Consider the following 55,109-nt stretch of genomic DNA (forward strand, 5'->3'; position numbering starts at 1 on the left):
ACCTCAAACGCATCCAAGACAAACTCAACACCAGACCCCGACCCACCCTCGACTACAACACCCCAGCCCAACGCTTAGCCGCCCTGCTCAACCAAGCTGCATAGAACCGCGTTGCATTAACTACTTGACTTTGAGCGCGCTTTTTCGCACAGGCTTCACGCTCGCGGGACGCGTAGCCCCGGAACGATGTCGTTCAACTGGAACGTCACCGGCTGATCCAACTGCGCAAAGGTGCACGAACGCGGGTCGCGGTCGGGCCGCCACCGGTTGAACTGCGCGGTGTGCCGGAACCGTAGATTCCTCCCCGTCGCGTCGCCCGCCCCGGGTCGGCCCTCCATGTGGTCATAGCGCACCTCGACCACCCGCTCGGGCCGCAGCGGCACGAACGACAGATCCTTGCCCGCGTTCCAGCGCGAACCCCCGTAGCGGCGCAGCGCGTCGGCATCGGTGTGCGCGGCCCAGTTCCACGGGTGTCCCTCGAACTCGGTGACCAGAGGCTGCAGTTCGGCGAACAACTCACGGCGTTTGGCCATCGGGAAGGCGCCGATGACGCCGACCGACGCCAGCGAGCCGTCGTCGTCATACAGGCCGAGCAGCAGGGAGCCGATCGCGTCGGGCCCGGACTTGTGCAGGCGATAGCCCGCAACCACGCAGTCGGCGGTGCGCTGGTGCTTGACCTTGAACATCACCCGCTTGTCCGGTTGGTAGGTGAGGTCGAGCGGTTTGGCCACGACGCCGTCCAGCCCGGCGCCCTCGAACTCGGCGAACCACCGTTGCGCGGTCGGCAGGTCGGTGGTCGCCGGGGTGAGGTGGATCGACAGCCCGGAATCGGCCAGGGCGTCGACCAGGGCCGCGCGGCGCTCGGCGAATGGGCGCCCGGTGTAGTCCTCGTCGCCGAGCGCGAGCAGATCGAAGGCGATGAACGCGGCCGGGGTCTGCTCGGCCAGCAGGCGCACGCGACTTGCGGCCGGGTGCAACCGCAGTTGCAGGGCTTCGAAGTCCAGGCCGTTGCCACTGGGCAGCACGATCTCCCCGTCGATCACACAACGCCGCGGCAGTTCCACCGACGCGGCTGCGACCAGTTCGGGGAAATACCGCGTGAGGGGGCGTTCGTTGCGGCTGCCCCACTCGACCTCGTCACCGTCGCGGAAGCAGATCGACCGGAAGCCGTCCCACTTGGGTTCGTACGACATGCCTGCGGGGATCGCGGCCAGCGATTTCGAGAGCATCGGGGAGACCGGAGGCATGACGGGCAGCTGCATCGCTTCATTGTCGATGACATTGCCCGGGTTCCCGGGTCTACGTGAGTATGGAACCTGTGGACCTACCTGTCGCGCCGCCGCTTGAACCCATGTTGGCCAAGGCTCAGGTGAAAGTCCCCGATGACCCTGGGGTCTGGTCGTACGAACCGAAGTGGGACGGCTTCCGGGCGCTGGTCTTTCGCGATGGCGACGACGTGATGCTGCAGTCCCGTAGCGGCAAGGACCTCGGCCGGTACTTTCCCGAGCTGCTCGACGCGCTGCGCGACGAGCTCGTCGACCGGTGTGTCCTCGACGGAGAAGTGGTCGTCCCGCGCGAGATCGGTGCATCCGGTGGTATTCGGCTCGACTGGGAGTCGTTGTCGCAGCGCATCCACCCCGCCGAATCCCGGATCCGCATGCTCGCCGAACAGACCCCCGCGCACTTCATCGGGTTCGACGCGCTCGCGACGGGCGAGAAGTCACTGCTCGACGAGCCGTTCCGGATCCGGCGCGAGGCCCTCATAGATGCCGTCAACGAAAAACAGTGGTGCCACGTCACGCGCACCACCGACGATCCCAGCCTGGGTACCGAGTGGCTCAAGACCTTCGAGGGTGCGGGGCTCGACGGTGTGATCGCCAAGCGGCTCGACGGGCTCTACCTGCCGGGCAAGCGCGAGATGATCAAGGTCAAACACCACCGCGACGCCGACTGCGTGGCCATCGGCTATCGCATCCACAAGAGCGGCGAAGGTGTCGGGTCCATCCTGCTGGGCTTGTACCGTGCCGACGGCGAACTCCAAATGGTCGGGGGCGCAGCGTCGTTCACCGCCAAAGACCGGGTGAAACTGCTGGCCGACCTCGAACCGCTGCGCGAGGGCGACGAAGTGCGAGAAGGTGATCCGAGCCGGTGGAACTCGGCGGCGGACAAGCGCTGGATTCCGGTGCGCCCCGAACGGGTATGTGAGGTCGCGTATGACCAGATGGAGGGAAACGGCGTACACGGGCAAAGGTTTCGGCACGCGGTGAAATTCCTCCGGTGGCGGCCCGACCGGGAACCGGCCAGCTGCACATTCGACCAGCTCGACGTGCCGTTGAGCTACGACCTCTACGACGTCCTGGAGAAGCGATAATGCCCACGCCCGCAACCGAACTCGACGTCGACGGCATCAAGGTCCGGTTCACCAACCCGGACAAGGTGTACTTCCCGAAGCTCGGCAAGGACGGCACCAAGGGCAAGCTGATGGACTACTACCTGTCCGTCGCCGATCGCATGGTGGCCCTGTTGAAAGACCGCCCGACGCATCTGCAGCGGTTTCCCGACGGCATCGAGGGCGAGGAGATCTACCAGAAGCGGGTGCCGCAGAAGCATCCCGACTATCTGCAGACCTGCCGCGTCACCTTTCCGTCCGGCCGCACCGCCGACGCTCTGAAGGTCACGCACCCGGCCGCCATCGCCTGGGCCGCCCAGATGGGCACCGTGACACTGCATCCGTGGCAGGTGCGCTGCCCCGACACCGAGCATCCCGACGAGCTGCGCATCGACCTGGACCCGCAACCGGGCACCGGCTTCCGAGAAGCCAGGACCATCGCGTGCGATGTGCTCAAGCCGCTGCTCGACGAGCTGGGCCTGGTCGGCTACCCGAAGACCTCGGGTGGCCGTGGTGTGCACGTATTCCTGCGGATCAAGACCGACTGGGATTTCATCGAGGTGCGCCGGGCGGGAATCGCGTTGGCGCGTGAAGTGGAACGTCGCGCACCCGATGCGGTGACCACGTCGTGGTGGAAGGAAGAGCGGGGCGAGCGGCTGTTCATCGACTACAACCAGAACGCCCGCGACCGCACCTTCGCCTCGGCGTACTCGGCCCGCAAGACGCCGATCGCGACGGTGTCCACACCGCTGAGCTGGGCCGAGCTGCGCGACGCCGACCCCGACGACTACACCATCGCGACGGTGCCGGATTTCCTTGCCGGACGCGATGATCCGTGGGCCGGGATCGATGACGACAAGCAATCCCTGCAACCTTTGCTGGATATGGTGGCCGCCGACGAGGAGCGTGGTCTCGGCGATCTGCCGTACCCGCCGAGTTATCCGAAAATGCCGGGCGAGCCGCCACGGGTGCAGCCGAGCAAGAAGGTCGCCGCCCACTGGGACGACGAGGGCAACCGCCTCGAGTAGGCGCGGGGCCTACCGCTTGAGCATCAAGTCGAGGAACCGTTCCCGGCGGTCGGCGTCGGTCAGCTGTGCCGCCGAGTCGACGAGGTGCAGCATGCCGATGCCCGCGGCGAACGTCGACTCGGCGCGCAGTTGCGCCTCCTCGGCGCTGAATCCGTAATCCTGGTACGCCTTGGCCACCGCGCGCAGCACCCGCACGTCAGCGGCTCGCACGTTGGCCGCGGCCACCTCGTCGGAGCGCGCCCACTCCCGCATGGCGCGCTCCAACGTCCAGTGTTGTGGGCTCACGAGCGTCGACATCATCTTCGACAACCGCTCGCGCGGCGGCAGGTTCTCCAGCTCGGCCAGCGAGCGGCGGTCGTTCTCCAGGAACGTGTTCCAGGACGCCACCAGCGCCGAGCGGTAGCCTTCCATGTCGGTGAAGTGCCAGTAGAAGCTGCCGCGCGTCGCTCCGACCTGCTGGCAGAGGCGTTCGATCTTGAGTGCCCGCATCCCGTCGGTGGCCAGCAGGGCGTAACCGGCCTGCAGCCAGTCGTCGGCGGTCAAGGTGCCGGGTGTGCCCTTGCGTGCACCTGCCATGGCAACCAGGTTATGCCGCGGCGAGCCGACATCGGTGGAATCCAGAGACTGCCGGCTCGTTCACCCGGCTATCGAGGTCTTACCTCAAAGCGCGGCGGCGCAACGCGGTGACTCCGCGATAGCTCGTGACGGGCTGGTGCAGTCCGTAGGGCACCGCGGAGACGAGGGTCACCGGAATCTGGTCGCCGCTGGGAACCGAGTAGCAGCGGCGCTCGCCCGGGCGGGCTCCGAGGATTGCGGAGCCCAGTGGGGACTGCACCGAATACACTTCCAGCTCACCGTATTCCGCGCCACGCACGCCCAGCAGGAACTCCTCGGTGTCGCCGTCGTCGTAGCGCACCGTCAACACCATGCCCGGTTCCGCGACGCCGTCGTCCGGCGGATCCTCCCCGACGACGCAGTTGAGCAGCAGGTCGTGGATGTGCTGGATGCGGGCCTGACGGGCGCGCTGGACGGCGACGCTGTTCTCGTCGGAATCGGTGGCCGCCTCTGTTGCGATCAGCTCGCGGAGCGTGGCCAGCTCCTGCTGCAGGCGGTCGTGGGCTTGTGGTGACATCCAAACACGTTGGCTGGTAGTCATTTTGGTTCCTCCTGGTGGTGAGGCGTGTTTGTCGTCAGGGGCGGGACAGGGCACCGCCCCTGACGACGCGGTGGCCCACACTGGGGCCGCGACGTGCTGAATTCTCAACGGAGAGGGTTGAATTCACGTAGCGCTTCGGGTTGCTTGCCGGTGGTGATGTACTCGGCCAGCAGCCGGCCGGTGATGGGACCGTGGGCCAGGCCCCACATGCCGTGCCCGCCCGCGACGAAGAGCCCATGCGCCACTTCGCCGATCAGCGGACGGCCGTCCGGCGTGACCGGGCGACCGCCGACCCACACGTCGGTGCGTTCGGCCCAGTGCACGCCGTCGAGAAGCGGCGCGGCGGATGCGACGATGGCATCGACCCGGGCGGGCTGCAGCGGGTCGTCGGGGGAGCGGAACTCCATGGTCCCGGCGACGCGCAGCGCACCCTGGTACGGCGTACACGCCACGCGGACGTCGGGCAGGTACATGGGACCCGGAACCGGACGGTCTACCGGCACGGTGAACGAGTAGCCGCGGCCGGCCCGCACCGGGGTGCGGACCCGTCGGCCGGCCAGCCGGGACAGCCATGCACCGGTGGCGATCACCGCGGCATCGGTGGTCAGGTCGGTGTCACGCAGCTTGGTTCTGATGCGGGTACCCGCGGGCTGCACGTCCATGACCTCGGCGATGCGGATGGCTCCGCCACGGGCGACCACCGATTCGGCCAGGGCGTGCACGAACCGGCCGGGATCCACGTAGCGCTGGCCTTCGACGCTGATGCCCGTGGTGATCGCCGGCGACGCGAGCGGCACGTTGTCGCGCAGCGTCTGCCCGGAAAGTCTGTTGATGGTCACGGTCTGACCGACGGCGGCGAGCCCGCGCAACTCGGCCAGCAGGTGCTCGGCCTGATGCGGCGACTCGAACAGCGCGGTGATGGGCCCGTCCGTCGTCGGGGCCTCCACGCCGTTGCTGGTCAGGACGTCGTAGGCCTCGATGCACTCCGCATTGAACGGCACGTTCGCGCGGGCGACCCGGCTCCACGAGGACCGTCGGCAGTTGGCCGCGAACCGGAGCAGGAACGACCACAGCCGCGGATCGGCCGTCAGCGGGATGTGCAGCGGCGCGCTCGGGTTGGCCAGCGAGCGCAGCCCGTAGCGCAGCACACCCGGATCGTTGAGCGGGATGGTCAGCGTCGGTGACACCCAGCCGGCGTTGCCCCAGGACGCCCCGGCGGCCACCCCGGTGCGGTCCACCACCGTCACGTCGACACCGCGCTCTTGCAGGAACCATGCGGTCGACAGACCGACGATGCCGGCACCCACGACGACGGCGGAACGCGGACCGCCGTCAATCCGTTCGACGCCGACCATATACGCCACCTCCGTGATCGAAATTCACACTGACATCACCCATGGTGAGGTCGGCGACCACGGCACCGTTTGCCCGATTCCGACAATCGGACTAGGGCGGATTGTCGGCTTCCGACAGGCTGTCGGTGACGGCCAATTCGATCATCATCGCCAGTCGCTTGCGGGCGTCGTCGAGCCCGAGAGTGGTCACCTCGGCCATCTTGCGCAGGCGGTACCGCACGGTGTTTTCGTGCACCTCGAGCCGCTGCCCGGCTTTGGCCAGATCGCCTTGGGCCTCCAGCCATGCCCGCAGGGTCTCGGTGTACCGCGTGGCGTGCGTGCGGTCGTGTTCTCGCAGTTCGGCGACCGGACCCCGCTGCGGCACCCGGCCCGACTGCGCCGCCACTCGCAGCCGTTGCAGCAGGATGTCGTCCCAGGCTTCGTCGTAGACCGGAGCAGCTCCGGTGCGCCGCACCTCGTGCAGGGCGAGGCACTCCTCGGCCTCGCGGCGGGCCGATGCCAGCTCCGCCGCGGTTGCCGGTCCGCTGATACCGGCCAGCAGGGTCAGCCGCGCGGGCAACGCCGTCCGCAGTGCCGTCAGCCACCGTCCCGCGGCATCGGCGTCGGCGCCGGGCAGCACGGTGTAGACGGTGTTGCCGGCCAGCGCGCTGCGGCCCGGCCGGGACCAGCCGAAGCCCGTGGTGGCCCGCTCGAACGCCAGCAGCAGGGCCGCGTGCCGGTCGTCGGCGGTGTGCGCGCGCAGCGCGATCACGCGCAGCGGGGTCTGCGGCAGCGCGAGCCTGCTCACCACCGTCGTCGCGTCGGCGGCGCCCTCGAGCAGCCGCAGCACCAGTTCGGACTCCACCTGCCGTTCCAGATCGGCGCTGGCCCGCGAACGCAGCAGATGCATGGCGACCAGGCGCGCGCCGTGCGCCAGCGCGACGCGCCGGTCTTCGGGCAGCGGCTCGGCGCACGTCACCCACACCGAGCCCAGCAGTTCGCGCCCGGCCCGCGCGGCCACCACCATGCGTCCGGTCAGCCCGTGGTCGGGATCGCCCGCGACGAACATTGGATCGTCGGATTCGGCGAGATGACGGAACACTCCGCGCGCTTCGAACACGGCTCGCAGCCGCTGCGGGGCCTCGCGGCTCAGGATCGTCTCGGCGCGGGCAGGGTCGGCGTGCTGCTGCATCCGGGAGTACGCCAGCACCGTCGAACGCCGGCCTTCGATGGTCACCGAACCGCCGACCGCGTCGGCGAGGCTGTCGGCGAGCGCGAACAAATCCGTCGGCCCGCGCCCGGATTCGGTCTCGCGGCCCTCCAGGACCAGGCCGTACACCACAGCGGCCAGCTCACTCCAGGACACCTGCGGGTCGACGACCATCACGGCCATGTCCTCGGGCTCAGCCGAGACGGGCTCACCGCAGTCGCGGACCAGGACCACCACCGCCCGGGCCGCCGTGGCCCACGCGATGGCCTCGGCGGTATCGGAGGCGCCGACAGCGATCAGGACATCGCCGACCACATAGCCGGGCTCGTGGATCACGACGCTGCGCAGCTCGGTCGACCGCGGAGTGGAGCAGTGCCGCAGGTGGACTCCGTAGCCGCCCAGTACGTTGATCAGCCGGTCGAGGGTGATCAACCTACGGCCCGGCGGCCAGCGTCGCCTTGCCGTTGCGCGGGGTCCCCGAAGCGTCCTGCCAGGTCAGATCGATGACGTCGCCCGGGTAGTGCCGGTCCAGCACCAGCGTGAGGGTCCGTGCCGAATCCAGCGGCGTGCCGTCGATGCTGGTCAGCAGGTCGCCCGGGACCAGGCCTGCGCCGTCGGCGGGACCGCCGCGCATGACGTCCTGGATGATGACGCCGCCGCCCTGGCGGGGTGCGCTGCGCACGCCGACGCCGAGCATCGTCGGTGCACCGATGTGCACCGAGCCCGACGGGGTGCGCGAGCGGATCTGCCCGGCGACGGCCATCGCGTCGTTGATCGGGATCGCGAAGCCCTTGCCGCCCGGACCCATCCGGAAGTTCACCGACGCCGCCGTCGTCATACCGACCACCTGGCCCGCGCCGTTGATGACCGGGCCGCCCGAGTCGCCGGCCCGCACGGGTGCCGCGAACTCGAACAAGCCGGTGATCTCGTCGCTGCTGCCGGTCAGCTCGTCCTCGGCGTTGACGGTGCGCCCGAATGCCGTGACCGTGCCGACCTCCTGGGTCAGCGGGGCGTTGCTGCCCTGCGCGTTGCCCAGGGCCACCACCGGATCGCCCGGTGCCAGTGCGTTGGAATCGCCGATGGTCGCGGTCGGCAGACCGTCGGCGCCGCGCAGCTGAAGAACAGCCACATCGTGCTGGCGGTCGTACCCGATGAGGTCGGCGGGGTAGGACCGGCCGTTGACCGTGGCGCTGACCGCGTTGGCGCCCTGTACGACGTGGTAGTTGGTCAGCACCTCACCGGTCGGCGACAGCACGATGCCGGTGCCGATGCCGTACGCCTGCTGGTAATCGACCCTGGTGTCGACCCGGGCCACGGCCGGTTGCACCACGGAGACTGCGGAGAGTGGATCGCCCGGCGCGGCGGTTGCCGGTGCCAGCGGGGCCACCAACACCAAGGCGGCGAGGACCGCCAGGATCATCGATGTGGCACGGTGTGACCGCAGTTTGCCCATGTATCCATCTTCGCCCGCGTAAGCGGCGCTGTCGACGCGCGGGTGGTCAGTCCTCGACGGCGACGTTGTCGCGGGAACGCCGGCGCAGGCGTGAGATACCGCCCTTGTTGGCCGGCCGCCGATTGCGCAGTTTGCCCTTCTGACCTGCAGTGTCATCGCTGGCAGCAGCTTCCTCCGACGGCTGGGCATCGTCGGCGGGCTGGTTTGCGGAGTCGTCGGCGGGCTCCTGCTCGACGGCCGACGATTCCGGCTCGTCCGCTGCCGACTCGGTCAGCTCGACAGGAGCCTCGTCGGTGGCTGTGACCTGGGGTTCTTCGGATTCTTCGACCGTGTCCGGCTCGTCGCTCTCGTCCGATTCTTTTGTCTTTTCAGACTCGTCAGCCTCAGCTGCCTCGTCGGCCTCTGTCGCCTCGTCAGCCTCTTGAGCCTCGGATTTGCGGCGGCCGCGGGCTTTCTTCTGGGTCGTCTTCACCGGCTTGGGCGGCGGTGGCGGCAGCTCGGCAAGGAAGGCCAAATAGAAGCCGAGGATGCCGAGCAGCGCGATCGACGCAGCCGCACCGTAGATGCCGAACAGCCACTGGCCGGCGCTGTCGAGGGACAACCAGATCTCGGAGATCGCGGCGCCGACGATGAGCACCCCGGCCAGGACGTGGAACGCCACCGCACAGGTACGCAGGCGCAGCGCCAACTGCGGCGTGCCGTACTCGGGGCGACGCGTGCGCTGCAGCGTGAAGAACACCGGCAGTGCGGCCACCGCGATCAGGACACCGGTGACGATCCGCACCACCAGACCGAGGGTGGGCGAGGTCTCGCCCATGAGCTCGGGCCAGCGGGGGAGAACGAAGAAGAAGTAGAGCCCGGCAGCGACGAGTGAGGACGACGCGTGCCATATCACCGCGACGGTGCGGCTCATACCCCTCCTCGGATTTGGGTGGGCCGGGGTGCGACCAGACTGCGTATGAGCAGGTCACACCCCGGACCCGAGTGCGGAGGATAGGGGATTTGAACCCCTGAGGGCTGTTAACCCAACCCGCGTTCCAGGCGAGCGCCATAGGCCACTAGGCGAATCCTCCGTCGGCAATCGTAGCCGACAGCGCAACCTGCTCTGTCCAGGTGCGGGTGTGGACCCGCTGTGCACCTGTGGTTCGGAGGCATCGAGTGCCGGGTACTACACTCGCCCGTGGACCCCGCGCGGCGTCCATCCTGTGAACTCCCCCAGGGCCGGAAGGCAGCAAGGGTCAATGGGCTCTGGCGGGTGCGCGGGGTCCCCTTCATTGATCGATCACCCGGGCGTTCCGGGTCCACGCTTGTGAAAGGCGCGCGCGGTGTCGTCGTTCCACTCCATCGGCCGCGACGATCTGCTCGCGCAGCACGGAATCCAGCAGCGCAACTATGCCGAGCTGCAGGCGAAGAACCTCAGCCTCGATCTGACCCGTGGCAAGCCGTCCCCGGCCCAGCTGGACCTGGCGAACGCGCTGCTGAGCCTGCCCGGTGACGACGACTTCCGCGACCGCGACGGCACCGACACCCGCAACTACGGCGGCCTCAACGGCCTGACCGAGCTGCGGGAGATCTTCGGTGAGCTGCTCGGCATCCCGGCGCAGAACCTGATCGCGGGCGACAACTCGAGCCTGGCGATGATGCACGACTGCATCGTGTTCTCGCTGCTGCACGGCGGCGAGGATTCCGAGCGGCCATGGGTGCAGGAGCCGGTCGTCAAATTCCTGTGCCCGTCGCCGGGTTATGACCGGCACTTTGCGATCACCGAATCGTTCGGCATCGAGATGATCCCGGTGCCGATGCGTGAGGAAGGCCCCGACGTGGACCTCATCGAGGAACTCGTCGCCGCGGACCCGGCCATCAAGGGCATGTGGTGCGTGCCGGTGTACTCCAACCCGACCGGCACCACCTACTCCGCGGAGATCGTCCGCCGCCTGGTCCAAATGCCAACGGCCGCACCGGATTTCCGGCTCATGTGGGACAACGCCTACGCCGTTCACACGCTCACCGACGATTTCATCGAGCAGGTCGACGTGCTGGGCCTGGCCGAGGCCGCGGGCAACCCGAACCGCCCGCTGGTGTTCGCCTCGACCTCCAAGATCACCTTCGCCGGGGCGGGCGTCTGCTTCCTGGGCGCGTCCAAGCGCAACCTCGCCTGGTACGTGCTGCACGCCGGGAAGAAGTCGATCGGCCCAGACAAGGTCAACCAGCTGCGGCACCTGCGGTTCTTCGGTGACGCCGACGGCGTGCGGCGGCAGATGCAGCGCCACCGCGAACTGATCGCCCCCAAGTTCGCGCTCGTGGCCGAGGTTCTCGAAGACCGGCTGGGCGAATCGAAGATCGCGTCGTGGACCGATCCCAAGGGCGGCTACTTCGTCAGCCTCGACGTGTGGCCCGGCACCGCCAAACGCACCATCGCCCTTGCGCAGAACGCCGGTATCGCGCTGACCGAGGCGGGTTCGGCTTTCCCCTACCGGAATGACCCGGAGGACAAGAACATTCGCATCGCCCCGACGTTCCCGTCGCTGCCCGATGTGCGGGAGGCCATCGACGGCCTGGCGACGTGCGCGCTCTTGGCGGCGACCGAGTCGCTGCTGGATGACTAGTCGGGACCGGTAGGTAGCCTGCTTCCGTGGCTCTCTACCGCAAGTACCGTCCGGCTACGTTCGCCGAAGTCGTCGGGCAGGAGCATGTCACCGAGCCGCTGTCGACGGCGCTCACCGCGGGCCGGATCAACCATGCGTACCTGTTCTCCGGGCCGCGCGGCTGCGGCAAGACCTCGTCGGCCCGGATCCTGGCCCGCTCGCTGAACTGCGAGCAGGGGCCCACGCCGACCCCGTGTGGAGTGTGCGATTCGTGCGTCGCGCTGGCCCCCAACGGGCCCGGCAATCTCGACGTCACCGAACTCGACGCGGCCAGCCACGGTGGCGTCGACGACACCCGCGAACTGCGCGACCGCGCGTTCTTCACCCCCGCGCAATCGCGGTACCGCATCTTCATCATCGACGAAGCGCACATGGTCACCACGGCCGGTTTCAACGCGCTGCTCAAGATCGTCGAGGAGCCGCCCGAGCACCTGATCTTCGTGTTCGCCACCACCGAACCGGAGAAGGTGCTGCCGACCATCCGGTCGCGCACCCACCACTACCCGTTCCGGCTGCTGGCCCCGCGGACCATGCGCCCGCTGCTCGAGCGCATCTGCGGCGAAGAGAGCGTAGACGTCGACGACGCGGTCTACCCGCTGGTCATCCGCGCCGGTGGCGGCTCACCCCGCGACACGCTGTCGGTGCTCGATCAGCTGCTGGCCGGAGCCGAGGGCAACCGGATCACCTACCAGCGGGCGCTGTCGCTGCTGGGTGCCACCGACATGGCGCTGATCGACGACGCTGTCGAGGCACTGGCCGCCAATGACGCCGCGGCGTTGTTCGGGGCGGTCGAGGCCGTGATCGACGCCGGTCATGACCCGCGCCGGTTCGCGACCGATCTCCTGGAGCGCTTCCGCGACCTGATCGTGCTGCAGGCGGTCCCCGATGCCGCGGCCCGCGGGGTCGTCGACGCGCCCACCGACGTTCTCGACCGCATGCGTGAGCAAGCGGACAGGCTTGGTTCGGCGACGCTGACCCGCTACGCCGAGGTGGTTCACGCCGGGCTGGGCGAGATGCGCGGTGCCACCGCGCCGCGGCTGCTGCTCGAGGTGGTGTGCGCGCGGCTGCTGCTGCCCTCGGCGCACGACACCGAATCGGCTCTGCTGCAGCGCATCGAACGCATCGAAACCAGGCTCGACATGTCGATCCCGGCGGGCGAGGCCCAGGCCGCGGGTCGGCCAGCCGCCGAGCCCACCAAGACCTACACCCGGCGCAGCCAGGCACCAGCGGCCACCCCGCCGCCGGCGCCGGAACCCGCACCGGCTCCCACCCCGGCGCCGGAACCCGCACCGGCTCCCACCCCGGCGCCGGTTCCTGCGCCTGCTGTGGCGCCTGCGCCTCCCGTGGCTTCACCGATGCCCGAGCCCGAGCCGGTGCGCACGCCCGAGCCCGTCGCGCCTGCGCGCGAACCCGAGCCGGAACCCGAACCCGCACCGGAACCGTCGGCGCCCGCGCCAGGTGGCGAACCCAACGCCGCGGCGGTGCGTTCCATGTGGTCGACGGTCCGGGAGAAGGTGCGGGAGCGCAGCCGTACCACCGAGGTCATGCTGTCCGGGGCGATCGTGCGGGCGGTCGAAGGCAAAATCCTTGTGCTGTCCCATGAATCGCCGCCGCTGGCGAAGCGGCTGACCGAATCGCGCAATGCCGATGTGATCCGCGATGCGCTCAAGGACGCGCTCGGCGTGGACTGGCAGATCCGGTGCGAAGTGGGCACCGCCGAAGTCGCCGCGCCGCCACCGCCGCGGGCCACCAAGCCCCCGCCAAAGGTGCCCGCCCGGGTGGCCCGTTCCATACCCGAGGCCGAACTCGCGCCCCCTCCGGAGCCGCCGTCGCCCGAGGACGAGGAAGAAGAGCTGCTCGCCGAGGCGGGGCAGGGCGAGGCCGGGCCACGCCGCGATCCCGAGGAGGTCGCGTTGGAGCTCCTGCAGAACGAACTGGGCGCGCGCAAGATCGACGGCTGACGCCTCCGGTCGGCGCGAGGTTGCGCCCAGGGTCGTGGTCGCGGCGAGATCACGACCCTGGAAGCAATGTCAACGCGCTCCGGATACCCGGTGCGTCACCCCCTCGTACAGCTCGGGGCGCCGGTCGGCGTGGATGTCGCTGAGCCCGCCGACTCGTTTGTCCAGGGCCAGGTCGAGATCGACCTCAGCTGTCACCGTGTGAGGTTCGGTGGTCGAGTTCCCTCCGGCGAGCACCCAGCCGTCGGCATCGATGACGGCACTGCCGCCCACCCAGTCGACATCGCGTTCGACACCCGCGCGGTCGCACGCGATCACCGCCATGCGGTTGACGGAGGCGTCGGCCTGGACCCGCACGACCTCCAGCGGCCGCTGATCGTCGCGGCGCGGATAGGCCGGCCAGTTGACAGGTGCGGCGAGGAGTTGCGCGCCGGCCAGGGCGGGCAGGCGGACCCATTCCGGAAACTCGAGGTCGTAGCAGATCACGGTGCTGATCCGGCCGATCTCGGTGTCGACGACGGGCGGTGGCGCGTCGCCCGGCGTGAAGATCAGCCGCTCGCGGTCCCACAGATGGGTCTTGCGGTACACAGCCCGCACGCCGGTGTGGTCGACCACGGCGGCCGAGTTGTGCAGGGCGTCGCCGTCGCCGAGTTCGCAGAACCCGCCCACGAGTACCAGGTGATGGGTCCGCGCCAGGCCGCACCACATCTGCAGGGTCGGTCCGTCGACGGGTTCGGCTGATCGGGCAGCCTCGGCTCGATCGGCGAAGACGTACCCACTGGAGACGAGCTCCGGCAGGACCACGACCCTGGCGCCTGCGGCCGCGGCCTCGTCGACCGCGTTGGCCACGATGTGCCGGTTGGCTTGCGGATCGCCAAGGACGGGGGCCACCTGGCAGGCCGCGACGGCAACACTCACCGCGCGGGCGCTCGTCGGGTTGGATGGGTCGGTCATGGGCGTGTCCTTGGTCGGGGTACCAAGAACATGTCGGGGTACCAAGAACATTAAGTGTGGTGCAGCTAACAGCGCATCGACGTCAAGTCGAACCGCCCAATATCGAATTCGACGTACTGTCCAAGCCGACGCTTACGGCTGCCACCACGGGCGCAGCGGCAGGCCTCCGTCGCGGCCGTGCTCGTCGAGCTTGACCGCCAGCACCTGGTGCAACTGGATGACGTTGGTCTCGAAACCCAGCCGCGAGCCGGCCATGTACAGGCCCCACACCTTCGCGGTGGGCAGGCCGACCTCGGCCACGGCCTCGTCCCAGTGCTCGACGAGGTTGGCACACCAGTCGCGCAGGGTCATCGCGTAGTGGTGACGCAGGTTCTCCTCGTGCAGCACCTCCAGGCCCACATCCTGGACCTCGGTGATGATCCGGCCGGAGCCCGTGAGCTCGCCGTCGGGGAACACATAGCGGTCGATGAAGCCTCCGGCAGCCGCGCCCGACCGGTTGTCGTGCCGGGTGATGCAGTGGTTGAGCAGCAGCCCGCCGACTCGCAGCTTGGACTTCAGGAATCCGAAGTACGACGGGTAGTTGTGCACGCCGATGTGTTCGGTGAGGCCGATCGAGGACACCGCGTCGAACCCGGACTCGGCAATATCCCGGTAGTCGCCGTGGCGCACCTCGGCGAGATCGCCGAGCCCCTCCTCGGCGATGGCCTTCTGCGCCCACGTGGCCTGCTCGCGCGACAGCGTCACACCGATGGCCTTTACACCCTGGCGGGCCGCGTAGCGCACCATGGCGCCCCAGCCGCAGCCGACGTCGAGCAGCCGGTCCCCGGGCTGCAGCCGCAGCTTGTCGAACACCAGGCGGTACTTGTTCTCCTGCGCTTCCTCGAGCGACGCGTCGGCGTTCGGGTAGCAGGCGCACGTGTAGGTCATCGACGGCCCGAGCACCCACTCGTAGAACGTGTTCGACACGTCGTAGTGGTGGTGGATGGCTTCGGCATCGCGAACCCTGCTGTGCCGCAACCCTTCCACCATGCGGCGCCAGCGCGGCAGCGCCTCCTGCGGCGGCGGCGCGATGGGCTTGAGGTGCTCGATGCCGATGGAGCGGATAATGTTGGCCAGCACGCGCGCCGGTGGCCGTTTGAAGTCCATCTTCTCGGCCAGTGCGCACAGCAGCGGGTACGGGTCACCGGGGTGCACGCCGTGCGGTTCGAGATCGCCCGACACGTAGGCGCGGGCCAGCCCGAGGTCACCGGGGGCGGTGGCGAGGTAGGTCGTGCCGCGCGGGGTCTTGAGGTCGAGTCCGAGTGCGGCGTCCTCAGGTCCGGCCGTGCTGCCGTCGTAAGCGGTGAATTTCAGCGGCAGCTGTCCTGCGGCGAAGATCTCCAGGATCTCGGCGAGCGTGAGTTTCGCTTGAGAGTGCGTCGAATTTTCCCTGAATGTTGTCATTGCCGTTGCACCGCTTTCGAATACAGATCAAGGAGACGTGAATCGGGATCGTAGGTTTTCTTGACCGTCTTATAAGCTTCCCCGCCATATAGTGCGTCAAACTCGTCACGCGGGTAAAACGCGTCCGAATACAGCGATTTGTGGCCGTCGAGCTGGCTGACCTTGCGTTCGATGAGCCGGTTCGTGTGCCCGGGTTCCGGCCCGACCGGCACCGATGACCAGAAGCCGACGTTGACGTACGTGTGGTGGGGGCGCAGCGGATACAGCGGCCATGTTCCCGCGGTTCTCGGGTCGTCGCGTAACCGCAGCGGGCACAGCCAGATTGGTTCGATGGGAACGTTGTCGAGAAACCATGTGAGGAATTCCGCGCAGTTCTCGATGGGCACCTCGATGTCCTGCACCACGCGTTCCCGCGGCGGGCGGCCGTTGCGCTTCTCGATGCGGTCGGCGATGTTGAACCGCCGGTCGTAGCCGATGAGCTTCCAGTAGAAGCTGCTGCGGCGGTAGCGACGCGGCCACAGCCGCCGGATCGTGGGGTTCTGCGCGCCGAATGCCCGTGAGCACCAGAACCAGTCGGTGTCCCAGCGCCACAGATAATCGTGAATGGTCAGGCGGTCGTGCTTCTCCGCCCCGGTCTTGCCGTCATGCTGGATGGACCGGTAGTAGATGGCGCTGCCTGTGTAGTCGCTGACAGGACCGGCCGTTGCGGTCTTGATACCCACACACAGGTAGCTTTCGTCGGCGCTGAACACCACCCCGTCGAGGTAATCGACCTTCTCGCCGCCCAGTCCGCCGGTCTCGATGATGCGGTCCATGGCGGCGACCAGGTCGTCCAAGGTGTGGAAGCGCAGGTGACGCAGCGCGACGAACGGCAGCACCGGTTCCAGCTCGATCCGCAGCCGAGTCGAATAACCAAGTGTGCCATAGGAATTGGGGAAAGCCCGGAACAGGTCGGAATGCTCGGTGGGCGATGCGGTGACGATTTCGCCTGCGCCGGTGAGGATGTCCATCTCGAGCACGGATTCGTGCGGCAACCCGTTACGGAACGACGTGGATTCGATGCCGAGGCCGGTGACCGCGCCGCCGAGGGTGATGGTCTTGAGTTGCGGAACCACCAAGGGCGCCAGCCCGTACGGCAGCGTCGCGTCGACCAGGTCCTCGTAGGTGCACATGCCTGCCACATCCGCGGTCGACGCCTGCGGGTCGACGGCGATCACATTCGTCAAACCCGATGTGTCCAGGCCCTTACCGGCGTGCCGGTCGCGGGCGCGGAACAGGTTCGACGTGCTCTTGGCAAGACGCACTGTCTCGGTGGGCTTTATGGCGCGATAGCTGTCGAGAAGCCGCTGTACGCCGGCAGCGTGGACAGCCTGTGCGTCAGTCGGAACAACAGACACACATATACGCTAGTCGGCGGTTGCATTCGATGCGACCCAGAGGAGCGCGGTTATCAGACCGCGACGTCATTGATACAAGGAGTATTCACCGATGGGACAGGTCAGCGCGGTCAGCACCGTATTGATCAACGCCGAACCCGCCGCTGTGTTCGCTGCGATCGCCGACTACCAGACGGTGCGGCCGAAGATTCTCTCCTCGAACTACAGCGACTACCAGGTCCTCGAAGGCGGGCAGGGGGCGGGCACCGTCGCCAGCTGGAAACTGCAGGCGACCAAGTCGCGTGTCCGCGACGTCAAGGCGACGGTCGACGTGGCGGGGCACACCGTCATCGAGAAGGATGCCAACTCGTCGATGGTGATCAACTGGACCGTCGCGCCTGCCGGAACCGGATCGTCGGTCAACCTCAAGACCACCTGGACCGGTGCCGGTGGCGTGGGCGGCTTCTTCGAGAAGACTTTCGCGCCGCTGGGTCTGCGCAAGATCCAGGACGAGGTGCTGGCCAACCTCAAGAAGGAAGTGGAAGGCGCCTAGCGCCCGACCTATCGCGCCGACGCCACCTGCTGCGAGCCGAGGAATCCGGCGATCCCGCGGACGATGGCGTCGGCGTATTTCTGCCTGCCCTCCGGCGATTTCATCAGCGCGGAGTCGACCGGGTTCTTCATGTTGCCGCACTCGACGAGGATCGACGGGTACTGCGCGAGGTTGAGCCCGGCGATATCGGAGCGCGCATCCAAGCCGCCCGAGCCGATGTAGGTGGCAGGCGGAATCCCCGAGGCAGAGATCTGATCGCGCATCACCTTCGCGAACTGCACCGCCGGGCCTGCCTGCACGGCGTTGAGCGGCGGCGACGAGTAGAGCACATGGAAACCGCGGCCGTTGGCGGGCCCACCGTCGGCATGGATGGCGACGATGGCGTTCGGGTGCACGGCGTTGGCCATCGCGGCGCGGGCGTCGACGCACGGTCCCACCGAGGTGTCGTCGCCGCGCGTCATCGCCGTCCGTACCCCCAGCGCGGTCAGCGCGGCCCGGACCCGCAACGTGGTGTCCCAGGTGAAGGTGTGCTCGGGGTAACCGTCGTCGGTCGAGGTACCACTGGCCTGGCAATCCTTGGTGCCGCCGCGTCCTGTCGGCACTTGCTTGCTGATCGAGGCGTCGTTCGCGCCATTGTGGCCGGGGTCGAGGAAGACGATCATCCCGGCAAGGTTCGCGGGTGCGGCATGGGCTATCGGTGCGGCGGCGGTCGACACAGCGATGAGCACGCTGCTGGCAACCGCGGTGCCGACACGCAGGCAGGCTGGGACTCGCACGGGCGCCACCGTAGCCCGGGCGCCGTCTAGGCTGGAAGGCCAAACCGCCGCGCTCGAGCGGAGAGAAACCAAGTCGAGACCAAGACGCAACCAACACGGCAAGGGGACCTGTCATGCAACCCGGAGGCACACCCGACATGTCGGCACTGCTCGCACAGGCACAGCAGGTGCAGCAGCAGCTGATGGAGGCCCAGGAGGCGATGACCAACGCCCAGGTCGAGGGGCAGGCAGGCGGCGGTCTGGTCAAGGTGACGGTGAAGGGCAGCGGCGAGGTCGTCGCCGTGTCGATCGATCCGAAGGTCATCGATCCGTCCGATCCGGAAACCCTGCAAGATCTCATCGTCGGCGCACTGGCCGACGCGTCGGCGCAGGTGCAGGACATGGCGCAGAGCCGCCTCGGCCCGCTGGCCGGCGGCTTGAGCGGCTTCGGCATCCCGGGTCTGTAGGTGTTCCCGAGTGTTTGAGGGTCCGGTTCAGGATCTGATCGACGAGCTGGGCAAACTGCCCGGCATCGGGCCCAAGAGCGCCCAGCGGATCGCGTTTCACCTGCTGAGCGTCGAGCCGCCCGACATCGACCGGCTGACGGCCGTGCTCGGCCGCATCCGCGACGGAGTCACGTTCTGCGAGGTGTGCGGCAATGTGTCCGACGCGCAGCGCTGCCGGATCTGCAGCGACCCCCGTCGCGACGCGTCGCTGGTGTGCGTCGTCGAGGAGCCCAAGGATGTGCAGGCGGTCGAGCGCACCCGCGAGTTCCGGGGCCGCTACCACGTGCTCGGCGGCGCGCTGGACCCGTTGTCGGGTGTCGGACCCGATCAGCTGCGCATCCGTGAGCTGCTGAACCGGATCGGGGAACGCGTCGACGGGGTCGACGTGGCCGAAGTGATCATCGCCACCGATCCGAACACCGAGGGGGAGGCCACCGCCACCTACCTGGTGCGGATGCTGCGCGACATCCCGGGGCTGACCGTGACGCGTATCGCCTCGGGTCTACCGATGGGCGGCGATCTCGAATTCGCCGACGAGCTCACCCTCGGCCGCGCTTTGGCCGGCCGCCGCGCAATGGCTTGATTCAATTCCGCCGAAACGGCATTCCAGCAGGGAAAGTGCGAGTAGAGGCCTGCTGGAATGCCGTTTCGGCGGGGTTGTCGGACCTCGTGGCCAGTATCTGTCCATGGGGGAGTTGCTAATTGGAACCGAAGCGATCGCCGGCGGCGTCGTCACACGACATGAACTGCAGCGGTGGTACCGGCCGATCTTCCGGAACGTCCATGCGCCGAAGAATCGAGTCTTGTCGTTACGGGATCGGACGGTCGGTGCCTGGCTGTGGAGCCACCGCGAAGGCATCGTGACGGGCGTGGCGGCTTCGGCGCTGCACGGCGCGGAATGGGTCGACGACGACATCACGATCGAGTTGCTCTGGGATTACATCCGCTCGCCACACGGCATCGTCGTCCGGCACGAACGGATTGCCGACGAAGAAATCACCTGTATCGAAGGGCTACCCGTGGCGACGCCGGCGCGCGCGGCATTCGATCTCGGCCGGTTTCTACCGCGCAGGAAAGCCATCGAGCGATTGGACGCGCTGATGCGCGCACGCCCGTTCTCTGACGAGGACGTGCACATGCTGGCCAAACGTTATCGAGGCACGCGCGGCGTGGCCAGGCTCAAGGCCGTGCTGCCGTTGGTGGACGGCGGGGCGGCGTCACCTCCGGAGTCCCGCCTGCGATTGCTCTACATCGACGCCGGGCTACCCAGGCCGAGCACCCAGATCACGATCGTTGACGAGTGGGGCCGACTGGTCCGAACCGTCGACATGGGTTGGGAAGATTACAAGGTCGCGTCGGAGTATGACGGCGGTCAGCATCAAACCGACCGCGCACAGTACGTCAAGGATTTGCGGGTGCTGCCCAAGCTCGCCCAGCTGGGATGGGACGTCATGCGAGTGATCAAAGAAGATCGCCAAGCCGACGTGGTCCAGCGGGCCTATCAGGCATTGAAGGCGCGCGGATGGAACGGCACCCTCCGCGAAACGGCATTCCGGCAGCGAAAGTTCGAGTAGACGCCTGCCGGAATGCCGTTTCGGCGGGATCTACTAGCGTCGAGTCATGCCCGACCTGCTTGAGCTGGCGCCCTCGCTGTATCGACTGCGCATACCGGGTGACCGCGCGCATCTGCTCAACTGCTACCTGTGGATCGAGCCCGACGGTGTGACGCTCATCGACACCGGCTGGCCGGACAGTGCCGCGCTGATCGGTGAGGCGCTCACCGCTCTGGGCCGCTCCCGCGCCGATGTGAAACGTATCGTGCTGACCCACTTTCACGAAGACCACTGCGGCTCGGCTGCTGAGATCGTCGGCTGGTCGGACGCGGAAGTGGTTGCCGGCGTTGCCGATTCGCCATACATCCGGGGCGACGAACCCGGACCGGTGCCGCTGCTGACGGACGGTGAGCGGACGATCCGGCCCGACTTCGACACCTCGCCGCACGGCCCAGCATGCCGGGTGGACCGCGCGGTGCGCGACGGCGACGTGCTCGACTTCTCCGGCGGCGCCCGCGTCGTCGCCGCGTGCGGGCACACGCCGGGCAGCATCGGGCTGTATCTGCCCGCCGCTGACGCGGTGCTCACCGGTGATGCGGTCGCAGAGTTCAACGGACAGGTGATCCTCGGTGTCTTCAACACCGACCGGCGTGCCGCCACCGAGTCTCTGCAAAGACTCGCGGCCACAGGCGCGCAGATCGCCGGATTCGGTCACGGGGACGCGGTGCTCACCGGTGCCGCGGCACGTATCGCCGCAGCGGTCGACCCCTTCTCCTGATCGTCCGCGAAATGAGGTAGTCCGCTACGCGTTCCAGCGTGCCGAGCCCGGTCATACCGTCTCAAGTGACAAAGGAGATGTCATGACCATCGCGCAATCTCCTACCAACGGTGTTCCCTCGGCTGCCGTTCGGCCACATCAGGATTGCCCGACGGGCACGCTGTGGGAGGGCCTGAAATCCGGTCTGCCGCCGGTATGGTCGCGCACCGCCCCGTGGCGACAGGCGGTGCAGCGTCGTCGCGTCATGTTGCTCGACGATCTCGCCGGCCTGAACCTCGGCGAGACGCCGTGCCAGGCGGCTGTTCGCGACTACCTGGTCAAAGATCTGCTGGAAGACGCCAATCACGCTTCACAGGCCTGGGTCGGCCCGCTGAAGTGGTGGTGGGGCACCGAGATCGAGCGGGCGTGGTCACGGCTGCGGGAAGTCGACGAGCGCATGGTCGAATTGGTCGACGCGGCTACGCTGCCGGTGTACGCCGCGCGCGCCGCGCAGCGTGGACATGCCTACCTCGACGCTGCCGACCCGCAGCTTCAGCAACTCGACAAGCTCCGTGAGCAACCGAACCCGGACGAAGCGCAGTTGCGTTCAGCCACGGCCGAGGTGTTGCGGGCAGCGCATGCCAAAGCCGATCACGCCAACCGGGAAGCGCGTTATCTGCGCAACCGGCTGCTGATCGCCACAATCTTCTGCATCGTGTTCGCCGGCGCGACCCTGGTGACCCAGGGACTGGTGCAGTCGGTGAATTTCGTTGACAAAAGCGCTGATTGGCACGCAGCCGGCTGGATATGCCTCGGTGTCGTGATGTTGTTCGGAGCGATCGGGGCGCTGTTCACCGCCATCCCGGCCGTATCGAAGATCCCGACCAATTTCGGCCCGTTCAACCTGCCGCTGCAGCAAGGATTGCTCAAGATTGCGTTCGGGCCATTGGTCGCGGTGGTCGGACTCGCGTTGCTGGGCAACGGAGTCGGTCCGATGAAACCTCCGCAGACCGTGCCGGATCTGTTGTTGATGGCGGTGATCTTCGGTGCCGGCCAGCACGCGGTCACCCGCTACGTCGACAAGCGCGCCGGGCAGATCCTGACCGCGGCCGCGCCGACGCCCGCTGCGCACAACACCGGCCGCAACAGTGCGTCGACCGGCTGAAGAACTCAGGACGCCAGACCGGGCGCCAGTTCGTCCAGCATGAGATCGGCGACCGGGCTGCCACCGAGAGGCTTGAGCACCACTGCGTCGGCGATGCCGAGCCGTTGCACGTCGGCAATCAGGCCGGCCAGCCCGCGCGGGGTGCCGACGTACCGCAGCGCGCTGCCTGCAGGCACGTCACCGAGCGCCTCGAACGCCGCTCGAGCATCACGATCGATCAGCACCTCGATGTCGAGCAGCACGGGCCGCTCAGGGGCAGCGGCGCGCTGGCTGGCGGCGCGCCGCTGGGCGTCCTGCAGATCGACGGCGTGAATGCGCACACCATTCATGACTGGGGCTCCTTACTGGAATGCCGGTACGACCTCTTTGATGAACAGTTCGAGGCTCTTGCGCTTTTCGTCGTGCGGCAGGCTGTTGTCGCACCAGAAGCTGAACTCGTCGATGCCGAGCTCTTGGTAGAACCGCAGCCGTTCGATGACCTCGTCGGGCGTGCCGATCATCGCGGTGCGGTGCAGGGACTCCAATTCGAACTCGGGACGCTGCGCGAACTTCGATTCGGGGCTGGGCTCGAGGAACCCGTTGACCGGCGTCGTCTTATTACCGAACCACGCGTCGAACGTGCGGTAGAACTTCGAGATCGCCGCGGCGGCCGGGCGCCAGCCGTCGGGATCCTCGGCGGCATGAACATGAGTGTGGCGCAACACCATGATCTGCGGGCGGGCCACCTCGGGGTGGTTGCCGACCGCGGTGTCGAACTTGCGCTTGAGGTCGACGACCTCTTCGTCGCCCTTCATCAGCGGGGTCACCATCACGTTGCAGCCTTGGGCCACTGCGAAGTCGTGCGAATCGGGGTCGCGCGCCGCGATCCACATCGGTGGCATCGGCTGCTGCACGGGCTTGGGCACGCTCGTCGATGTCGGGAACTGCCAGATCTCGCCGTCGTGCGCATAGTCGCCCTGCCACAGCCTGCGCACCGCGGGCACCAGTTCGCGCAGGTGCTTGCCGCCCTCGGTGGCGGACAGCCCGGGCATCATGCGGTCGAACTCGATCTGGTAGGCGCCGCGGGCAAGGCCAACTTCCATGCGGCCGTTGCTGATCACGTCGAGCAGCGCGCATTCACCCGCAGCCCGAATGGGGTTCCAGAACGGCGCGATGATGGTGCCCGCGCCCAGCCGGATCGTCGAGGTCTGCCCGGCCAGGTAGGCCAGCAGCGGCATCGGGCTGGGCGAGATCGTGTACTCCATGGCGTGGTGTTCCCCGATCCACACCGTGGAAAAGCCGCCGGCCTCGGCCATCAGGGACAGCTCGGCGAGGTTCTCGAAAAGCTGCCGATGGCTGACCGAGGAATCCCACCGTTCCATGTGGACGAACAACGAAAACCTCATGATTGCTCCTTCATCTCAGCGATGGTGAGATCGCCTGTTGCCCAATGAGTCCGGGGAACTTCGCGGACGATGACCCGGATGTGCTCGGGTTGGGTGTCCACGGTCCGCAGCACGGCCTCGTGCACCTCGTGCATCATGGCGCGGATCTGCTCGGCCGAACGGCCTTGCGCGATGGTGACTTCGACGAGTGGCATGTCAGCTCCGCATCACGAACGGGTCGGGCACCGGACCCTCGTCGGTGTTGATCCACACGCTCTTGAGCCGGGTGTATTCCTTCACGGTCTCGGTGCCGTGCTCGACGCCGACCCCGCTGCTCTTGAAACCCTGCCGCGGTGACATGGGAGACATGGCCCGGTAGGTGTTGACCCAGACGGTGCCGGCATCGAGACGTGCGGCCATCCGGTGCGCTCGCGAGAGATTGGCTGTCCACACCCCTGCGGCCAGGCCGTACTCGGTGTCGTTGGCCAGTTGCACGACCTCGTCCTCGGAATCGAACGGCATGATCGCGGCGACCGGGCCGAAGATCTCCTCGCGCACCACCCGCATCTGGTTCGTGACGTCAACCAAAACTGTTGGCTCGTAGAAGAACCCGCCGAGACCGCCGTCGGTGGCGCGCCCGCCGGTGAGCACCCGGGCTCCTTCGGAGCGGCCAAGGTCGACATAGGACGCGACCTTGTCGCGCTGGTCCTCGAACGCCAGCGGCCCGAGCTCGGTGTCGTCATCGAGCGGATTGCCCATCCGGATGCTGCGGGCTCGTTCGGCGACGCGCTCGAGCAACTCGTCGTAGATCGCGCGCTGTGCGAACACCCGACTGCCCGCGATGCACGTCTGCCCGGCGGCGGCGAAGATTCCTGCCACCACGCCGGTCGCCGCATTGGCGACGTTGGCGTCATCGAACACGATGTTGGGGGACTTGCCGCCGAGTTCCAGCGTCGACCCGATGAACCGGCCCGCCGCCGCGGACGCGATCCGCGACCCGGTCGCGGTGCTACCCGTGAACGAGATCTTCGCCAGCCCAGGGTGATCCACCAGCGCCTGGCCGGCCTCTGCACCGAATCCGGTGACGACGTTGACCGCGCCGGGCGGGAAGCCCGCCTCGATCACCAGCTCGGCCAGTTTCAGCACGGTCGCCGACGTGTATTCGGACGGCTTGATCACCACGGTGTTGCCCGCGCACAACGCGGGGGCCAGCTTGCTCGTGGTCAGGGTCAGCGGCGAGTTCCACGGCGTGATCGCGCCGACCACGCCGAGCGGCTCCCGCATGGTGTAGTTGAGCACCTGGCGGTTCGAGGTCGGGATGACATCGCCGTGGATCTTGTCAGCCAAACCCGCGTAGTAGTAGTAATACTCGGGCAGCGTGGCGAGCTGGCCACGCATCTCGCGTAGCAGCTTGCCGTTGTCGAGGGATTCCGAGCGGGCCAGTTCCTCGGCGTGTTCGGCGACGAGATCCCCGAGGCGGCGCAGCAGATGACCACGCTTCGTTTGACTCAGATCGCGCCACCGCGGATCGTGAAATGCCTCGGTCGCCGATGCGACAGCCGCGTCGATGTCGGCGACAGTCCCGCGGGCCGCCTGGTACAGCACTTCGCGGGTGGCGGGGTTGGTGCTCTCGAAGTATTCGCCCGACGCCGGGGCAGTGGGCTTTCCGCCGATGAAGTGCTGCAGTTGCGGGGTTTCAGACATGTACGGACCTTCCGATGAAAGAAGTTATGGCGTCGGCGAGTTCACGCGGGCACTGGACGGGGAGCATGTGCCGTGCGCCGGGCACGATGACCGCTTGGCAGCCGGGGATCGCCGCCGCGAGCCTGCGGGTCATCTCGGGTGTCGAGCCGGGATCGTCCGAGCCGGTGATGGCCAGCGCGGGTGCGGTGATGTGGCCGAGCTGCGATCCGATCTCCGCGTCAGCGGTGGCGAACACCCGGTAGCAGTTCAGGAAGCTGTCTGGATCGTTGGCCAGCAGGGTGGCCTGCGTGCGGGCGATCTGTTCGCGGCTGACGTCGGTGCCGTCGTACCAACGACGCAGGGACGCAGCCGAACTCGCCGCGATGTCGGCGGCCGCGGTGTCGAGCCGGGCCAGCACGGCGTCGCGCTCCTCGGGGGTCCGCCGGCACACCGAGGCCACCGACGTCAGTGTGGCGACCAGCTCGGGGCGGTGCACCGCGAGGTGCTGGGCGACCATGGCGCCGAGCGAGAACCCGACCAGATGTGATCCGGACGGGATCTCGCCGGCCACCCCATCGGCCAAGTCCGCCAACGTCACTCCCGCGGGGGCAGGCGGCCGGTCACCGTGCCCCGGGAGGTCGGGAGCGATGACGTCGAACCGGTCGGCCAGCAGCGCGGTCATTGGCTCCCACACGGTGTGGTCCAGGCCCACTCCGTGCAGCAGGACAAGCGTCGGCCGGGGCACAGGCTTTACTTCTCGCTGCTCAGCGGTGCCAGGCGCTGCTGGGGACGGCCCTGTGAGGCGGCCGCCAACGCGATGATGATCTCGTCGGCGTGCGGGGCGTCGGCGATGCGTACCTCCACGGTCTGGTGGTGCGACCGGATGGTGGCGTCGGTGATGTGCTTGAGCGGGATGTCGAAGGTGACGCCTGCCGGTCCACGCTTCTCGACCGCGGGCAGCAGCGTGGTGGCGTTGGCGGCCTTGCGGAAATGATCGCCGAACTTCAGCGTGTGGATCAGGCCCGAGCCGTGTTCGATCTCGCCGTTCAGCCCGACGATCGCGGCCTTGCCGTACGCCTCGGCGGGCTCTTGGAGGGCCTCGAGCACAAGCGGTGCCAGCAGTGCGCCCACATCCGATGCGGTCGCGTCGATGCCGGGACCCAGGTCGTCTACGAAACCCTGTCCAGCCCAGGGATTTTCAATCACTGCGGCGACCACGGCGACGCGGGCGGGCGGGTTGACCTCACGCCCGCCTTCGGTGCGGATCTCCTCGACGACGGTGGCGATCTTGCGCAATTTCATGACAGGGCACTCTCCAGACTCTTGACGGTGACGGCGGGGTCGGTGGTGCGATCCCCGATCCGGGGGTGGGGCCGTGGGCCGGTTGACCCCGCGGCGATGATGACGAGCTCGTCGGCGCGCGGGCCGTCGGATACCCGGGTGCTCACGGTCTGATAGTGGCTGCGGGTGGCCGCCTTTGTCTTGTGCCACATCGGGACCACCAGTGGCTCACCGGCTTCGGCGCGCACGTCGGCGAAGCAGATGATCGATTCGCCCTCGAGGAACTCACGCATCAGGTTGCCGAAATACGGGGTGTGGATCAGCGCACCACCGTGTTCGATCTCGCCCGCGGCACCGACGATGGCGGCTTTGCCGAACGCCTCGATCGCGTCGACGCCGCCGAGCGCGTCGATCAACCGATCCGTGAGGAGCTGGGCCAGCATCGGGGCGGTCTGGATGACCTCGGGGGTCAGGTCTCGCGACGGCGGAGTGCCGAGCCAGGGATTGCGGATGACCGCGGCGACGCTGGCCTGCAGCGCCGGGCGGGATGGGTACTCGTCCGCCTCGGTCACCACCGTCTCGCGGTAGACGACCACCTTTCGCAGGTCAACCCCGGCGACATTCTGTTGCATGCCACAGACGATAGCCGGACCGGTCTGTTGGGTCAAGGTATGGCGGGCGGCGGCCGTCGACGTGTGGTTCGCGTGGGTGCTGTGTGGACGCGTCGTATCACGTAAATCAGCTGGTAACACGGATTTTACTGCGGCAAAGATGGCCGGGTCGTCCGGTTGTCGGCGAGTGACGACACTTGACCGTTGACATCGACCTGTGACTCGACTTACATTTTGTTGTATGCCAGACGGGCTTCCTGCAGAACGCAGCGATCGCCGGCTGGATTCGGGCTCGCGTGACTGTTTCCACCGTTCGCCGCGCATCGTGGCGCCGGACAGCCGACCATCAACGACACAAGGTGATCCGATGACTACTGATATCTCCCGGGACGTCTCGCCTGCCTCTACCGGCGCGCTGTCCCAGGATCTGCACTACCGCAACAAGATTGCGACTGTCGAACCCTATGGGGTAGACGCCATCCCGGACTCCGAGCGGCACGGTAAGCCGGTGTCGCAGTTCTTCATCTGGTTCGCGGCGGGGATGAACTTCCCGATCATCGTGCTGGGATTTCTGGCCGTCAGCTTCGGACTGTCCTTGGTCTCCTCGGTGACGGCGATCATCGCCGGATCGCTGGTGGGCGCGGTGGTCATGGGTGTGCTTTCCCGCATGGGCGGTCGACTCGGCGTTGCCCAGCAGATCCAGGCCCGCGGCCCGCTCGGGTTCTTCGGCAATTTCGTCCCGGTGGCTTATGTGAACGTCTTCGCCGGTATCGGCTGGGCCGCCGTCACTGTGATCCTCGGCGGCCAGGCGTTACGCGCCTTGATCCCCGCGATTCCGTACTGGCTCGGCACATTCGTGCTGGTGTTCATCCAGCTCGTGGTGGCCGTATACGGCTACAACATGATCCACTTTCTCGAGCGGATCCTGGCGGTTGTCCTCTTCGCCGGCTTCGTGATGATCACCGTGGTCTCGGTGAGCCGCGGCTGGCACGGCGGCTTCGACACGAACCCGCAGGCCCCGTACTGGGTGGGCGGCGTCGGCGGGTGGATCACCTTCGCCGGGTTCTTTCTGTCCTTCCTCATCGCCTGGTGGCCGTTCGCGTCGGACTACTCTCGCTATCTGCCCGACGAAGACCATGTCAACCGCGCCACCGGGGTGTGGACGTTCGCGGGCAACTTTGTTTCGCTGTCTTGGCTGGGCATCGTCGGTGCCTTGTTGGGGAGTTCCGCGGCCAGCGGTGAGAGCGCCATCGATGCCTTGTTCCGGCTGACCGGACCGTTCCATGTCGCCGCGCTGCTGGTGGTGCTGATCTCGTCGTTCTCGCAGAACTTCCTGAACGTGTACGGCGGCGCGATTTCCGTTCAGACCCTGCGCATTCCGATCAGTCGGCGGACTGCCGTCATCATCATCTGCGCGGTGGCGTACGCGATCAGCCTCTGGGCCGACGAAGGATTCGAAGCCAAGTTCAAGACGTTCCTGTTCCTCGGCGCCTACCTCATCGCCCCCTTCGGCGCTGTGCTGCTGCTCGACTATGTTCTTGGGCACCGCCACGACCGCGCCCGTATCGCCGAGCTCTTCGACTCCCGCCGCATCCTGGAATGGGGATTCGTCGCCTGGGTTGTCGGCGCCGCCGCCTCGGCGCTGTTCTGGAACCTGTCGTTCTTCGTCGGCCCGGTCGCCAAGGCGCACCCGGAGTGGGGAGACCTGTCCTACTTCGTCGGGTTCGGTGTCGCCTGCCTCGCGTACGTCGCCACCTACCGACTGCCTCCGCTGTGGCACCGCGCCACGCCGGTCTTCAAGCCGGAGTAGGTGCACCGATGAATCCGCTGCCGAAAGGAAACCCCGTGTCTGACAACGAAACCCGACGCAGCCGCATACAAGAGGCCTGGACTGCCGCGTGGGACCGCGGCGAGGTGGACGCGTTCGACGGCCTGCTCGCCGACAGCTACCAGCGGATCAACGGAACGGGCAGCACCCAGGGCCGCGCCGAGTTCAAGGCGTCGATCACCGCGACTCGCTCGGCATTTCCCGACCTGTTGACCGTCGTCGACGAGGTCGTGGTCGAGGGCGACAGGGCCGCGATCCGCTGGCACAGCACCGGCAGCCACGAACATTCCTTCCTCGGCGTGCCGGCCACCAAGCGTGAAGTCGCGGTCAGCGGAGCGACTTTCGCACGCTTCGAAGACGACCGCATCGTGGAGGAACACGTCACGTGGGATCCGCGGGCGCTGCTGACCGCACTCGGCATCATCGCGGTGGGGCAGGACCGGTGACCGCGCCCGTTCGGCCCGATGTCGACCTGATGAAGCGGGTCAACCGGCAGTTCGTCACCGGGGTCACCGTGGTCACCGCGTTGGACGGGGACAATCCGCGCGGGTTGGCTGTCAACGCGTTCGCGAGCATCTCGCTGGATCCGCCGACCGTCATGGTCGCCGTCCAGCACACGTCGTCGACGCATGACTGCCTCTTCCGTGCCGACCATCTCGCGATCAACATTCTCTCCGCCGACCAACTCGACGTGGTGGGCCGGTTCGCGGTGAAATCCGACGACAAGTTCTCCGGATTGTCCTGGCATGCCGGTCCTTTCGGGAGCCCACTGATCGATCGCAGCTCGGCGGGCATGGAGGTCGAGATCCGCGAGCGACTGCAGGCCAGCACCCACACGGTGTTCATGTGCCGTGTCGTGCATGCCGAGGTCGGCGATCGCCATCCCATGGTCTACAGCGCAGGTAAGTTCTTCGATGGCGGCAACCTGACCGCACTGGGGTAGTGACAGGGGAGTGGCGGTGACCAGCAGTAACGGCTCGATCCAGGGTCGGTTGATCGAGGAGATCAGGCGCCGCATCATCGCGGGCGAGATCTCCCCCGGGGTCAACATCTCCGAGCTGGCCATCGCCGAGGAATTCGGGGTGTCCCGAACCCCGGTACGCGAGACGTTCAAGCAGCTGCAAACCGAGGGCCTCATCGAGATCCGCCCACGGGTCGGCACCTTCGTGACCACTCCGTCGCGCCGTGAGATCACCGAACTGTTCCAGATGAAAGAGCTGCTCGAAGGGGCCGCGGCGCGGCTGCTGGCCCAGCGCGGGCGCGTGCCCGAGATCGACAAGCTCGAGGAGAACCTCCGCCAGGCCGACGAGGCCGTCGCCCGTGACGACCGAGCCCGCTACGCCGAGCTGGTGGAGGAGTTCCACGATTTGTTGATCGTCGGCGCCGACAACAACAAGCTCGAAGCGCACTACCGCATGCTCATGAACCAGCTGGCATACGCCCGGCTGGTCCACACCTCACTGAGTCAGCCCGGCCGGCCCCTGCAATCCGACCGTGAACACCATGTCGTGCTCGATCTCATCGTCGCCAAAGATGGTGACAGCGCCGAACGCGTGATGCGCGAACATGTCCGGGCCAGCCGGCAGGCCTTGCTCGCCGGCCTGGGTGACACTGTGTAGCTGGTCCCCTAGCACCGCGAGCGTGCGTGTCTGTCCCTCGCCACGCCGTGCAGAAGGCAAATGTGCGCTGAGATTCTGCCGTGGACTTCGCGTACGTAACGCGGTGGCGGAGAATTGCGAATTTTCCCGCCACAGCGTTACGTACGCGGAGGGCGTGAGCGTCGGCGTGTCGCACCGGCAGACACGCACGCTCGCGGTGCCACGTGCCACGTGCCACGTGCCACGTGCCAGGCCCTACTCTCCCCGGGCCGCCTTCAAGTGCGCGGCCGAGGCCTGCTTGAGATGCACGATGTCGGAGGCGACGGTCGCGAACGTGTAGCCCTGTGCGAGCCGCTTGGCCGCTGACGCGGGTGCGGGAGGCCGCCGCCCGGCCGCGATACCTGCCGCCGCGGCGGCCTCCCGCACCCGCGTCAGCGCTGCCTCGAACTCGTCGGCCACGGCCGGATCAGACGACGTGGCACCGCCGATCGCCAACCGCAGATCCGACGGCCCGACATACACGCCGTCGAGCCCGGGCACGCGACAGATCTCTTCGACATGAGCCAGCCCGCCGGCGGTTTCGATCATCGCGAGGACCACGGTGTCGCGATTGGCCTCGGCGGGGACGGGCCCGATCCGCAGCTGGGACCGCATCGGGCCGTAGGACCGGATACCCGCGGGCGGATACGTCGCGGCGGCCACTGCGGCCGCGGCTTCCTCGGCAGTGTTGACCATCGGCACGATGACCCCGGCCGCGCCGGCGTCCAGCGCCCGCCCGATCGCGGTGGCGTCGTTGGCCTCCACCCGCACCAGCCCGACGGCGGAGCCCGACGCGTCGATCGCGGTCAGACCCGCCACCATGCCCGAGTAGCCGATAAGCCCGTGCTGCAGGTCGAGTGCGATGTAATCCCAGCCGACGTGGGCTAGCCACTCGGTGGACACCGGGCTGTCGATCACCGACCAGTAGCCCAGCAGCTGTTGGCGATCCCTCAGCCGGGCGGCGAATTCCTGTGCACGCATGGTGGATACCTATCGGTTGTAGTTGGGCATCGGTCCGCGCAGCGCGGCGCCGACCTCATCGCAAGCCGTCACCACATCTTCCGCCAACGGCCCGTGCGCCACCGCGGCGATGTTGGCCTGCAGGTGGCCGACCTTCGACCCGCCGAGCAGGATCGGTCCGGTCGCGGGTTTGGACACCAGCCACCTCAGCGCGAGTTCGGTCAGCGGCATTCCGGCCTTGTCGGCGATCACCGCCAACGCCTCGATGGCCTCGAAGATCGCGGCGTTCCAGTATCTCTGCTTGTACATCTGGGCCAGCCGCGAATCGCCGAACCGTCCCTCGGTGGGGTCGGCGTCGAACGAGTGCCTGCCGGTGAGCAGACCGCCGCCGAGCGGGTTGTAGACGACCGTGGTCAGGTCCGTGACGGCGGCGAACTCGGCGTACTCGTCCTCGATCCGCCGGGCCAGCAGGTTGTAGAGCTGTTGTGCCGCGACAGGGCGGGGTGCGCCGACGGCGTCTGCGACATGGTTGAGTTCGGCGATCTGCCACGCCGCGTAGTTGGACACCCCCAGCGCGCCGATCTTTCCTTCGGCCACGAGTTCGGCCACGGTGGACAGTGTTTCGGTGAGCGGCGCGGCCCGGTCGGGCTGATGGAGATAGAACAGCTCGACGTGGTCGGTCTGCAGTCGCGAAAGGCTGCCCTCGACGCTCGCGCGAAGACCGGCCGCCGACAGCGGTGAGTGCTCGCCGGCGTCGGGATGCGGCATGCCGGCCTTCGTGGCGAGCGTGACGCGATCCCGGCGACCCCGCAACAGGCTCGCGAGGATGCGTTCGGATTCGCCGCCCGCGTAGCCGTTGGCGGTGTCGATATGGGTGATCCCGGCGTCGAGCGCCGCGTCGAGCATGGCCGCGGCGCCGTCCCGGTCGACGGTGTCGCCGAACGTCATGGTGCCGAGGACGAGGGGGCCGAGTTCGGCCATCAGGCAACTCCTTTGAGTAACTGTCGGGGTTTGACGCCGACCATCGTGGTCGGGTCGAGGGCGGCGGCGCGCAGCGCCTGGGTGTAGGGCTCGGCCGGGTGCGCGAGAACGTCTGCGGTGACTCCGCTTTCGACGATCGAGCCCGACGACATCACGATGATGGAGTCGCTGATCTCGCGCACCACGCCGAGGTTGTGTGAGATGAACACGTAGGTCAACCCGGTGTCGCGTTTGATCTCCCGCAGCAGTTCGAGCACCTGGGCCTGCACCGAAACGTCCAGTGCGCTGGTCGCCTCGTCGCACACCAGCAGTTCGGGCTCGCTGGCCAGGGCCCGTGCGATGCCGATGCGCTGGCGTTGGCCGCCGGAGAACTCACCGGGCTTGCGATGTGATGCGCTCGACGGCAGACCGACGCGATCGATCAGCTCGGCGGCCCGTTTCTCGCGGTCGGCACGGCTGCGAATTCCCCTGAGCCGCAGGGGCTCGGAGACGATGTCGACGGCATTGAGATGCGGATCGAGAGATCCGTACGGATCCTGGAAAACCATCTGGATGCGGGATCGGTACGGCTTGAGCCCACGCTCGGAGAGCCGCGCGATATCGGTGCCGTCGAAGCGGATATGCCCCGAGGTCGGCGTGACGAGCCGGACGATCGACTTGGCGATCGTGGACTTACCGCAGCCGGATTCGCCGACCACGGCCAGCGTCGCGCCTTTCGGGACCGAGAAACTGACCTGGTCGACTGCGCGGAAAACCCCTCCCGCGACGGGATATTCGACCACGAGATCCTCGACGGACAGCAGCGGGGTGGTCATGCCGGAACTCCTTGGGGTGCGTGATCGCCGAGCCTGGGCACGGCTGCCAGCAGCTTGCGGGCATAGTCGCTCTGCGGATGGCAGATCAGATCCTCGGCACCGCCGGTCTCGACGAACCTGCCGTCCTTCATCACCATGATGCGGTCCGACATCAACCGGGCCACCCCGAGATCGTGGGTGATCAGCAGCATCCCGACGCCCGTGTTCTCCTGCACTTCCAGTAGCAGGTCGAGGATGCTGGCCTGCACGGTCACGTCGAGGGCGCTGGTCGGCTCGTCGGCGACGATGAGTTCGGGGCTCGCGGCCAGTGCGGTGGCGATCAGCACGCGTTGCAGCATGCCACCGGACAGTTGGTGCGGGTACTTGCCCAGCTGGGTCGCGGGCCGCGGAATCCGGACCTGCTCCAGAAGTTCGACGGCCCTGGCGGTTTCGCGTGCCTTGCCTTTGATGCCGCTGTGCCGGATGGCGTCGCGCAGCTGAGCGCCGATGTTGTGGACGGGACTGAGCGCGGTCATCGGATCCTGCGGGATCAGTGCGATGTGCCTGCCGCGGACCTTCTCCAGCGCCTTGGTGTTGCCGAGAATGTCGGTGCCCTGGAACTCGGCGCGGCCGGACAGCACCGCGAGATCGGAGGGCAGCAGGCCAAGGATGCCCATCGCGGTGGTCGATTTCCCGGAGCCGGATTCACCGATGATCGTGACGGTTTCGCCGGCGTCGATGCAGAAGGACACCCCGTCCACCGCGCGGATCACGCCGTTCGCGGTGATCAACTCGACTTGCAATGCGTCGACTTTCAGCAGGTTTCCCATGCTCATGCTGCTTTCTTGGAGAGCGGAAGGCGTTTGAGCAGACCGAACTTGAAGCCACCGCTGCGGTCGCGGAGGCCGTCGCCGAGCAGGTTCACCCCGATCACGAGGACGGCGATCACCAGACCGGGCAGCGTCACCAGCCACCACGACGTGGTGACGTAGTCCTGGCCGTCGGAGATGATGCGGCCCCACGTGGCGAACGGCCGTTGCGGCCCGGCGCCGAGGTAGCTCAGCGCACTTTCCAGCAACACGGCTTGCGCGAGCAGCAGCAGCACCACGAGCGACACCTGCTTGACGACGTTGGGTATGACGTGGCGCAGCAGGATCGCGAAGCCGCCCAGCCCGAGAACCCTCGCCGCTGCGACGTAAGGCTTTTCGCGTTCGACGAGGCACAGTGAGCGGGTCAACCGGGCGATCTCGGGCCACTGTGCGATCGCGATGACGAACGTGATCACGGGGATCGACGGGCCGAACAGGGCCACCACGAGGAGCAGCATCATGAGCAGGGGCAGCGACAGTTGGGCTTCCAGCAGTCGGCTGACCACGGCGTCGACCCATCCGCCCCAGTATCCGGCGGCCGCGCCGAGCACCAGCCCGATGAGTCCTGACACCACTACCGCGAGGATGCCGACGGTCAGCGACACCTGACCGCCGTAGAGCACGCGGGCCAGCAGATCGCGGCCGAGCTGATCGGTGCCGAACAGGTGCCCGTCGGTCAGCGGGGGCAGGCGGCGTTCGCCGAGATGTGTGGCATCGGGCGACGGCAACGGCAGCACCCGCGCGAACGCGACCGGCAGGACCACCAGCAGCGTGCACACGCTGCCGACCCAGATCTTGACGCGGCTGTCGCGGGCCCGGCGGGTCGCGCCGGCCTTGGCGATGTCGCGCGCGGTGACAGCGCTCGGCCGCGGTTGGGCAGGCGGGGCGACGAGAGTGGTCATTTGGCGGTTCCTTTCCCGAGCCGGACCCGTGGATCGAGAAGCGGATAACAGAGGTCGACGAGAAGCTGCACGAGCACCGCGAGGGCGGCGGTGACCAGCACGGTGGCCTGGATCAGTGGGTAGTCACGGGTCTCAAGAGCCCGGACGACGAGCGAGCCGACACCGGGCCATGCGAACACCACCTCGACGACGACGACACCGTTGAGCAATGAGGCGAAGCGCGTGCCCAGTGCCGTCAGCACCGGGATGGCCGAATTGCGCATCGCATAGCGCCAGATCAACTGGCGTTCCGAGACGCCCCGGGCCCGCGCGACGGTCACGTACGGCGACGTGAATGCGCCGACCATCTCACGCCGCACGAGCCGCGAGATGAGGGCGATCTGCAGGATCGCGATGGTCACGGTCGGGAGCACGAGACTGGACCACGTCGCGAAGCCCGCGGTCGGGAAGATCGGGATGAGCACCGCGAAGACCGTGATGAGCATGAGCCCGGTCCAGAAGTCGGGCATGGACTGGCCGGCGATGGTGACGGCGTTGGCGCCGAGTTCGCGTCGGGTGTCGGCATTTCGGGCCATCCACACGCCGAGCGGAACCGAGACGACCGTCGTCAGCAGGATCGACGCGATCGACAGCGTGAGGGTGTAGGGCAGCCGGTCGAGCACCACATCCAAGGCCGGCGCCTGGAACGAATAGGACGTGCCGAGGTCCAGGTGCAGCAGCCCCTGCAGGTACCGCAGATACTGCACGAACACGGATTGATCCAGTCCCATGCTGGTTCGAATGCGCTCGATGTCGTCGCTGCTGGCAAGCGGTCCGGCCATGGCGTAGGCGGGGTCGCCCGGCGCCAACCGGACCAGCACGAACACCGTGGTCAGGGTCAGGAAGATCGCCAGTGCGCTCTGCCCGAGGCGTTTGGCGATGTAGCGCGGGAGGGCAGCCGACGCCAGTCGGGATGCGCCCGTGCGGGTCGGCGCAAGGGTCACCTGCTGGGTCATCGAGTTCTCCGAGGTGGTGGCGGAAAGTCCATCGTCGACCTTTCTGTTACACAGCTCACAATGTCATGACTGCGTATTGCGCGCAAGTATCAACCCAAAGTTGCGCGTTATGCGCAATCCGATTAGAGTTCCCTGTGTCCACCATCACACTGATCCGTATGCCGCCTGGAGGTCGACCGTGACCAAATCGATTCTGGATCAGCAGTTTTCCCGCCGAGCGCTGCTGCGGTCGAGCCTGTTCGCGGGCGCTGGGCTGGCATTCGGCGCGACGGCAGGCTCGTTGGCCGGCTGCGCGACGCCGACCGGCACACCCGGGCCGACCACCATGAGTCTCGGCCTCAACCGGTCGCTCGTGAGCCTGGACAACAAGCTCAACCAGTTCGACGCGGCGCTGACCGTCCAGCGCGGAGTCCGGCAAGCCCTGACCGAGATCAATCACGACCTGCGCCCGCAGCTCGTGCTGGCCGACCAGTTCAGACTCACCTCCCCGACGCAGTGGTACGTGCACCTGCGACCCGGCGTGCGGTACTCCGACGGCTCGCCGGTGCGCGTCGAAGACGTCGCGACCGCCCTCAAGATGTACAGCGAGGTCAACGGATCGTTCGTCGCCGGGTTCTTTCCCGAGTTCCCGACGGTCGAGGCGATCGACGATACGAGCTTCACACTCAACACCGTGCGCCCGGTGCCGGTGCTGGACTACCTGATGTCCAACATCCTCATCACGCCGGCGGCCGCCAACAAACCCGAGGAGTTGCAGAGCGGCGTCGGCACGGGCCCGTACGTTGTCACGGAAAGCAACCGCGGCGCAGGCACCTACACCCTGGTGCGCAACGACAAGTACTGGGGCGCACCGGCACATGTCGAATCGGTGCGGGTGCGCTTCATTCCCGACGAGACCAGCCGGGTCGTCGCGCTGCGCAGCGGTGACATCGATGTGATCGACTCCATCACCCCCGATTCGGCCGACCAGCTCGACGGCCTCGCCGGCGTGGCCATCGACCGCGTCGACGGCGTGCGCCTCAACCAACTGTTCTTCAACTTCCGTAAGCCCAAGGGACATCCGATCGCCGACGCCCGTGTGCGCCGCGCACTGACCTATGCGATCGACGGCAGGTCGTTGATCGACGAGGTCATGCAGGGGTCGGCCACGGCGTCGCGCGGCGTCATCCCGCTGACCCTGGACGGGGCCATCGAGACGGGGGAGTACAGCTACGATCCCGGGCGGGCGAAGGCCGAACTCGACGCGCTCGGCATCCGCGATCTCGATCTCAAAATCATCTGGGAATCAGGAGAATTCGCGGCCGACACCGACATCATGGAGTCGGTCGTGCAGATGCTCGGCGCGGTCGGCGTACGCGCCCGGCTGCAACAGTTCGAACCCGGCGGCGACATCATGCAGTGGCGCCAGGGCAAGACCGGGGACTGGGACGTGCTGGGCAACGGCTTCCCGAGCCCGACGGGCCTTGCGCTGACCATCATGCAGGGCATGTACGCCGGAACCCCCGAAAAGGAAGCCACCCGCGACAGCTACCACGGCTACGTCTTCCCCGAGATCACCGCGGTCATCACCCAGGCCTCCGAGGAACCGGACCCGAAACGCCGCGCCGCGCTGCTCGCCGACGCGCAACGAAAGATCTGGGACACCTGCCCCATGCTGTGGTCGTTCGTCCCCAAGGCCGTGCTGGCCCGCCGCACGCGCATCGAAGGAATCACCTTGCGTCCCACCAACTCCTACAACCTGACGGCGGTGTCCCTGCGCTCATGAGCACCTCACCGACCACCACCGACGGCACCGTTCGCGCCACCACCGAACCCGGACGGCGCCAGGCCTTGTTGCCGCTACCCCAGGTACAGAATCACGCGGCCAACCTCACGGTGTTGCCCGACGGCGCCCTGGCGTGCGTGTGGTTCGCCGGAACCCAGGAAGGCGTCCCGGACATCAGTGTGTGGTTCTCGCGCCTCGACGGCGACACCTGGACCGCGCCGGTGCAACTGTCCGACGATCCGACACGCTCGGAGCAGAATCCGGTGCTGCACGTGGCCAAATCCGGTGCGCTGTGGCTCATGTGGACCTCACAACACGCGGGCAACCAGGACACCGCCCGGGTGTTGCGCCGCATCTCGACCGACGGTGGGGCCAGCTGGGGGCCGGTGCACACGCTGCTTCCGGAGACCGACGAGGGCGGCGTATTCGTCCGCCAGCCGATCGTGACGCTGCCGAGCGGGCGTCTGTTGCTGCCCATCTTCCACTGCGTCAAGATGGCCGGCCGTAAATGGGTGGGAGACCACGATTTCAGCGCGGTGATGATCTCCGACGACGCCGGTGAAACCTGGCGTGAGGTCGCGGTGCCCGACAGCACCGGTTGTGTGCACATGAACATCGGTAGGCTCTCCGACGGCACCTTGGTGGCGCTGTACCGCAGCCGGTGGGCCGACTTCGTGTACCGCAGTACCTCGACCGACGACGGTGAGACCTGGACCGCGCCGGAGCCGACCGAATTGCCCAACAACAACTCGTCCATCCAGTTCGTCGTGTTGCCGGATGATCGACTTGCGTTGGTGTTCAACGATTCCAGCGCCGAGGATGCCACCGAGCGAAGAACCTCGCTGTACGACGAGATCGACGACGACGGGTTGGCCGCGACGCAGGAAAAGCCCGCCGAACAGCTGGGCCGCGCGTTCTGGGGCGCACCGCGGGCGCCGATGACGCTCGCGATCTCTTCCGATGCCGGGCTGAGCTGGCCGACCCGGCGCAACATCGAGGTCGGGGACGGCTACTGCCTGTCCAACAACTCTCGCGACGGGCTCAACCGCGAATTGTCCTACCCGACCATCACCGCGACCGGCGACCGCCTGCACATTGCGTTCACCCGGTTCCGGCAGGCCATCGAGTACGTCGAAGTGACCGACGACTGGGTGAGCGGATGACCACGGCCGTCGTCACCGGCGCGAGCTCCGGCATCGGCGCGGCCACCGTACGCCGGCTGCTCGATGACGGCTGGCATGTGATCGGGCTCAGCCGCCGCGAACCCGAAATCACACACGACGAATTCGACTGGCGTCCTGCCGATCTCGACGACTCCACCGGATTGCGCGAAATCCTCTCCGGGTTGGGCGATGTCGACGCCGTGGTGCATGCCGCAGGACTGCAGCACAGTGCACCGCTGGGGCAGTTGAACCCGGACCACGGCCTCGTGATGTGGCGCGTGCATGTGGCTGCCGCCGAAGTCCTCGTCGACACGCTGGCGCCGCGCATCCGCGACGGCGGCCGCATCGTGCTCGTCGGCAGCCGCACCATGGCCGGCAGCGCGGGCAAAAGCCAGTACGCGGCAACCAAATCCGCCCTCACGGGGCTGGCGCGGTCCTGGGCCGCGGAACTCGTGGGCGGCGGCATCACCGTCAACGTCGTCGCACCGGGACCGACAGACACCCCGATGCTGCGCGACCCGGCCCGGTGCAGCACGCCACCGAAGACTCCGCCGATGGGCCGGTTCGTCGCGCCCGAGGAGGTCGCGGGACTGATCGGGTTTCTGCTGGGGCCGCACGGCGCGAGCATCACGGGGCAGGCCATCGTGCAGTGCGCGGGGGTGTCCCTGCCATGACGCCGATTCTGGTGCTGGCCGACGATCTGTCGGGTGCGGCGGAGGTGGCCGGCGGATTCCTCGGCCGCGACGCCGATCTGACGCTGCATCTGGGCGCCGGGCGAGTGACGTCCGGGGTGACGGTCGTCGACCTCGACACCAGGACCATGTCGGCCGCCGATGCGGCGCGTACCGTGGCCGAGGCGCTCGACGGTATTCCGACCGACACCCGCGTGGTCAAGAAGATCGACTCACTGCTGCGCGGACACATCGGCGCCGAAGTCGGGGTACTCGCGAAACGGGGACCGGTGCTCGTCGCCGCTGCCCTGCCCGCGCTGCGTCGCCGCGTCGAAGGCGGCGTGCTGCACGTCGATGGCACACCGTTGCACGAAACCGATTCCTGGCACGCCGAACTCAGCCTTCCGCCACGAACGGTCGCCGAACTGTTCGGCTCCGGCGACATCACGATCTGCGACGCCCAGACCGACGCCGACCTCGACCGCATCGTCGTCGACGCCGGACCCGACGTGCAGTTGGTCGGAACGGCCGCGCTCGCAGCCGCGGTGGCCCGGACCCTTCCTGCCGCACCGGTTCCCGTGAGCCCGCGGGATGGGCGGGCCGTGCTCGTCGTCGTCGGCACGGCGGCCCCGGCCGCGCGGGAGCAGATCGCGGCGCTGGATCCCGACGGCCGCGCCACCGTGACCGTCGGCGCGCGACAGTTGCTGTGCGACAAGGCCGATCCTGAACCTGTGCGGCATGCGCTGGCGCGCGGCACCGCGGTGCTGACGATCGGTGGTGCGGTGGAGCCTGCCGAGACAACGGCCGTTTGCCGCGCACTCGCGACGTACGTCGCTGACCTCCAGCGCACAGTGCAACCCGATCTCGTGCTCACCGGAGGCGAGACCGCCAGGGCTGTCGTCGATGCGATCGGCATCACGACGCTGCGGCCGGTTCATCAGATACACCACGGCGCTGTGGTTTCCGAAGCCTCCGACGGCAGGCGCATCGTGACGCGTCCCGGCAGCTTCGGCGAGAGCGACAGCCTGGTCGCGATAGTCCGTTACCTCACCCGACAGAAGGATCAGTCATGACAATCAGCCCAACCATCGCTGTCACCATGGGCGACGGCGCCGGGGTCGGCCCCGAAGTGGTGGTGCCCGCACTGCTCGACGAGGGCGTGCTCAGCCGCTGCAACCCCGTGGTGATCGGAGACGCCAAACGGCTGCGGCGAGCTGCCGACCTCCTCGGCATCGACGCGAGGATCAACGCCGTCACGTCACCCGCCCAGGCCGTGCCCACGCCCGGCGTGATCAACGTCATCGACCTGGATCTGCTGCCCGAGGATCTGCCGTGGGGCGAGCTGTCCGCCGTGGCGGGCAACGCCGCCTACGAATACATCAGGGTCGCAGCCGAATTCGCGGTCCGCGGTGAGGTGCAGGCGATCTGCACGGCCCCGCTGAACAAGGAAGCCCTGCACGCCGCGGGACACATCTACCCCGGCCACACCGAACTGCTGGCACATCTGACGGGCACCGAAGAGGTGTCGATGATGCTGTCGACGCCGAAACTCAAGGTCATCCACGTCACCACCCACATCGGTCTGATCGACGCGGTCGCCCGGATCGAGCCCGGTCTGGTCGAGCGGACCATCCGGCGCGGCCATGACGCCCTCGTGCGATCGGGCTTGGCGCAGCCCAAGATCGGCGTGTGCGGCATCAACCCGCACGCCGGCGAGAACGGTTTGTTCGGCTACGGCGAGGAGGAACAGAAGATCATCCCCGCGGTCGAGAAACTCAAGGCCGAGGGTGTCGACGTGCACGGCCCGCTGCCCGCCGACACCGCGTTCTTCCTCGCGGGCCGCGGCGATTACGACCTGATCGTGGCGATGTACCACGACCAGGGCCACGGCCCCGTGAAGGTGCTCGGCATCGAAGCCGGGGTCAACATCACGGTCGGGCTACCGGTGATCCGGACCTCGGTCGACCACGGCACGGCGTTCGACATCGCCGGCAAAGGCATTGCCGAGCACGGCAGTATGATCGAGGCGCTGCGTCAGGCGACGGAGCTGGCAACCAGCACAGCGACGGTGAGGTAACCGGGAAGACGTATGGCCATCCGTGAGTCGCAGGCCCGCCGGTCCGAGATCGTCCGACTGGCCAGGTCGATCGGGTTGGCCAGTGTGGAAGAGCTCTCGGCGCAGTTCGGGGTGACCGCCTCGACCATCCGGCGCGACCTCAGCCAGCTGACCGCGCAAGGCCTGATCGCACGTACCTACGGCGGGGCGATCGCGCTGGACCAGCAACCCGAATCCTCGCTGCGGCAGCGGGCATTGGAGGGATTCGACGCCAAGCGCGCGATCGCCCGGTGGGCCGCCGACCAGGTGCAGCCGGGTGAGACCATCCTGCTCGACGCCGGAACCACGGTGGGCGCGATGGGCCAGTTCCTCACCGATGTCCGCGATCTCGTCGTGGTCGCGGCCGGACTGACGGTGCTCGAAGCGCTCGCCGACGCCGACGACATCCGCGTCGAGTGCATCGGCGGCACGATGCGCCATATCAGTCAGGGCTTCATCGGTCCGCTCGCCGAGGCCACGTTGCAGCGGCTGACGTTCGACCGCGCGTTCCTCGGCGCCGACGCCGTCACTGCGGAACTCGGCATCTGCGAGGCAGAGCTGGTGCAGACGCGGCTCAAGGAGATCATGATCGAGCGGGCCGACCAGGTGTACGTGTTGGCCCACGCCGAGAAGCTCGGCCACCGCCCGTTTCACGCGTGGGCGCCGATCCCGCCTGGGGCCACCTTGGTCACCGACAGTGCGGCCACCGATGAACAGGTCGCGCCGTTCGAGGACGTGGGAATCACCGTCGTCCGCGTGTAGTACTCGCGAATTCGACGAAAACGCCGCAAAAGCGCCGGGCGCCGAGCGACATTTTTTGTCGAACTCGACGCCCTCATGCCCGGCAGACACGCACGCTCGCGGTGCCGACGCTCTAGGCCCGGCGCGGGGCAGCCAGCCGCTCCTTGCGCAACAGATCGACCTCGGGCAGTTCCAGGGGAGGCAAATCGCCGATCACGCGGGTCAGCAGATGATCGGCCAGCTCCGGGTTGCGGGCCAGGCACGGCCCGTGCAGATAGGTGGCCACCACGCTGCCCTGCACCGCGCCGTCGTTGCCGTCGCCGGCCCGGTTGCCCGCGCCTTTGGTGACTGCCGCCAGTGGGCGGGCATCAGGGCCGAGAACCGTTCCGCCGCGGTGATTTTCGAAGCCGGTCAACGGCTGCGTGAGCCCGTCGAGCAACGGCGTGGACGCCACCTCGCCGATGGTCCTGGCCTCCTGCGGTGACGTCGTGACGTCCAGCAGGCCGACGCCTTCGACGCGTTCGCCTGCGGAGGTCTCATACCAGTGGCCCAGCACCTGGATCGCCGCGCAGATCGCCAGCACGGGCGCGCCCCGCGAAACCGCTTCCTGCAGACCGGGATACCGGATCAGGTGCTTGGTGGCCAGGCGCTGTGCGTAGTCCTCGGCACCGCCGAGGGTGTAGAGATCGCACGAGTTGGGCACCGCGTCGGCCAGCGTGATCTCGACGATCTCGGCGTCGATGCCGCGCAGCCGAAGCCGCTGCCGCAACACCACCGCATTGCCGCTGTCGCCGTAGGTGCCCATCACGTCGGGAAGCACCAACCCGATGCTGACCGTTGAGGTGGTCATGAGATCCGCCGATTCAGTTGCAGGAACGCGGTGTAGTTGGCGATGACCTCGACATGCCCGGGCGGGCAGGAATCGATCGCGGCGACGGTGTCGTGCACGAGGGTGTGCTCGACGCCCGCGTAGCCCAGTCGCACCGCGAGGTCGGTACCGCGCTCACCGGCCGCGACCACTTGGGTGTGGGCGAAATGTTCGAAGGTCACGTCCCACAACCACGACAGGTCCTCACCATCGGGAACTTGCCCGTTGACGGCGATCACCACACCCGCGCCGTGTTTGTCCACCATCGACAGCGCCTCCTGCCATCCGGCCGGGTTCTTGGCCAGCAGGATCCGCGCGGTGTGCGAGCCGATCTGCACCGTGCGGTATCGCCCGGCCACCTCGTCGACGCCGGAGACCGCGGCCACCGCGGCAGCCGGGTCGGCGCCCAATGCGACAGCCGCAGCGACGGCTTGGGTGGCGTTGCCGCGGTTGACCGCCCCCGGCAGCGCCAGCGTCATCGGCAGCACCAGCCCGTCGGGGCCGTAGATGTGGGTGTCGTCGAACCACCATTGCGGGCTGGGGCGCTTGAAGTCGGTTCCGGTGGAGTACCAACCCGTGCTGTCGCGCACGATGATCTCGCCGGAGCGTGGGCAGCTGACCGAGTCGCCGGCCCAGCTGCCGCCGGCGGCCACCCACACCACGTTCGGGCTGTCGTAGGCAGCCGAGGTCATCAGGACGTCATCGCAGTTGGCCACGATCACCGCGCCGGGGTGCCGGGCCAGGCCGCCGCGCAGCGTGCGTTCGATGTGGTTGATCTCACCGACCCGGTCCAGCTGGTCGCGAGACAGGTTGAGCAGCACGATCACCGACGGGTCCACGGCATCCGATACGTGGGGGACGTGCATCTCGTCGACTTCCAGGGCCGCCAACGACGCGGATCGTGCCCCGGCCAGCGCGGCCACCAGCCCGGCGTCCATGTTGGCGCCTTCTGAGTTACTGGCCACCGGGCCCACCGTGGCCAGCGCCGCCGCGGTCATCCGCGTGGTGGTCGACTTGCCGTTGGTGCCGGTCACCACGACAGTGCGACGGCCTTGTCCCAGCTGGCTCAGGATCGACCGATCCAGCGTCATCGCGACCAGGCCGCCGATCATTGCGCCTGCGCCGCGACCGGTCACCCGCGACGCCCAGCGTGCGGATGCTCCGGCCGCGAGTGCGGCACGTCCGCGCAGGGTCAGCATTCCGGCGATTTTAGGTGCACGGCACGCTGGACCGCTGAGCGAGGCGCCGCGCGGCGCGCCAATCGGACTCTGTCGGACATGCGTGCCATCCTGGCGACTATGAGCACCGCACCGCCGTTGACGGCCCGCCCGTCGTGGGGCCGACCGGCTGCCGAGCCGGGCGCGGGCTGGGCCGTCGTCGACGTCGAGACCTCGGGCTTTCGGCCCGGGCAGGCCCGCATCGTGAGCGTGGCCGCGCTGGCGGTCGGCGATGACGGCAGTGTCGAGCACAGCGTCGCCAGCCTGCTCAATCCGGGTGTCGATCCGGGCCCCACGCACGTGCACGGGCTCACCGCGGAGATGCTGGAAGGCCAGCCGACCTTCGGAGACGTCGTCGATCAGCTCATCGACGTGCTGCGCGGGCGCACGCTGGTGGCCCACAACGTGGGTTTCGACTACGGCTTCCTGACCGCCGAGGCCGAGTTGGTCGGCGCCGAGCTGCCCATCGACTCGGTGATGTGCACCGTCGAGTTGGCGCGCAGGCTGGAACTGGGCACGGAGAACCTGCGGCTGGAGACACTGGCCGCGCACTGGGGCGTCAGCCAGATGCGCCCGCACGACGCGCTCGACGATGCCCAGGTGCTGGCGCAGATCCTCAAGCCGACCCTGGCCCGCGCCCGCGACCGCAAGGTGTGGCTGCCGCTGCGCGAGGTCGGCCGCAAGCGCTGGCCCAACGGCCAGGTCACGCATGACGAGCTGCGGCCGTTGAAGGTGCTGGCGTCGCGGCTGCCGTGTCCGTACGCCAACCCCGGGGCTTATGTGCCCGGCCGGCCGCTGGTGCAGGGCATGCGGGTCGCGCTGTCGGCGGAGATGACGCGCACGCACGAGGAGGTCATCGAGCGCATCCTCGATGCCGGCCTGGCCTACACCGATGCCGTCGATCAGCAGACCTCGTTGGTGATCTGCAACGAGACCGCACCGGATCAGGGCAAGGGATACCAGGCTCGTGAGCTGGGAGTGCCACTGGTCGCCGACGGGGAGTTCATGACCCTCATCGGTCACGTCGTGGGTGGGGCCGACGTCGAGGAGTTCGTCGACAGCCCGCCCGACGGCGACCAGTTCACGTTGTTCTAGCTCAGCGCCTTGGCCTTGAGAGCCTCGTACTCGGCCTGGTTGATGGTTCCCGCGTCGAGCAGTGCCTTGGCGTCGGCGATCTCCTGGGCAGGTGTGCGTCCGGCCGCCTCGCGGATATAGGCGTCGGTCTCCTGCTTGGCGGCAGCGGCGGCCGTGGCCGCGCGCTGAGCCATCCCCTTGCCCCGGACGATCAGGTAGACGAACGCCGTGAGCCAGGGGAACACGATCAGGAAGATCACCCAGACCGCCTTGATCCAGCCGGAGGTCTCATGATCGCGCCAGAACAGGTCTCCCAGGATCTGGAACAGCACCAGCAAATATGCAATCCACGCGAAGATGATCAGGAAGTGCCAGAGAAAGTCCCACGATGATCCCCAGTCCATGGGTGGCTCCTTGAATTGTCGGATGCGTAGCTGGTCTACGCTTCCGTCAGTTAACCACGCGCGGCACGGTTCACGGCGGACACGACGGCCCGAAGTGATGCAGTCGTGATCGACGTCGCGATACCGACGCCCCACACGGTCTTGCCGCCGATCGACACCTCCACGTAGGCCGCGGCCTGCGCTTCCTCGCCGGAGGACATGGCGTGCTCGGAATAGTCGAGCACGTTGATGTCGTAACCGACGGCGCCCAGGGCGTCGACGAACGCCGCCAGCGGACCGTTGCCCGCGCCGACGATCTCGCGTTCCACGCCGTCGATCTTCACGATCGCGGTGATGGTGTCAGTGCCGCCGTCGACCTCCGACGCGACGACCTTCTGCCGCATCCGCTCCAGCGGCGTGATCGGGGCCAGGTACTCGTCGGAGAAGACGTCCCACATCTCCTTGGGCGACACTTCGCCGCCCTCGCCGTCGGTGATCTTCTGGACCGCCTGGGAGAACTCGATCTGCAGCCGGCGCGGCAGCACCAGCCCGTGATCGGCCTTCATGATGTAGGCGACGCCGCCCTTGCCGGACTGCGAGTTGACCCGGATGACGGCCTCATAGGTGCGGCCGACGTCCTTCGGGTCGATCGGCAGATACGGCACCTGCCACAGGATGTCGTCGACATCCTGGTCGGCGGCGTCCGCATCGACCTTCATCTGGTCCAGGCCCTTGTTGATGGCGTCCTGGTGGCTGCCCGAGAACGCCGTGTACACCAGATCGCCGCCGTAGGGGTGACGCTCGTGCACGGGCAGCTGGTTGCAGTACTCCACGGTGCGGCGGATCTCGTCGATGTTGGAGAAGTCGATCTGCGGGTCCACGCCACGGGAGAACATGTTCATGCCCAGCGTCACCAGGCACACGTTGCCTGTGCGCTCACCATTGCCGAACAGGCAGCCCTCGATCCGGTCGGCACCGGCCTGGTAGCCCAATTCGGCTGCGGCGACGGCGGTTCCGCGATCGTTGTGCGGGTGCAGGCTCAGGATGATCGAGTCGCGCGGAGTCAGATGGCGGTTCATCCACTCGATCGAATCGGCGTAGACGTTGGGGGTGGCCATCTCGACCGTGGCGGGCAGGTTGACGATCAGCGGCCATTCCGGCGTCGGCTGGACCACCTCGGCGACCGCATTGCAGACGTCGACCGCGTACTCCAGCTCGGTGCCGGTGTAGGACTCCGGTGAGTATTCGAACCGCCACAGCGTGCCGGGGTACTTCTTGGCTTCCTCGACGCACATGCGCGCGCCGTCGGTGGCGATCTTCTTGACGGCCTCGCGGTCGGCGCGGAACACCACGCGGCGCTGCAGGATCGAGGTGGAGTTGTAGAAGTGCACGATGACGCGAGGCGCTCCGGCGCAGGCCTCGAAGGTGCGCTCGATCAGCTCGGGCCGGCACTGCGTCAGCACCTGGATGGTCACGTCGTCGGGTATGGCGCCCTGTTCGATGATCTCGCGGACGAAGTCGTAGTCCGTCTGGCTCGCCGACGGGAAGCCGACCTCGATCTCCTTGTAGCCCATGCGGACCAGCAGATCGAACATCCGGCGCTTGCGCTCGGGGCTCATCGGATCGATCAGGGCCTGGTTGCCGTCGCGCAGGTCGACCGCGCACCACATGGGGGCGTGCTCGATCACCTTGTCCGGCCAGGTGCGGTCCGGCAGGGTCACATTCTCGACCTCAGCGGCGAACGTGCGGTACCGATTGACGGGCATCGACGATGCACGCTGGGTGTTCCAGGAGGGCTGGCCGTCGCGGCGCGGGCCGGCGGGGGTGTTGATGGCGCGTACCGAACTGTAAGCGTCGACAGAGGTTTCTTGCGTGGTCATGATGGTTGCTCCGGGTCGATGGGGATTCAGACCGGCGCATCGCGAAAACCCGCGACGGGAGGCCAGTCTGGATCAGACCCCGTCGCGGCGTCCGAGAAGGAGCACCCGCTGCACAGTCAACATCACCGCTGACTGTACTCCGCGTCCCGGTCCGGGCCCAAACCCGAGGGTGCGAAGCCGTCCTCCGATCGGGGGACGGCACATTCAGCCGGCACATCCTCCAGTCGCTCGACAGACCCGGGCGGCGTTGCGCGGCATTCTTGTCTCAACGGCGAAACAAAGCCGAAGAAGCAATCGAAATAGCCACTGCTGCAAAGGAATTCGACATGATCACCACCAAGAGCATCGTCCGGTTCGCCGCCCTGCCGATCCTCTCCGCCGGGGCCATCGGCGCGGCCGCGCTCGGCCTGGCCGGCACCGCGTCCGCACAGGGCCCCACCGGCCCGGGGCACGTGTACAGCCCCGACACCTACGCCACCCCGGCACCGGATGTCATGCCGGGCTGGCACAACCACCACGGCGCCTGGCGCATCACCGACCTGCAGAACCAGTAATGCCGCAGAGGCCATCCCCGAAAAGGGATGGCCTCATGCGTGTGTGGGGCTCAGGCCTCGAGCCTGGCCCGCACCGCGTCGAGTCGTTGCCGCAACTCGGTCTCGTCGATGACCCCGCGCACCAACAGCGAGTGCGCCAGCGACACCAGTTGATTCTCGGGATAGGGCAGGTCCGCATAGAGCGTCGCCGAGAGCTCGTCTTCCTCGTCGCGACGCTCCTTGAAGCTGAGTCTGCTTGTGCCGCAAGCGGAATGGTCGAGGGCGTCACAGAGGCCGTCGAGGCTGGTCTTCCATGGCGGCACGGGATTCTCGACCCCGTACTTGGCGGCCATCCGCGGCCACACCTGGTTGCGTTCGACGATGGTCTTCAGCGTCGAGATGTCGTCAGCCATCGTCACTCCGCCGGGTGGACCGCAGCGCGGGTGTCGACGATCACATTCGTGGTGACGCCGGGCTTGGGCAGCGCGACGCCGATGAGGCAGTCCCGCGTGACGATCTCGGCGAGCTGATCCTCGTCCCAGCCTTCGGTGCCCTCCGGGCGCATGGGCATGACCATGAAGCGATGCTTCTGGTTGGAATCCTCGACGCGGACCTCCACGTCGTCGGGCAGGTACAGGCCGAACTCGGCGAGCACCTGGCGCGGCCACCGGACCAGACGCCTGCGGTAGTTGGGAGTGCGGTACCACTCGGGTGAATTGCCCAGGATCGGCCGCGGGTAGCACGAGCACAGCGCGCAGACGATGACGTTGTGCAGGGTCGGGGTGTCTTCGAGGATCTTGAACGCGGTGAAATCGCTCGGAGTGCCGAAACCGGTCGGCTCCAGCCAGTCGACGCCGACGGCTTTGCTCGCGGCGAGCGCGTCGGTCAGCGCTAGCTGCTTGAACTCCGGGTCCAACCACGCCCGCGCGACCAGGCGGGCGGCCGGTGTCGGGCCGATCTGCTCGGCGAACTCGGTGAACCTGCGGTGCTCCTCGGCGGTGAAGATGCCCTTCTCGATGCACAGTTCGCGCAGGGCGATCTCGAGCACTTCGAAGTCGGTGATCTCGTCCACCATGGGCTTGACCGTGCGCGCGTGGTCGTGATCATGGTCGTGGTCGTCGCTCATGCCTTCTCCAGCCAACGTTCGGGAATCTCGGTCTGCAGGGTGTCGGTCGCCGTGCCGGTGTAGCCGTGCCACAGCTCGGACTGGTTGAAGCGCACGATGTAGAACCACTCGGGCGTGGCGTCTGCGCGATCCCACGTCTCGTCCTCGGCGGCCGGGCTTTCGTAGGTGACCTCGGCGATCTCACCCAGTGCGCCGCGCACGTATTCGGGCGTGCGGGTGTAGAGCAGGATCGGCAGCTCGCGGACCTTCACCGCGTCGCCCACGCGGAACTTGGGCTCGCCCGCCTGCCCGGCGTACACCTGCGGGTCGCCCTTGCCGACCGCACGGATGTGGTGCTCGTTGCGCCTGACGTCCGCGCCGTCGCCCTGCGATTTCGGCTGCGCTTCGAGCTTGCGGCCCGCCAGCCCGCCCTCGTAGCGGCCCCGGACCTCGACCATGCGCTGGGTCAGCTCGCCGAGGCTGATGTGGTGTTTTTCCACCAGCACCCGCGCGACGGCCCACAGCCAGCGCCCGTAGTAGGGAAAGCCCTGGTAGACCGCGCGCCCGACGTCGACGTTGCCGATGCGGCGGCGTTCCTCCGACAGCCAGATCCCGCGCCACGCGAGCACCTCGCAGATGACGTAGGTCATGTGCTCCCAGTACTCGTAATCCTTGTTCTCGTACTTCATCGGAGCGTCGGGCTCCCCGCCCACGTCGTGGACGGTCTTCATGTACGCCAGGAAGCGCTCGTGATCGAGGAGATCAGGCGGCGGCGCGTCGGGCATCTCCGGATAGGCAGACTTGAGCCGTCCGACCAATTCGAGGTGGGCGGCGCGTTCGGCGGCTGTGCTCATGGGAGTTCCCCTCGGAGGGCACTGGCGAGCAGACGTTCCAAACTGTAGTGACCGTGCCATCCGCGCATGGCGGAATCCGCGACTTACGCGCGCGAAAATTCAGCTGGCCGAATTGTTCTCGGTCACACCTGCGAATCCGGGAAGGCGATCACCGACAAGAACCGGATCGGTAACTCCACGAGATCGGTCGGCCCGTGGGCGCCCTCACCGTCGATCTGCAGCGAGTCGCCGGGGTGCAACCGGTACACCGAGCGGCTGTGGCTGTAATCCATCACGCCTTCGAGCATGAAGATGAACTCGGTGCCGGGATGCTGGAACAACGGATAGGTCTGGCTTTTCTCCGACAGCGTCACGTGCAGGCATTCCAGCCGCTTGTGTTCACCGCGCAACGAGCTCAGCAGCTGGTACTCGTGGCCCTCCCGGGTGCCCTCGCGCACGATGCGGGCGCCGGTACCTGCCTTGACGAACGCGGCCGGGCGTTCCACGTCCGCACCGCGAAACAGGCTGGTCACCGGCACATCCAGGCCCTTGGCCAACAACGCGAGCGTCGACAGGCTGCACGAGGTTTGCGCGTTCTCGATCTTGGACAGCATGGCCTTGGAGATCCCGACCCGGGTCGCCATGTCGGCGACCGTGAGCCCGTGCTGCTGGCGCAGCTGGCGCACATTGCGCCCGATCGCCGCCTCGAACTCGAGCTCATCGGCCAAGGCCTGCGGATCGCGGTCACGGGCGGTGCCCGACTTGTTGCGGAGTAGCGGGACTTCACTCATGCGCAATCCGCCTTCGGATTCTGGCTGGCGCTCACACGTACCTGTTTAACGTATTTCCCTCCCGATCCTGCCGCATTTCCCCACGCCGAGGTGGCGGCGTGGGGTCGCGGACAACTTTCCTGGGTCGTGGTTCAGACGAGTTCGAGCTCGTAGGCGGCGTCGCGGTGGACCTTGGTGTCGATGCCGAGCTCCTCGTCTTCCGGCGAGATGCGGATGCCGATGGTCTTCTTGATCACGAGCGCGATGACGTAGGCGATGACGAACGAGTACACCATCACGGCCAGTGCCGCGATGGCCTGGCGCCAGAGTTGATCGAGGCCGCCGCCGTAGAACAGGCCGTTGACCTTGTTGGGCATGGTGTCACTGGCCAGCAAGCCGATGAGCAGCGTGCCGATCACGCCGCCGACAAGGTGCACCCCGACCACGTCGAGCGAGTCGTCATAGCCGAACTTCTCCTTGAGGCCCACGGCCAGCGGGCAGATCGCCCCGGCGATCAGGCCGAGCAGGATCGCACCGACGGGTGTCACGGCACCGCAGGCCGGGGTGATGGCCACCAGGCCGGTGATGGCGCCAGCCGCCGCGCCGACGCCGGTGACGTGGCCGTCCTTGAGCTTCTCGACCGCGAGCCAGGCCAGCGTGGCCGCGCAGGTCGCGACGAACGTGGTGACCATGACGATGGCGGCCGAATTACCCGCGGCCAGCGCCGATCCGCCGTTGAACGCATACCAGCCGGCCCACAGCAGGCCCGCTCCCAGCAGGGTCAGCGGCACATTGTGCGGCTTGCGCAGCCGGCCCCAGTTGACGCCCTTGCCGAGCACGATGGCCACGGCCAGCGCGGCGGCGCCGGCGTTGATGTGCACTGCCGTGCCGCCCGCGAAGTCGATGGCGTGCAGCTTGTTGGCGATCCAGCCGCCCACCGAGTCCTTGGTCACGGTGCCGTCGACGGCGAACACCCAGTGCGCGACGGGGAAGTACACCAGGACGGCCCACACGGTCGCGAACACCATCCATGCGGCGAACTTCATCCGGTCGGCGGCCGCCCCCGAGATCAGCGCCACGGTGATGGCCGCGAACAAGGCCTGGAACAGTGAGAAGAGGCTGACCGGCAGGCCGTTGATGGTGGTCATCGGCTCCAGCAGATTCTTCATGCCGAGAAACTCCGTGAAGCTCCCGACGAACCCGCCGTAAGACGTGCCGAACGTCATGGAGAACCCGAAGAGGATCCAGAGCACACCGACGACAGCGACCGCACCGAACGTCATCATCATCATGTTGGTCGAGCTCTTCACCGAGACCATGCCGCCGTAGAACAGCGCCAGGCCGGGAATCATCATCGTCAGCCCGATGATGCAACAGAGCATGAACGCCGTGGTTCCTGTGTCCATCAAATATCTCCTGAGGGTGGCGGCCCGTCGGGCCGATCCCCGTCAATAGACGACGCTTCTGTTACGGGCACGGGATTCGCGTGTTGCGGGCGGATTACGCCTGTCCCGGTTCCCGGGCTGGCTAGCCTTTGGGCGCATGTGCACCCGCGTCGTCTATCTCGGTACCGGTGATCGCGTCGTCACCGGCCGTTCGATGGACTGGAAACTGGAGATCGGCACCAATCTGTGGGTGTTGCCCCGCGGGGTGGCACGCGCCGGACAGGCCGGACCGGACTCCGTGGAATGGACCGCGAAGTACGGCAGCGTGGTGGCGACCGGCTACGACATCTGCACCACCGACGGGGTCAACGAGGCAGGCCTGGCGGTGAACCTGCTGTGGCTCGCCGAATCGCAGTACCCGGCCGCCGACGCCGGCGGCCCGGCCATATCGCTGGCGCTGTGGGGCCAGTACGTGCTGGACAACTTCGGCTCGGTCGCCGAAGCCGTCGAGGCGCTGACCGCGACGCCGCTGCGGGTCGCCACCGCCGACGTGCCCGGTGAGCAGCGGATGGCCACGTTGCACCTGGCGATGTCCGACGGCACGGGCGACAGCGCGATCGTCGAGTACGTCGACGGGCGACAGACCATCCACCACGGCCGTGAGTACCAGGTGATGACCAACTCGCCGATCTTCTCCAAGCAACTCGCCATCACCGAGTACTGGGAGGAGATCGGCGGCACCGTCATGCTGCCCGGCACCAACCGCGCCGCCGACCGATTCGTGCGGGCGTCCTTCTACATCAACGCCATTCCCAAATCCGACGATCCGGTGCTGTCGGTGGCCGCGGTGTTCAGCGTCGTGCGCAACGCGTCGACCCCGTACGGCATCGCAACCTCCGACGAACCGAACATCTCCTCGACCCGCTGGCGCACGGTCGTCGACCACAAGGCGCGGCGCTATTTCTTCGAGTCGGCGCTGTCACCGAACACGTTCTGGGTTGAGCTGGCGAACCTGGATTTCAGCGAGGGCGCGCCGACGCTGCGGCTCGATCTCGGCGAGGGGGAGAAGACCGTCTACGCCGGCGACGCGAGCTCGCAGTTCCGGCCGGCGCAACCGTTCACCTTCATGACGGTGCCCTGACCGGGCGACAAAAAACCAGCTGCACGTCTCCCTTATCCTTGATGCGACTCATTCCCGCATTTTCGAAGGACAGACAGTGGCGCTCGTCGTACAGAAATACGGCGGATCCTCGGTATCGGATGCCGAGCGAATCCGTCGCGTCGCCGAGCGCATCGTGGAGACCAGGAAGGCCGGCAACGATGTCGTCGTGGTCGTCTCCGCGATGGGCGACACCACCGACGATTTGCTGGACCTGGCCCGCCAGGTTTCGCCCGCGCCGCCGCCTCGTGAGATGGACATGCTCCTCACCGCGGGCGAGCGCATCTCCAACGCGTTGGTCGCGATGGCCATCGAGTCCCTGGGCGCGCAGGCCCGTTCGTTCACCGGCTCGCAGGCCGGTGTGATCACCACCGGTACCCACGGCAACGCGAAGATCATCGATGTCACCCCCGGACGGCTGCGCGACGCGCTGGACGAGGGGCAGATCGTGCTGGTCGCCGGGTTCCAGGGGGTCAGCCAGGACAGCAAGGACGTCACCACGCTGGGCCGCGGCGGGTCGGACACCACCGCCGTCGCGCTGGCCGCCGCACTGAACGCCGACGTCTGCGAGATCTACACCGACGTCGACGGCATCTTCACCGCCGACCCGCGCATCGTGCCCAACGCCCGGCACCTCGACACCGTCTCGTTCGAGGAGATGCTCGAGATGGCGGCATGCGGCGCGAAGGTGCTCATGCTGCGTTGCGTCGAATACGCGCGTCGCTACAACGTGCCCATCCATGTCCGCTCGTCGTACTCCGACAAGCCGGGCACCATCGTCAAAGGATCGATCGAGGACATCCCCATGGAAGACGCCATCCTGACCGGAGTAGCCCACGACCGCAGCGAGGCGAAGGTCACGGTGGTCGGTCTGCCCGACGTACCGGGCTACGCCGCCAAGGTCTTCCGCGCCGTCGCCGATGCCGACGTGAACATCGACATGGTCTTGCAGAACATCTCCAAGATCGAGGACGGTAAGACCGACATCACCTTCACGTGTGCGCGGGACAACGGCCCGGGCGCGGTGGAGAAGCTGACCTCGCTCAAGGACGAGATCGGGTTCAGCCAGGTGCTCTACGACGATCACATCGGCAAGGTGTCGCTGGTGGGCGCGGGCATGCGCAGCCACCCCGGCGTCACCGCCACGTTCTGTGAGGCGCTGGCCGAGGTCGGCGTCAACATCGACCTGATCTCCACGTCGGAGATCCGAATCTCGGTGCTGGTCAAGGACACTGAGCTGGACAAGGCTGTCGCCGCCCTGCACGAGGCATTCGGCCTCGGCACCGACGACGAGGCTGTGGTTTACGGCGGGACGGGACGCTAATGG

The 55,109-nt window shown here is 67.4% G+C and carries 58 protein-coding genes, 1 tRNA gene and 1 other RNA gene (1 of these 60 running past the window's edge); 26 read left to right on the forward strand and 34 right to left on the reverse strand.

Going from position 1 to position 55,109, the window contains the following annotated elements; translation table 11 throughout:
* Positions 1-155: 155 nt before the first annotated feature.
* Positions 156-1,262, reverse strand: a complete 1,107-nt coding sequence (locus RMCB_RS27365) for an ATP-dependent DNA ligase (RefSeq protein WP_062831266.1) — start codon at positions 1,260-1,262, stop codon at positions 156-158.
* Between the two features lie 47 nt (positions 1,263-1,309).
* Between RMCB_RS27365 and RMCB_RS27370 the strand changes: the two genes are divergently transcribed.
* Both RMCB_RS27370 and ligD read left to right on the forward strand, forming a co-directional pair.
* Positions 1,310-2,371, forward strand: a complete 1,062-nt coding sequence (locus RMCB_RS27370; protein ID WP_062831267.1) for an ATP-dependent DNA ligase — start codon at positions 1,310-1,312, stop codon at positions 2,369-2,371.
* Positions 2,371-3,417 carry a non-homologous end-joining DNA ligase gene (gene ligD, locus RMCB_RS27375; protein WP_062831268.1) on the forward strand — a complete coding sequence of 349 codons (1,047 nt, stop codon included), beginning with the start codon at positions 2,371-2,373 and terminating at the stop codon, positions 3,415-3,417. Before RMCB_RS27370 ends, ligD begins: the two co-directional genes overlap by 1 nt.
* A 9-nt stretch (positions 3,418-3,426) precedes the next feature.
* On the opposite strand, the gene RMCB_RS27380 is transcribed toward ligD, so the two are convergent.
* The 7 genes from RMCB_RS27380 to RMCB_RS27410 all read right to left on the reverse strand — a co-directional run bounded on the left by RMCB_RS27380 (position 3,427) and on the right by RMCB_RS27410 (position 9,643).
* Positions 3,427-3,993 carry a TetR/AcrR family transcriptional regulator gene (locus RMCB_RS27380; RefSeq protein ID WP_062831269.1) on the reverse strand — a complete coding sequence of 189 codons (567 nt, stop codon included), beginning with the start codon at positions 3,991-3,993 and terminating at the stop codon, positions 3,427-3,429.
* 79 nt (positions 3,994-4,072) lie between these two features.
* Positions 4,073-4,573 carry a GreA/GreB family elongation factor gene (locus RMCB_RS27385; RefSeq protein WP_062831270.1) on the reverse strand — a complete coding sequence of 167 codons (501 nt, stop codon included), beginning with the start codon at positions 4,571-4,573 and terminating at the stop codon, positions 4,073-4,075.
* Between the two features lie 104 nt (positions 4,574-4,677).
* Positions 4,678-5,928, reverse strand: coding sequence for an NAD(P)/FAD-dependent oxidoreductase (locus tag RMCB_RS27390; protein WP_062831271.1), 1,251 nt, complete (start codon positions 5,926-5,928; stop codon positions 4,678-4,680).
* A 91-nt stretch (positions 5,929-6,019) separates the two neighbouring features.
* Entirely contained in the window at positions 6,020-7,549 is a 1,530-nt protein-coding gene (locus RMCB_RS27395; protein WP_062831272.1) for a PucR family transcriptional regulator, read from the reverse strand.
* Position 7,550: 1 nt separating this feature from the next.
* Positions 7,551-8,570, reverse strand: a complete 1,020-nt coding sequence (locus tag RMCB_RS27400) for a S1C family serine protease (RefSeq protein WP_029372678.1) — start codon at positions 8,568-8,570, stop codon at positions 7,551-7,553.
* Positions 8,571-8,616: 46 nt separating this feature from the next.
* Complete coding sequence (locus RMCB_RS27405; protein WP_062831273.1) at positions 8,617-9,483, reverse strand: lipid uptake coordinator LucA; 867 nt, start codon at positions 9,481-9,483, stop codon at positions 8,617-8,619.
* A 74-nt stretch (positions 9,484-9,557) separates the two neighbouring features.
* Positions 9,558-9,643: transfer RNA gene (locus tag RMCB_RS27410), tRNA-Ser, on the reverse strand.
* 106 nt (positions 9,644-9,749) lie between these two features.
* Here RMCB_RS27410 and ffs point away from each other — a divergent pair.
* The 3 genes from ffs to RMCB_RS27425 all read left to right on the forward strand — a co-directional run bounded on the left by ffs (position 9,750) and on the right by RMCB_RS27425 (position 13,176).
* Positions 9,750-9,844, forward strand: an RNA gene (ffs, locus tag RMCB_RS27415) — signal recognition particle sRNA small type.
* A gap of 51 nt (positions 9,845-9,895) precedes the next feature.
* Positions 9,896-11,176: an aspartate aminotransferase type Ic gene (locus RMCB_RS27420; protein WP_062831274.1), complete on the forward strand. Its 1,281-nt coding sequence runs from the start codon at positions 9,896-9,898 to the stop codon at positions 11,174-11,176.
* Between the two features lie 26 nt (positions 11,177-11,202).
* Positions 11,203-13,176, forward strand: a complete 1,974-nt coding sequence (locus RMCB_RS27425) for a DNA polymerase III subunits gamma/tau (RefSeq protein ID WP_062831275.1) — start codon at positions 11,203-11,205, stop codon at positions 13,174-13,176.
* Between the two features lie 69 nt (positions 13,177-13,245).
* Here RMCB_RS27425 and RMCB_RS27430 read toward each other — a convergent pair whose 3' ends face one another.
* The 3 genes from RMCB_RS27430 to RMCB_RS27440 form a co-directional block, all read right to left on the reverse strand.
* Positions 13,246-14,127 (reverse strand): nitrilase-related carbon-nitrogen hydrolase, encoded by an 882-nt coding sequence (locus tag RMCB_RS27430; RefSeq protein WP_062831276.1) that lies wholly within the window; start codon positions 14,125-14,127, stop codon positions 13,246-13,248.
* A gap of 132 nt (positions 14,128-14,259) precedes the next feature.
* Positions 14,260-15,570 (reverse strand): class I SAM-dependent methyltransferase, encoded by a 1,311-nt coding sequence (locus RMCB_RS27435; protein ID WP_062831277.1) that lies wholly within the window; start codon positions 15,568-15,570, stop codon positions 14,260-14,262.
* Complete coding sequence (locus RMCB_RS27440) at positions 15,567-16,967, reverse strand: FAD-binding oxidoreductase (RefSeq protein ID WP_062831278.1); 1,401 nt, start codon at positions 16,965-16,967, stop codon at positions 15,567-15,569. Before RMCB_RS27440 ends, RMCB_RS27435 begins: the two co-directional genes overlap by 4 nt.
* Positions 16,968-17,058: 91 nt before the next feature.
* Between RMCB_RS27440 and RMCB_RS27445 the strand changes: the two genes are divergently transcribed.
* Complete coding sequence (locus tag RMCB_RS27445; RefSeq protein WP_062831279.1) at positions 17,059-17,499, forward strand: SRPBCC family protein; 441 nt, start codon at positions 17,059-17,061, stop codon at positions 17,497-17,499.
* 8 nt (positions 17,500-17,507) lie between these two features.
* On the opposite strand, the gene RMCB_RS27450 is transcribed toward RMCB_RS27445, so the two are convergent.
* A complete protein-coding gene (locus tag RMCB_RS27450) occupies positions 17,508-18,275 on the reverse strand; it encodes an Rv3717 family N-acetylmuramoyl-L-alanine amidase (RefSeq protein WP_029372669.1) in 768 nt (255 codons plus the stop codon).
* A 113-nt stretch (positions 18,276-18,388) separates the two neighbouring features.
* On the opposite strand from RMCB_RS27450, the gene RMCB_RS27455 reads away from it, so the two are divergent.
* The 5 genes from RMCB_RS27455 to RMCB_RS27475 all read left to right on the forward strand — a co-directional run bounded on the left by RMCB_RS27455 (position 18,389) and on the right by RMCB_RS27475 (position 22,235).
* A complete protein-coding gene (locus RMCB_RS27455) occupies positions 18,389-18,721 on the forward strand; it encodes a YbaB/EbfC family nucleoid-associated protein (RefSeq protein ID WP_029372667.1) in 333 nt (110 codons plus the stop codon).
* Between the two features lie 10 nt (positions 18,722-18,731).
* Positions 18,732-19,343, forward strand: a complete 612-nt coding sequence (recR, locus tag RMCB_RS27460) for a recombination mediator RecR (protein ID WP_062831280.1) — start codon at positions 18,732-18,734, stop codon at positions 19,341-19,343.
* 103 nt (positions 19,344-19,446) lie between these two features.
* Positions 19,447-20,334 carry a type IV toxin-antitoxin system AbiEi family antitoxin gene (locus tag RMCB_RS27465; RefSeq protein WP_062831281.1) on the forward strand — a complete coding sequence of 296 codons (888 nt, stop codon included), beginning with the start codon at positions 19,447-19,449 and terminating at the stop codon, positions 20,332-20,334.
* 46 nt (positions 20,335-20,380) lie between these two features.
* A complete protein-coding gene (locus tag RMCB_RS27470) occupies positions 20,381-21,091 on the forward strand; it encodes an MBL fold metallo-hydrolase (RefSeq protein WP_062831282.1) in 711 nt (236 codons plus the stop codon).
* A gap of 82 nt (positions 21,092-21,173) precedes the next feature.
* The gene (locus RMCB_RS27475; RefSeq protein ID WP_131805586.1) at positions 21,174-22,235 is read left to right on the forward strand and encodes a hypothetical protein; all 1,062 of its coding nucleotides are present in this window, start codon (positions 21,174-21,176) and stop codon (positions 22,233-22,235) included.
* A 5-nt stretch (positions 22,236-22,240) separates the two neighbouring features.
* Here RMCB_RS27475 and RMCB_RS27480 read toward each other — a convergent pair whose 3' ends face one another.
* The 7 genes from RMCB_RS27480 to RMCB_RS27510 are packed head-to-tail and all read right to left on the reverse strand — an operon-like array spanning position 22,241 to position 27,195.
* A complete protein-coding gene (locus tag RMCB_RS27480; RefSeq protein WP_029373534.1) occupies positions 22,241-22,564 on the reverse strand; it encodes a hypothetical protein in 324 nt (107 codons plus the stop codon).
* A 12-nt stretch (positions 22,565-22,576) separates the two neighbouring features.
* The gene (locus tag RMCB_RS27485; RefSeq protein WP_029373533.1) at positions 22,577-23,620 is read right to left on the reverse strand and encodes an LLM class flavin-dependent oxidoreductase; all 1,044 of its coding nucleotides are present in this window, start codon (positions 23,618-23,620) and stop codon (positions 22,577-22,579) included.
* Entirely contained in the window at positions 23,617-23,814 is a 198-nt protein-coding gene (locus RMCB_RS27490) for a tautomerase family protein (RefSeq protein ID WP_029373532.1), read from the reverse strand. Before RMCB_RS27490 ends, RMCB_RS27485 begins: the two co-directional genes overlap by 4 nt.
* Position 23,815: 1 nt before the next feature.
* Positions 23,816-25,303: an aldehyde dehydrogenase gene (locus RMCB_RS27495; RefSeq protein WP_062831284.1), complete on the reverse strand. Its 1,488-nt coding sequence runs from the start codon at positions 25,301-25,303 to the stop codon at positions 23,816-23,818.
* The gene (locus RMCB_RS27500) at positions 25,296-26,027 is read right to left on the reverse strand and encodes an alpha/beta fold hydrolase (protein WP_062831285.1); all 732 of its coding nucleotides are present in this window, start codon (positions 26,025-26,027) and stop codon (positions 25,296-25,298) included. The genes RMCB_RS27495 and RMCB_RS27500 overlap by 8 nt, the downstream gene beginning before the upstream one ends.
* Before the next feature lie 5 nt (positions 26,028-26,032).
* Entirely contained in the window at positions 26,033-26,584 is a 552-nt protein-coding gene (locus RMCB_RS27505; protein ID WP_029373529.1) for an amino acid synthesis family protein, read from the reverse strand.
* A complete protein-coding gene (locus RMCB_RS27510) occupies positions 26,581-27,195 on the reverse strand; it encodes an amino acid synthesis family protein (protein WP_062831286.1) in 615 nt (204 codons plus the stop codon). Before RMCB_RS27510 ends, RMCB_RS27505 begins: the two co-directional genes overlap by 4 nt.
* Positions 27,196-27,541: 346 nt before the next feature.
* Here RMCB_RS27510 and RMCB_RS27515 point away from each other — a divergent pair, with 346 nt between their 5' ends.
* The 4 genes from RMCB_RS27515 to RMCB_RS27530 are packed head-to-tail and all read left to right on the forward strand — an operon-like array spanning position 27,542 to position 30,621.
* Positions 27,542-28,984: a purine-cytosine permease family protein gene (locus tag RMCB_RS27515; RefSeq protein ID WP_234792261.1), complete on the forward strand. Its 1,443-nt coding sequence runs from the start codon at positions 27,542-27,544 to the stop codon at positions 28,982-28,984.
* Between the two features lie 35 nt (positions 28,985-29,019).
* Positions 29,020-29,448, forward strand: a complete 429-nt coding sequence (locus RMCB_RS27520) for an ester cyclase (RefSeq protein ID WP_109784447.1) — start codon at positions 29,020-29,022, stop codon at positions 29,446-29,448.
* A complete protein-coding gene (locus RMCB_RS27525) occupies positions 29,445-29,945 on the forward strand; it encodes a flavin reductase family protein (RefSeq protein WP_234792262.1) in 501 nt (166 codons plus the stop codon). Before RMCB_RS27520 ends, RMCB_RS27525 begins: the two co-directional genes overlap by 4 nt.
* Before the next feature lie 16 nt (positions 29,946-29,961).
* Positions 29,962-30,621: a GntR family transcriptional regulator gene (locus tag RMCB_RS27530; protein WP_036426007.1), complete on the forward strand. Its 660-nt coding sequence runs from the start codon at positions 29,962-29,964 to the stop codon at positions 30,619-30,621.
* A gap of 234 nt (positions 30,622-30,855) precedes the next feature.
* Here RMCB_RS27530 and RMCB_RS27535 read toward each other — a convergent pair whose 3' ends face one another.
* Genes RMCB_RS27535 through RMCB_RS27560 form a run of 6 tightly spaced genes read right to left on the reverse strand, consistent with a single transcriptional unit; the run spans position 30,856 to position 36,140 of the window.
* Positions 30,856-31,620 carry an HpcH/HpaI aldolase family protein gene (locus tag RMCB_RS27535; RefSeq protein WP_062831289.1) on the reverse strand — a complete coding sequence of 255 codons (765 nt, stop codon included), beginning with the start codon at positions 31,618-31,620 and terminating at the stop codon, positions 30,856-30,858.
* Positions 31,621-31,629: 9 nt separating this feature from the next.
* On the reverse strand, positions 31,630-32,580 hold the full coding sequence (locus tag RMCB_RS27540; RefSeq protein ID WP_062831290.1) for an aldo/keto reductase: 951 nt from the start codon (positions 32,578-32,580) through the stop codon (positions 31,630-31,632).
* Positions 32,580-33,395 carry an ATP-binding cassette domain-containing protein gene (locus RMCB_RS27545; RefSeq protein WP_062831291.1) on the reverse strand — a complete coding sequence of 272 codons (816 nt, stop codon included), beginning with the start codon at positions 33,393-33,395 and terminating at the stop codon, positions 32,580-32,582. Before RMCB_RS27545 ends, RMCB_RS27540 begins: the two co-directional genes overlap by 1 nt.
* Complete coding sequence (locus RMCB_RS27550; protein ID WP_234792263.1) at positions 33,392-34,210, reverse strand: ABC transporter ATP-binding protein; 819 nt, start codon at positions 34,208-34,210, stop codon at positions 33,392-33,394. Before RMCB_RS27550 ends, RMCB_RS27545 begins: the two co-directional genes overlap by 4 nt.
* Positions 34,207-35,145, reverse strand: a complete 939-nt coding sequence (locus tag RMCB_RS27555) for an ABC transporter permease (protein WP_062831293.1) — start codon at positions 35,143-35,145, stop codon at positions 34,207-34,209. Before RMCB_RS27555 ends, RMCB_RS27550 begins: the two co-directional genes overlap by 4 nt.
* Positions 35,142-36,140, reverse strand: coding sequence for an ABC transporter permease (locus RMCB_RS27560; RefSeq protein ID WP_084388621.1), 999 nt, complete (start codon positions 36,138-36,140; stop codon positions 35,142-35,144). Before RMCB_RS27560 ends, RMCB_RS27555 begins: the two co-directional genes overlap by 4 nt.
* 109 nt (positions 36,141-36,249) lie before the next feature.
* Between RMCB_RS27560 and RMCB_RS27565 the strand changes: the two genes are divergently transcribed.
* Genes RMCB_RS27565 through RMCB_RS27590 form a run of 6 tightly spaced genes read left to right on the forward strand, consistent with a single transcriptional unit; the run spans position 36,250 to position 42,596 of the window.
* Positions 36,250-37,905, forward strand: a complete 1,656-nt coding sequence (locus RMCB_RS27565) for an ABC transporter substrate-binding protein (RefSeq protein WP_084388622.1) — start codon at positions 36,250-36,252, stop codon at positions 37,903-37,905.
* Positions 37,902-39,068, forward strand: coding sequence for a sialidase family protein (locus tag RMCB_RS27570; protein ID WP_062831295.1), 1,167 nt, complete (start codon positions 37,902-37,904; stop codon positions 39,066-39,068). Before RMCB_RS27565 ends, RMCB_RS27570 begins: the two co-directional genes overlap by 4 nt.
* Entirely contained in the window at positions 39,065-39,742 is a 678-nt protein-coding gene (locus RMCB_RS27575; RefSeq protein WP_062831296.1) for an SDR family NAD(P)-dependent oxidoreductase, read from the forward strand. The genes RMCB_RS27570 and RMCB_RS27575 overlap by 4 nt, the downstream gene beginning before the upstream one ends.
* Positions 39,739-40,812 carry a four-carbon acid sugar kinase family protein gene (locus tag RMCB_RS36680; protein WP_063979680.1) on the forward strand — a complete coding sequence of 358 codons (1,074 nt, stop codon included), beginning with the start codon at positions 39,739-39,741 and terminating at the stop codon, positions 40,810-40,812. The genes RMCB_RS27575 and RMCB_RS36680 overlap by 4 nt, the downstream gene beginning before the upstream one ends.
* Positions 40,809-41,816 (forward strand): 4-hydroxythreonine-4-phosphate dehydrogenase PdxA, encoded by a 1,008-nt coding sequence (gene pdxA / locus RMCB_RS36685; RefSeq protein ID WP_062831297.1) that lies wholly within the window; start codon positions 40,809-40,811, stop codon positions 41,814-41,816. Before RMCB_RS36680 ends, pdxA begins: the two co-directional genes overlap by 4 nt.
* Before the next feature lie 12 nt (positions 41,817-41,828).
* Positions 41,829-42,596 carry a DeoR/GlpR family DNA-binding transcription regulator gene (locus RMCB_RS27590; RefSeq protein ID WP_062831298.1) on the forward strand — a complete coding sequence of 256 codons (768 nt, stop codon included), beginning with the start codon at positions 41,829-41,831 and terminating at the stop codon, positions 42,594-42,596.
* A gap of 112 nt (positions 42,597-42,708) precedes the next feature.
* Here the strand turns inward: RMCB_RS27590 and RMCB_RS27595 are convergent, their stop codons facing one another.
* Entirely contained in the window at positions 42,709-43,425 is a 717-nt protein-coding gene (locus tag RMCB_RS27595) for a type 1 glutamine amidotransferase (RefSeq protein ID WP_062831299.1), read from the reverse strand.
* Positions 43,422-44,642, reverse strand: coding sequence for a Mur ligase family protein (locus RMCB_RS27600; RefSeq protein WP_062831300.1), 1,221 nt, complete (start codon positions 44,640-44,642; stop codon positions 43,422-43,424). The genes RMCB_RS27595 and RMCB_RS27600 overlap by 4 nt, the downstream gene beginning before the upstream one ends.
* Positions 44,643-44,741: 99 nt before the next feature.
* On the opposite strand from RMCB_RS27600, the gene RMCB_RS27605 reads away from it, so the two are divergent.
* Positions 44,742-45,755 (forward strand): DEDDh family exonuclease, encoded by a 1,014-nt coding sequence (locus tag RMCB_RS27605; RefSeq protein WP_029373509.1) that lies wholly within the window; start codon positions 44,742-44,744, stop codon positions 45,753-45,755.
* On the opposite strand, the gene RMCB_RS27610 is transcribed toward RMCB_RS27605, so the two are convergent.
* On the reverse strand, positions 45,752-46,138 hold the full coding sequence (locus RMCB_RS27610; RefSeq protein ID WP_029373508.1) for an SHOCT domain-containing protein: 387 nt from the start codon (positions 46,136-46,138) through the stop codon (positions 45,752-45,754). The genes RMCB_RS27605 and RMCB_RS27610 overlap by 4 nt on opposite strands.
* Positions 46,139-46,188: 50 nt before the next feature.
* Positions 46,189-47,997, reverse strand: a complete 1,809-nt coding sequence (gene leuA / locus RMCB_RS27615; protein WP_029373507.1) for a 2-isopropylmalate synthase — start codon at positions 47,995-47,997, stop codon at positions 46,189-46,191.
* A 326-nt stretch (positions 47,998-48,323) separates the two neighbouring features.
* Here leuA and RMCB_RS27620 point away from each other — a divergent pair, with 326 nt between their 5' ends.
* Entirely contained in the window at positions 48,324-48,551 is a 228-nt protein-coding gene (locus RMCB_RS27620; RefSeq protein ID WP_062831301.1) for a hypothetical protein, read from the forward strand.
* A gap of 50 nt (positions 48,552-48,601) precedes the next feature.
* On the opposite strand, the gene RMCB_RS27625 is transcribed toward RMCB_RS27620, so the two are convergent.
* From RMCB_RS27625 to RMCB_RS27645, 5 genes are all read right to left on the reverse strand, one after another.
* Positions 48,602-48,943: a hypothetical protein gene (locus RMCB_RS27625; protein WP_029373505.1), complete on the reverse strand. Its 342-nt coding sequence runs from the start codon at positions 48,941-48,943 to the stop codon at positions 48,602-48,604.
* Between the two features lie 2 nt (positions 48,944-48,945).
* Positions 48,946-49,656: a thiocyanate hydrolase subunit gamma gene (gene scnC, locus RMCB_RS27630; protein ID WP_062831302.1), complete on the reverse strand. Its 711-nt coding sequence runs from the start codon at positions 49,654-49,656 to the stop codon at positions 48,946-48,948.
* Complete coding sequence (locus RMCB_RS27635; RefSeq protein ID WP_062831303.1) at positions 49,653-50,489, reverse strand: nitrile hydratase subunit beta; 837 nt, start codon at positions 50,487-50,489, stop codon at positions 49,653-49,655. Before RMCB_RS27635 ends, scnC begins: the two co-directional genes overlap by 4 nt.
* Positions 50,490-50,611: 122 nt before the next feature.
* Positions 50,612-51,259, reverse strand: coding sequence for a type II toxin-antitoxin system RelB family anti-toxin (locus RMCB_RS27640; protein WP_029373502.1), 648 nt, complete (start codon positions 51,257-51,259; stop codon positions 50,612-50,614).
* Between the two features lie 131 nt (positions 51,260-51,390).
* Complete coding sequence (locus RMCB_RS27645; RefSeq protein ID WP_029373501.1) at positions 51,391-52,644, reverse strand: ammonium transporter; 1,254 nt, start codon at positions 52,642-52,644, stop codon at positions 51,391-51,393.
* Positions 52,645-52,780: 136 nt separating this feature from the next.
* Here RMCB_RS27645 and RMCB_RS27650 point away from each other — a divergent pair, with 136 nt between their 5' ends.
* The 3 genes from RMCB_RS27650 to RMCB_RS27660 all read left to right on the forward strand — a co-directional run.
* Positions 52,781-53,764 (forward strand): bile salt hydrolase, encoded by a 984-nt coding sequence (locus tag RMCB_RS27650; RefSeq protein WP_062831304.1) that lies wholly within the window; start codon positions 52,781-52,783, stop codon positions 53,762-53,764.
* Positions 53,765-53,840: 76 nt separating this feature from the next.
* Positions 53,841-55,106, forward strand: a complete 1,266-nt coding sequence (locus RMCB_RS27655) for an aspartate kinase (protein ID WP_029373499.1) — start codon at positions 53,841-53,843, stop codon at positions 55,104-55,106.
* Positions 55,106-55,109: the 5' portion of an aspartate-semialdehyde dehydrogenase gene (locus RMCB_RS27660; protein WP_062831305.1), read on the forward strand. Its footprint extends 1,031 nt past the window's final position; 4 of the gene's 1,035 nt are visible here — the first part of the coding sequence; the start codon lies at positions 55,106-55,108; its stop codon lies off the right edge, out of view. Before RMCB_RS27655 ends, RMCB_RS27660 begins: the two co-directional genes overlap by 1 nt.

The organism is Mycolicibacterium brisbanense (assembly GCF_001570425.1).
GTDB classification, from domain to species: Bacteria; Actinomycetota; Actinomycetes; order Mycobacteriales; family Mycobacteriaceae; genus Mycobacterium; species Mycobacterium brisbanense.

Coding starts and splice junctions, on each gene's coding strand:
- RMCB_RS27575 (WP_062831296.1), top strand. CDS start 39,065: ATGACCACGGCCGTCGTCACCGGCGCGAGCTCCGGCATCGGCGCGGCC.
- ligD (WP_062831268.1), top strand. CDS start 2,371: ATGCCCACGCCCGCAACCGAACTCGACGTCGACGGCATCAAGGTCCGG.
- RMCB_RS27625 (WP_029373505.1), bottom strand. CDS start 48,943: ATGGCTGACGACATCTCGACGCTGAAGACCATCGTCGAACGCAACCAG.
- RMCB_RS27560 (WP_084388621.1), bottom strand. CDS start 36,140: ATGACCCAGCAGGTGACCCTTGCGCCGACCCGCACGGGCGCATCCCGA.
- RMCB_RS27455 (WP_029372667.1), top strand. CDS start 18,389: ATGCAACCCGGAGGCACACCCGACATGTCGGCACTGCTCGCACAGGCA.
- RMCB_RS27650 (WP_062831304.1), top strand. CDS start 52,781: ATGTGCACCCGCGTCGTCTATCTCGGTACCGGTGATCGCGTCGTCACC.
- RMCB_RS27565 (WP_084388622.1), top strand. CDS start 36,250: ATGCGCAATCCGATTAGAGTTCCCTGTGTCCACCATCACACTGATCCG.
- RMCB_RS27620 (WP_062831301.1), top strand. CDS start 48,324: ATGATCACCACCAAGAGCATCGTCCGGTTCGCCGCCCTGCCGATCCTC.
- RMCB_RS27600 (WP_062831300.1), bottom strand. CDS start 44,642: ATGCTGACCCTGCGCGGACGTGCCGCACTCGCGGCCGGAGCATCCGCA.
- RMCB_RS27465 (WP_062831281.1), top strand. CDS start 19,447: ATGGGGGAGTTGCTAATTGGAACCGAAGCGATCGCCGGCGGCGTCGTC.
- RMCB_RS27605 (WP_029373509.1), top strand. CDS start 44,742: ATGAGCACCGCACCGCCGTTGACGGCCCGCCCGTCGTGGGGCCGACCG.
- RMCB_RS27445 (WP_062831279.1), top strand. CDS start 17,059: ATGGGACAGGTCAGCGCGGTCAGCACCGTATTGATCAACGCCGAACCC.
- RMCB_RS27595 (WP_062831299.1), bottom strand. CDS start 43,425: ATGACCACCTCAACGGTCAGCATCGGGTTGGTGCTTCCCGACGTGATG.
- RMCB_RS27370 (WP_062831267.1), top strand. CDS start 1,310: ATGGAACCTGTGGACCTACCTGTCGCGCCGCCGCTTGAACCCATGTTG.
- RMCB_RS27400 (WP_029372678.1), bottom strand. CDS start 8,570: ATGGGCAAACTGCGGTCACACCGTGCCACATCGATGATCCTGGCGGTC.
- RMCB_RS27645 (WP_029373501.1), bottom strand. CDS start 52,644: ATGGACACAGGAACCACGGCGTTCATGCTCTGTTGCATCATCGGGCTG.
- RMCB_RS27640 (WP_029373502.1), bottom strand. CDS start 51,259: ATGAGTGAAGTCCCGCTACTCCGCAACAAGTCGGGCACCGCCCGTGAC.
- RMCB_RS36680 (WP_063979680.1), top strand. CDS start 39,739: ATGACGCCGATTCTGGTGCTGGCCGACGATCTGTCGGGTGCGGCGGAG.
- RMCB_RS27390 (WP_062831271.1), bottom strand. CDS start 5,928: ATGGTCGGCGTCGAACGGATTGACGGCGGTCCGCGTTCCGCCGTCGTC.
- RMCB_RS27590 (WP_062831298.1), top strand. CDS start 41,829: ATGGCCATCCGTGAGTCGCAGGCCCGCCGGTCCGAGATCGTCCGACTG.
- RMCB_RS27365 (WP_062831266.1), bottom strand. CDS start 1,262: ATGCAGCTGCCCGTCATGCCTCCGGTCTCCCCGATGCTCTCGAAATCG.
- RMCB_RS27380 (WP_062831269.1), bottom strand. CDS start 3,993: ATGGCAGGTGCACGCAAGGGCACACCCGGCACCTTGACCGCCGACGAC.
- RMCB_RS27505 (WP_029373529.1), bottom strand. CDS start 26,584: ATGAAATTGCGCAAGATCGCCACCGTCGTCGAGGAGATCCGCACCGAA.
- RMCB_RS27430 (WP_062831276.1), bottom strand. CDS start 14,127: ATGACCGACCCATCCAACCCGACGAGCGCCCGCGCGGTGAGTGTTGCC.
- RMCB_RS27515 (WP_234792261.1), top strand. CDS start 27,542: ATGACTACTGATATCTCCCGGGACGTCTCGCCTGCCTCTACCGGCGCG.
- RMCB_RS27405 (WP_062831273.1), bottom strand. CDS start 9,483: ATGAGCCGCACCGTCGCGGTGATATGGCACGCGTCGTCCTCACTCGTC.
- RMCB_RS27540 (WP_062831290.1), bottom strand. CDS start 32,580: ATGGCCGAACTCGGCCCCCTCGTCCTCGGCACCATGACGTTCGGCGAC.
- RMCB_RS27495 (WP_062831284.1), bottom strand. CDS start 25,303: ATGTCTGAAACCCCGCAACTGCAGCACTTCATCGGCGGAAAGCCCACT.
- RMCB_RS27545 (WP_062831291.1), bottom strand. CDS start 33,395: ATGACCACCCCGCTGCTGTCCGTCGAGGATCTCGTGGTCGAATATCCC.
- RMCB_RS27470 (WP_062831282.1), top strand. CDS start 20,381: ATGCCCGACCTGCTTGAGCTGGCGCCCTCGCTGTATCGACTGCGCATA.
- RMCB_RS27610 (WP_029373508.1), bottom strand. CDS start 46,138: ATGGACTGGGGATCATCGTGGGACTTTCTCTGGCACTTCCTGATCATC.
- scnC (WP_062831302.1), bottom strand. CDS start 49,656: ATGAGCGACGACCACGACCATGATCACGACCACGCGCGCACGGTCAAG.
- RMCB_RS27550 (WP_234792263.1), bottom strand. CDS start 34,210: ATGAGCATGGGAAACCTGCTGAAAGTCGACGCATTGCAAGTCGAGTTG.
- RMCB_RS27480 (WP_029373534.1), bottom strand. CDS start 22,564: ATGAATGGTGTGCGCATTCACGCCGTCGATCTGCAGGACGCCCAGCGG.
- RMCB_RS27485 (WP_029373533.1), bottom strand. CDS start 23,620: ATGAGGTTTTCGTTGTTCGTCCACATGGAACGGTGGGATTCCTCGGTC.
- RMCB_RS27490 (WP_029373532.1), bottom strand. CDS start 23,814: ATGCCACTCGTCGAAGTCACCATCGCGCAAGGCCGTTCGGCCGAGCAG.
- leuA (WP_029373507.1), bottom strand. CDS start 47,997: ATGACCACGCAAGAAACCTCTGTCGACGCTTACAGTTCGGTACGCGCC.
- RMCB_RS27435 (WP_062831277.1), bottom strand. CDS start 15,570: ATGACAACATTCAGGGAAAATTCGACGCACTCTCAAGCGAAACTCACG.
- RMCB_RS27510 (WP_062831286.1), bottom strand. CDS start 27,195: ATGCAACAGAATGTCGCCGGGGTTGACCTGCGAAAGGTGGTCGTCTAC.
- pdxA (WP_062831297.1), top strand. CDS start 40,809: ATGACAATCAGCCCAACCATCGCTGTCACCATGGGCGACGGCGCCGGG.
- RMCB_RS27535 (WP_062831289.1), bottom strand. CDS start 31,620: ATGCGTGCACAGGAATTCGCCGCCCGGCTGAGGGATCGCCAACAGCTG.
- RMCB_RS27570 (WP_062831295.1), top strand. CDS start 37,902: ATGAGCACCTCACCGACCACCACCGACGGCACCGTTCGCGCCACCACC.
- RMCB_RS27555 (WP_062831293.1), bottom strand. CDS start 35,145: ATGACCACTCTCGTCGCCCCGCCTGCCCAACCGCGGCCGAGCGCTGTC.
- RMCB_RS27635 (WP_062831303.1), bottom strand. CDS start 50,489: ATGAGCACAGCCGCCGAACGCGCCGCCCACCTCGAATTGGTCGGACGG.
- RMCB_RS27475 (WP_131805586.1), top strand. CDS start 21,174: ATGACCATCGCGCAATCTCCTACCAACGGTGTTCCCTCGGCTGCCGTT.
- RMCB_RS27385 (WP_062831270.1), bottom strand. CDS start 4,573: ATGACTACCAGCCAACGTGTTTGGATGTCACCACAAGCCCACGACCGC.